Here is a 50,964-nt window from a genome sequence, read left to right as displayed (position 1 = left end):
GCGAGTCCATGCTTGCGGGGCCCGGAGGGCATTGGCCAAGTAGCGCCCGCAGGGCGCGTCGGCCAATACGCGAGAAGGCGGAAACGGAAAACGGTCCTGTGGACCGTTTTCCCGCCTTCCCGGCCGACAGGCCGGCTTTGCCTGAGGCGAGCGCCCCTGAGGCGGCGGGTCGTGACGCGGATAGCCCTGTGGGCTGTCCGTAGGCCCGGCGGGTGGCCGGCAGGTCGCCCGGTATGCCGAAGGCAGCATTGAGTCTCGCCCCCCCCGCAGGGGCGAGTCCATGCTTGCGGGGCCCGGAGGGCATTGGCCAAGTAGCGCCCGCAGGGCGCGTCGGCCAATACGCGAGAAGGCGGAAACGGAAAACGGTCCTGTGGACCGTTTTCCCGCCTTCCCGGCCGATAGGCCGGCTTTGCCTGAGGCGAGCGCCCCTGAGGCGGCGGGTCGTGACGCGGATAGCCCTGTGGGCTGTCCGTAGGCCCGGCGGGTGGCCGGCAGGTCGCCCGGTATGCCGAAGGCGGCATTGACTCTCGCCCCCGTAAGGGGGCGAACCCATATTTGCGGGGTCCGGAGGGCTTTGGACGGATATCGCCGATGGCCCAGTACCCCGATGGCCCAGTACCCTGATGGCTCGGTATCTTCGGTGGGCAGATATCTTCGGTGGCCAAGTATCGCCGAGAGCATCATCGCCCTCCGCCGCATGGCGCCATCTCCCCAAATCACGGGCTCAAATGGACGAAATCCGGAATTCCGAGTGCGAAACGGACGCTTTTGCGGGGGTTCGGCGCTTAGAATCCCGGATTTCGTCCTTTTCAGCCCGTATTGTTCGCGGTCCAGGTCCTCTTACCCAGGATCCGTCCGCCTCGCCCCCGGGAGCCGTCCGCCTCGCCCCGGATCCGTCCGCCTTGCCCCGATTTCGCTCCGTCCCGGATTCCACCTGTCCCGCGTCCATCGCCGATCCGCGCGCATCGCGCCCGCCCACCATGCAATCACCGCGCGGCACGTCATCGCCGACGCCACTACACTGGGCCCGGTATTTCGTGTGACGTGACTGAGGAGAAGAGACCATGGCAGACCTTCGCGGCCCCGACAGCTCCGTTGACGAGCAGCGTCGCCTGGGGGCGCAGGGCGTGTTTCCGGAGACGGTGGACATCAACATCCGTCAGCTGGACCCGATTCCCGCGCCGCGGGCGTTCATCAGGGAGCTGCCGCTGAGCGACAGGCAGATCGATCTGGTGCTCAGGTCCCGTCAGGAGATCCGCGACGTGCTCAACGGACGCGACGACCGTCTGCTGGTCATCGTCGGCCCGTGCTCGATCCACGATCCGAAGGCCGCCAAGGACTACGCGCACCGCCTTGCCGAGGTGAGCGCCGAACTGTACGACCGCCTCGTCATCGTGATGCGCGTGTACTTCGAGAAGCCGCGCACCACGATCGGCTGGAAGGGCCTGATCAACGACCCCGATCTGGACGGCACGTTCAACATCCGCAAGGGCATGTGGCAGGCGCGCAAGGTGCTGTCCGACGTGCTCGACGAGGGCGTCCCGATCGCCACCGAATGGCTCGACCCGATCACCCCGCAGTACATCTGCGACGCGATCAGCTGGGGCGCCATCGGAGCGCGCAACACGGAGAGCCAGGTGCACCGCGAGCTGGCCAGCGGCCTGTCCATGCCGGTGGGCTTCAAGAACGCCACGGACGGCTCGATCAAGCCCGCCGCCGACTCCTGCTACACCGCCGCGTTCGAGCATCACTTCCTGTCCATCAACCTCGACGGCCGCGTGATCGCCGCCGAGACCAAGGGCAACCCGGACTGCCATCTGGTGCTGCGCGGCTCCTCGCACGGCCCCAACTACGACGCCGAATCGGTGCGCGAGGCGCTGTCGGCGCTCAAGGCGTCCAAGGCGTCCGGCCCGAGCGACCACGGTCTGGTGATCGACGCCGCGCACGGCAACTGCGGCAAGGACGAGGTGCGCGAGGCCGAGGTGGTGGAGGAGATCGCCGCGCGTCTCGCCAAGGGCGAACAGGGCATCACCGGCATCATGATGGAGAGCTTCATCGAGGCCGGCAACCAGAAGCCCGCGCCGCTCGACCAGCTGGTCTACGGCAAGTCCATCACGGACGCGTGCGTGCCGTGGGACCGCACCAACGAGCTGCTGCACACGCTCGCCGACGCCGTGGACGCCCGCCGCGCGCTGCAGTAGCCGTCGCAGTAGCCGTCGTCCGTTCCCGCGTCCGGCGGCGGTGCCGCCTATCCGTGGCGTCACCTATCCTTGGGGAAGATTGCGTCCCAAGGAGTTTGCATGCAGCAGCAGAAGAACATGGGCGACGACGCGCAGCCGTTGCGCGTCGGCCCCCAGCCGTTGAACACGCCGGAGGAGCTCCGCGCCATCCGTCAGGCCATGGACGAGGGCAAGAACCCGCTCACGGCCACCGACGTGCCGCGCTGGGAGGACCAGGTGGGCGTCAGTCGCATCGTGAACCGGCGGATCCTCGAGCTCGAGCCGCTGCCCACGCCGGCGCAGGTGCTGGCCGAGCTGCCGCTCGACGCCGCCGCACAGGAGATCGTCGCCTACTCGCGCGACGAGATCCGCGCCTGCCTGTACGGGCAGGACGACCGTCTGCTGGTGATCGTGGGCCCGTGTTCGGTGCACGATCCGGCCGCCGCGCTCGACTACGCGCATCGTCTCGCCAAGGTGATGAAGGAGGTCGAGGGCGAGCTGCTCGTCGTGATGCGCGTGTACTTCGAGAAGCCGCGCACCACCGTGGGCTGGAAGGGCCTGATCAACGATCCGGACATCGACGGCTCGCACAACATCCGCAAGGGCCTGCTGCTCGCGCGCAGGACGCTGCTCGGCGTGCTGGGCGAGGGTCTGGCCGCCGCCACCGAGTTCCTGGAGCCCACCAGCCCGCAGTTCATCGCCGACGCGGTGAGCTGGGGCGCGATCGGCGCGCGTAACACCGAGTCGCAGGTGCACCGCCAGCTGGCCAGCGGCATGTCGATGCCAATCGGCTTCAAGAACGCCACGGACGGCTCCGTGAAGGCCGCGGTCAACGGCTGCTACGCCTCCGCGCAGCAGCACACGTTCTTCGGCATCGACCATCTGGGCCGCGCCTGCGCCGTGGAGACGCTCGGCAACCCGGACTGCCACGTGGTGCTGCGCGGGTCGATCCACGGCCCGAACTACGACGCCGCGTCCGTTGCCAAGGCCATGGAGGACGTGCGCGCGATGATGCCCGCGGATTCCGCCGCCGCGCACGGGCTCATCGTCGACTGCTCGCACGGCAACTCCGGCAAGGACGAGCGTCGTCAGGCCGAGGTGGTGCGCAACATCGCCGGCCGCATCGCGCAGGGCGAGCGGGGCATCACCGGCATCATGATGGAGAGCTTCATCGAATCCGGCAACCAGCCAGCCGCCCCGCTGGACCAGCTGGTCTACGGCAAGTCGATCACGGACAAGTGCATCGGCTGGGACGAGACCGAACGCCTGCTGCACGAGCTCGCCGACGCCGTCTCCGCGCGCCGCTGGAACTGAGCCGCGCCAATCCTGCCGTCCCCGAAAATCGTCACGAAAGGAACCACATGACCACCATCGCCGTCATCGGCGCGCTCACCGAGGAAGTCGCGCTCATCGCCAAGTCGCTCCGGAACGTCTCGCACGACCGCGCCGCCAGCCTGGACGTCTCCGTCGGCACGCTCACCGGCCGCGACGGTGCCGAGATCCGGGTCGCCGCCACCGTGGGCGGCATGGGCCTGGTGAACGCCGCCGCCACCGCGCAGCACCTCATCGACGCCTACGCCCCGGACGCCATCATCTTCTCCGGCATCGCCGGCAACCTCAACAGGGACCTGCACATCAACGACGTGGTGCTCGGCGGCACGCTGCGCTATCTGGACACCGACATGCGTCTGGTGGGCCAGTGGACGCCCGGCACCGAGGATGCGCCCGTGGAGGAGTTCCACTCCGACCCGCATCTGCTGCAGGTGGCGGACGAGGCGCTTGCCGAGGCGGGCATCCACCACATCACCGGCATCATCGCGTCCGGCAACTACTTCGTGGACACCCCCGAGAAGGTGAACGAGGTGGTGGTGCGCACCGGCGCCGACGCCGTGGAGATGGAGGGCGCCGCGGTGGCGCACGTGGCGGCGCGCAACGGCGTGCCCGCGCTGGTGATCCGCGCGCTGAGCGACAACGCGGACACCGACTACGAGGTGTTCGCCACGTTCGACATCTCCGAGTACGCCAACACCGCCGCGCGCCTCGTGGTGGACATGGTCGCGCGGCTCGGCTGAGCGTACCGCCGCGACGAACGCGAGGGGGCATCCGGCAGCGAAACCGGATGCCCCCTCGCGTCGTTTCCGATGCGCCTCAGCGCGCGTTGAGGTCGACCACCGAGCCGCGGTCCACGAGCGTCGGGTCCACGAAGATGTGCTTGGTGGCGGAGTCCGGGTCGGCGATGCGCTGCATGAGCGTGCGCACGCACACCTCGCCGAGGTCCTTGGCGTTGGAGCGCAGCACGGTCAGCGGGCGCGAGCTCGGGGTGGCGAAGCCGTCGATGGAGATCAGCGAGACGTCGTCCGGCACGCGCTTGCCGCGGCGTTCCAGCACCTGCGCGATCGCGATGGCGAGGTAGTCGGAGTGCACCAGCATGGCGGTCACGCCGGAGGCGATGATCTTGTCCACGATGCCGTCCACGCCGGAGGTGTCGTAGGGCTGGATGCCGTCCTCGATGAACGGGCAGACGATGCGGTCGGAGTCGTTGAGGATGTGCTTCCAGCCGTTCTCGATGACCTGCGACGTGGGCGTGTCCGAGAACGCGGCGCCGATGCGCGTGTGGCCGCGCTCGAGGAAGTGGACGGCGGCCTTGCGCACGCCGTAGTGGTGGTTGGTGCGCACCGAGTCGACGTAGCAGGTGCCGAGCACCGGCTGGTCGCGCTCCGCGACCACCACCGGCACCGGGGCACCCTCGATCCACTCCCAGGTGCGCTCGCACACGCCGGGACGTCCGGACGGGGAGACGATCATGCCGCACAGCGAGCGTTCCTGCGCGAGCCAGTCGAGGATCTCGGTTTCGTCGATCTTGTCGTAGGAGCTTTCGCGCGAGACGATGCGCGCGCCGAGCTCGTTCGCGGCGTTGCGGATCGACTCGATGACGTTGGGCCAGAAGAAGCTGGGTTCCGGCATCATCACGCCGATGACCGGCTGGTTGTTGCGGTCGTCGAGCCCCGCGGGCAGCGGCATGTCGTTGAGGTCGTCGAGTCCCGGGGCGGCGAGCGGCGAGGGGACGCCGACGAGCGCGGCGGGGGAGCCGTCCTTGCGCGTGGTGGTGCCGGAGAGTGACATCGCGCCGCCGCGGATGCGCTTGAGCAGGCCGGCGTCGGCCAGCGTGGTCAGGTCGCGGCGCACGGTGATGTCCGTGGTGTTGAGGAGTTCGGCGAGTTCGGCCACCGTCACGACGCTCTGTCTCGTGAGCAGGCTCAGGATCATGTCCTGGCGTTCGGCGGGCAGGAAATCGCGCTTGCCCTGATCGGCGGTGTTCTCGGTCATCTCTTCGCTTCCTTGCGTGCGATCAGCGTGCGGTGCTGATCGTTTCGACGTGCATTTCGTTGCGATTATATCCGATTCCGTCCCTAAATGATCAGTAGTGGATGTTTATCGGCGTGTCGAAACGGTTCGTCTGATCGTTCCTGAGTGATTCTGATTGTATGATGCAACGTTGCATCGGCGATGGCGTGCCATCGGATACGAGGAACGGGGCCGCGGCCCCCGCGCACCGCATATGCAATGCGCGGGAACCGCGGCCCCGTCCGCAGGAAGCCGGAAAGCCGGACTCAGGCCTTCTTGGAGGCGATGATCGGCTCGACGATCGCGCGGGAATCCTTGCAGGCCTGCGCGACGGCGGCCCAGTCGCCCACCTTCTGCGCGGCGGACGGCACCGGGAACGAGCCGCCGATGGCGAACACGTTCTTCAGGCTGATGTAGTCGGCCGCGTTCTTCAGGCTCACGCCGCCGGTGGGCAGGAACTTCATCTCGGCGAACGGGCCGTTGAGGGCCTTCAGGGTCTTCACGCCGCCGTAGGCCTCGGCCGGGAAGAACTTCACGTAGCGCATGCCGCGCTGGTACGCCTTGTCCACGTCGGACGGCACGGCGGTGCCGGGCAGGATCGGGACGTTGTTCTCCAGCGCCCAGTCCACGATCTCTTCGGTGAACGCCGGGGTGACCAGACCCTTGGCGCCGGCGTCGATGGAGGCCTTGGCCTGATCCAGCGTGTGCACGGTGCCGGCCACGAGCGTGACGCCCGGGACCTCGGCGGCGATCTTCTTCATGCCCTCGATGCAGTAGGGGGAACGGAAGGTGACCTCGGCCACCGGCACGCCGCCCTCCTCCAGGGCCTGCGCCAGCGGGACGGCCTCGTCCAGCGAGTGCAGCGTCACCAGCGGGACGACGCCCAGCTGCTCGAGGTAGGGGAGAAGCTCTTCGCTCTTCGTAACTGCCATGTCGATCTTCTTTCTTGGTTGGTTGTTGGACAGATGGATGCGATGCGCTCAGTCGGCGCGGTGGTGCGAGGCCTTGAACGCCTCGAGCTCGCTCGGCGTGGGCAGGCCCTCGTTGTCGGAGACGAACTGGGTCTGGATGGCGCCCAGCGCGCAGCCGCGCTCCATGGCCTCGGCCACGGACTTGCCCTCGAGCAGCGCGGAGAGGGTGCCGGCCGCGAAGCCGTCGCCCGCGCCCACGGTGTCCACCACGGTGTCCACCACGAAGCCGGGCACGTACACGCTGTTCGTGCCGTCGGTGGCGTAGGCGCCCTTGGGACCGTCCTTGACCACCGCGTACCTGGCGCCGTTGTCGATGAACGCCTGTGCGGTGTCCTCGATGGTCTCGGCGCCGAACAGCTCACGGCCCTCGCCGATGCCGGGCAGCACCAGATCGGCCTGCGAGGCCAGCGTGCGCAGCGTGTCGCGCATCAGGTCGAGGCTCGGCCAGATGGCGGGGCGCAGGTTCGGATCGAAGGAGACGAACGCGCCGTTCTCGCGGGCGCGGCGGACCAGCTCGTGCGCGGCGGCCAGCGTGGTCTCGCTCAGCGGGGGCAGGATGCCGGTCAGGTGCACGACGGAGATGTCGGAGAAGTCGACGGCGTCCACGTCGTCGGGGCCCATCGTGGAGGCGGCGGAACCCTTGCGCCAGTAGTACGTCTTCGGATCGCCGTGCGAGACCTTGGACTTCATCATGAAGCCGGTGGGGCGGCCGGCGTCCACGGTGACCAGCGAGGTGTCGATCGCGTTGCGCTCCATGAACGCGCGGATGCGGTCGCCGAACGGATCCGGGGCGAGCTTGGTCATGTACACCGGCTTCTGGCCGAGACGGGCCAGTCCGACGCAGACGTTGAGCTCGGCGCCGGCGACGGATGCGTTGAACGTATCCACGGCACCCAGATCGCCCTCCTCCATGGCGGTGAACAGCGCCATGGCCTCACCGACGAGCAGGACCTTGCCGGGCCGAATGCCTTCGACCGTGAAATCGGCGGTAGTCGTCATGTTGCAGAACTCCCTTGTAGCTTTGGTGCTCCTATGCACCTCCCAGCCTAGCGCACCGCACGCCCGAACGGTCGCTTGTTGCCCGCAAATGCCGTGCGTCCGATGTGATCCGGGCCACGGTCGGCGCGGCGCCCCGCCGGGCGCATACGACAATCGGGCCCGACCCATATGGATCGGACCCGATTCGTCAGACGATCAGACGGTCAGTGCGCCCGAGCGGCTCACTTGGCATACTTGAAGGAGTCCCACACGCCCAGCAGGTACTGGATGCCCAGCGCGCGGTCGTACAGGCCGTAGCCCGGACGCGGCTTGTGCTCCGGCGTGTTCTCGTTCCACAGGTGACGGCCGTGGTCCGGGCGGATGTAGCCCTGGTAGTCGGCCTCGGCGTAGGCCTTCATGATGCCCACGGTGTCCACGTCGCCCTCGCAGGCGCGGTGGCCCACCTCGGAGAAGGAGCCGGCCTCGTCGTAGAACTTGATGTTGCGCACGTGGCTGAAGTGGATGCGGTCCATGAACGTCTTGACGGCGTCCACCGGGTCGTTGCCGCGGCGGGAGCTGAAGGAGCCCAGGCACAGGCACAGGCCGTTGTACGGCGAGGGGTTGAGGTCGAGCACGCGCTGGATGCCCTCCTTGGAGGAGACCACGCGCGGCCAGCCGAACAGGTCGAAGGCCGGGTCGTCCGGGTGCACGGCCAGCTTGACGTCGTACTTCTCGCAGGTGGGGATCACGGCGTCGAGGAAGACCTTGTAGTTCTCGTAGTACTTGTCGTGGTCGATGCCCTTGTAGGCCTCGATGAACTCGGGCAGGTGGGCCAGACGCTCCGGCTCCCAGCCCGGCATGGTCAGGTCGCCGGCGCCGTTGAGCGTCTCGTCGATCAGGGCCTGCGGGTCGGTGAGCTTGGCCACCTTGTGCGCATCGTAGTACAGGGCCGTGGAGCCGTCCGGGGACGGGTGGAACATGTCGGTGCGCAGCCAGTCGAACACCGGCATGAAGTTGTAGGTGACGACCTTGACGCCGGCCTTGCCGAGGTTCTCGATGGTCTTGATGTAGTTGTCGAGCGCCTCGTCGCGGCTCATGCCCAGCATGGTCTTGCCGGTCTTGATGGACTCGTGCACGTTGACGGACTCGACCACGTCGGCGTTGAACGTCTTGGTGACGCCGCGCTTGCGGTCGTCCTCGGAAAGGCCGGTGATCTTCTTCATCTCGGCCTCGATCTCCTCCGGCTCCCACAGCTCGCCGGCCTGCTTGTGGTGCAGGGACCACACGATCGTCTCGACGCCGGGGATCTGGCGGATGTCGTCCAGCGAGATGGTGTCGTTGCCCTCGCCGTACCAGCGGAATCCCATATGCATGGTGGTTGTTCTCCTTCGAATTGATTGCTGACAGTTTCCATTATGCGCCCCGGCGCATCGGTGAGGCGTCGGGGCGCATGGCCGCATGGAGACGGCTTGGGATCAGGCGAGCGCCTGCTCGACCACGGCGTGCACGGTGCCGGTGCCGGCGGCGAACTGCCTGAAGTAGTCCAGCACCTTGGCGGCCAGCGGGGTGGCGTTGAGGTCGGTGCCGAAGATCGTGGCGTCCGCGAGGATCGGCCTGATGACGTCGTCGGCCTTGGTGAGGTCGCCGCCGAGCTTGAGCGTGGCGAGCTTGGCCTGCAGGTCCTCCAGGCGCGGGTCGGGGCTCAGGGCCACCTGCTCGCCCTTGTCGTTGGTGGCCACGCCGTTCTCGCCGAGCAGCAGGCGCAGCCAGCCGGCGATGACCAGCGGGATGGCCACGAGGGTGTCGATGTCCTTGGACGGATCCTCGAGGTACTTCTTGATGATCACGCCGTAGCGGATCGGGATCTTCTGCGAGGTGTCGGTGGAGATGCGGGCCGGGGTGTCCGGAATGTTCGGGTTCGGCACGCGCACCTCGATGACCTGGCGCAGGAACTCCTTGGGGGAGAAGATCTTCGGATCGGTCACCACGGGCAGGCCCTCGACGTAGCCGAGGCGCTCCACGAGCTTCTTGAGGTCCGGGTCGCCGATGGTCTCGCTCATCGACGGGTAGCCGAGCAGCATGCCGAACGTGGCCAGCGCGGTGTGCAGCGGGTTGAGGCAGGTGGTGACCTTCATCTCGTCGGCGTCGTTCACGGTCTCGCGGTCGGCCACGTACACGCCAGCCTTCTCCAGCGCCGGGCGGCCGTTCGGGAACTTGTCCTCGATGACCAGGTACCAGGTCTCCTCGGTGTTGGCGAACGGGGCGACGTTGGTGCGCTTGGCGGTGTGGATGATCTGCGTGTCGCCGAAGCCGGCCTTGGCCAGCAGCTCGGAGACGGACTCGGCCGGGTTCGGGGTGATGCGGTCGATCATGGACAGCGGGAACGTGACCTTGGACTCGTCGTTGAGGTAGTCGACGAAGTCCTGACCCACGAAGCCCTTGTCCTTCCACAGCTCGGCGAACTTCCTGATGGAGGCGCCGAAGCGGTCGCCGTTCTGCGAGAAGTTGTCGGTGGAGACCATGGCGATCGGGTAGGCGCCGGCCTTGAAGCGCTCCAGCAGCAGGGCGGTGATCGCGCCCATCGCGGACACGGCCGTGTCCGGGCCGCCCTCCACCTCGGGCTCGATCCACGGCAGGATGTCGCCGGCGGCGTCGGTCAGGGCGTAGCCCTTCTCGGTGATGGTGACGGTGGCGAACTGGAGCTCCGGGTTGCGGAACACGCCGACCAGACCCTTCCAGTCCTCGTCCTCGTGGTTGCGCACGCCGTAGGCGGCGGCAACGGAGGCGATGAGGCGGTTGTCCACGGAGCCGTCGGACTTGAGCACCACCTGCAGGCAGCGGTCGTCGAACGGCTTGTAGGCCTCGGTCACGATGTCCGGATCGAAGGTCTCGGCCACGACCACGCCGGACTCGGTCTCGCCGGCCTCGATGAGGTCCTGGGCGATGGCGGCGTGCACGGCGCGGAACAGGTTGCCGGCGCCGAAGTGCACCCAGTAGGGGTGCTCGGCGGTGTGGGCGCGCACGGCGGCGGTGTCGAACTTCGGCAGGGCGACGCCGGCCTTGGCCCACTCGTCCTTGGTTGCGTTCAGGTCATCGGTGAGATGAAGAACCATGGTGTGTGTTTCCTTTCTTGGGAATCCTTGAAATCCCGTAAATCCTTGTGGTGGCGCTGTCCGCGGCCTACAGCTTGAAGACCTTGGTGGGCTGGGCCACGACGGAGTCGACCACGATCTGGCGGCCCTCGTCGAGGGTCAGGCGGTGGTCGGCCACGAGTCCGGCCACGTAGCGGGCGGTCAGGCGGCGGTTGGTGTCGTGGCGGGCCGGGATCGAGCACAGCGCGCGCGTGTCGTCGATGAAGCCGGACAGCTTGGTGAAGCCGGCGTTCGGCACCACCTCGGCGTAGTAGCGCAGGATCGGCTCGGGGGCGTCGATGAACCACCACGGGGCGCCGATGTACAGGCTCGGGTAGAAGCCGGCCAGCGGGGCGAGCTCGCGGGCGTAGACCGTCTCGTCCATGGTGAAGGCCACGAAGTGGAAGTTCGGGTCGTTGCCGTAGGTGTTGAGCAGGTTCTTGAGGTCCACGGTGAACTCGGCCTTGGCGGGCACGTCGCCGCCGGTGTCCTTGCCGTACTCGGCGAGGTTGGCGGGGTCGTACGAGCGGTGCACGTGCGGATGCACGGTCATCACCAGACCGTCCTCCTGAGCCATGATGACCTGGTCGGAGAACAGGTGGCGGCGCAGGCGCACGGCGTCCTCGGCGGAGATGGTGCCGGCCAGCGCCTCGGCATACAGCTTGTTGACCTCGGCGTCGGACAGGCGGTCGGTGCGCACGTCGGCGTGGGAGTGGTCGGAGAGCACGGCGCCGTGCTGCTTGAAGTGCAGGCGGCGGCTCTTCATCGCGGCGGTGAAGCCGTCGTACGTGGAGGTGTCCACGCCGGCCACGTCGCCCAGCTTGCCCACGAGCTCGGCCCAGCCGGGGGTGAGCGGCTCGAGGTAGACGTCGGGGCGGAAGGCCGGGGCCAGGCGCGCCGGGAAGTCCGGGTCGGCGTTGGTCTCATCGTGCAGGTGCAGGTCGTCCAGCGTGTCGTCGGTGGTGGAGATGAAGCCGATGTTGAACTTCTTCACCAGCTCGCGGGTGGAGAACTCCGGCTGCTTGAGCAGGTCGTTGAGCTCGTCGTAGATGTGGCCGGCGGTGTCCTCGCCGAACTTCTCGTGGATGTCGAAGACGTTCTGCAGCGAGTCCTCGAACCAGTAGCGCATCGGGGTGCCGGCGTACGCGCCCCAATTCCTGCCCCAGATCAGGAAGGCGTTGCGCGCCTGCTCGGGGGTGAAGTCCTTCTGGTTGACGCCCAGGTCCTTGAGCGCCACGCCCTGCGCGTGCATGACGCGGGTGACGTAGTGGTCCGGCGTGATGAACAGGCTCGTCGGATCGGAGAAGTGGTAGTCCTTGTCGTGGAACCATTCCACCGGCACATGGCCGTGCGGCGAGATGATCGGCAGATCCCTGACGGCCTCGTACAGGTCGCGGGCGATGGCGCGTTCGGTGGGATCCGGGGGAAGGAGGCGGTCGGGATTGAGATCATACTTCGTTGGTTGATTCATAGATCCCATTATCTGTTGTTGCATCGGGGACTGCCCGGCGTTGCCACGTTTTGACGGCGGATCGGCCGCGGAGGCATAGAATGGTGCAGAACCACGGTGCGCGGCGGACGTGCGTGCACCTTATATATATGTATATGCGATGGATGCGCATGCGCGACGAGCGGTGCGCGGACGACGGACAGCGGGCCGGCGACGGGCGGCGCGCGGAGGGGAGTGCCATGACGGACGGCGAGGAGCGTGCCGGGAGCGAGGATCGCCGCCGCGTGACCATCCGCGACGTCGCCCGCGAGGTGGGCGTCTCCCCGTCCACGGTGTCGCGCGCGTTCGCGCGTCCGGGGCGCGTGAGCGCGGAGACCGCGCGGCGGATCCGCGAGGTGTCCGACCGGCTCGGCTACCGCGTGGACGCCATCTCGTCGTACGACCCCGCCGGCGGGCTCACGGACCAGATCGCCATCGTCGTCTCCGACCTCGCCAACCCGATCTTCGCCGACTACGTCAAGGCCGCGCAGCATCGCTGCCTCGAGCTGGGCTACGGCCTGCTCGTCATCGATTCGGAGGAGACCGGCGCCATCGAGAAGAACGCGGTGGAGCTGGCACGTCCACACGTGGACGGCATCATCCTCGGCTCGTCGCGCCGTTCCGATTCGGCCATCCGCAAGCTGGCGGAGACCAAGCCGGTCATCGTGCTTAACCGTTCGATCCGCGGCGTCAAGTCGATCATCGGCAACGTGCAGACCGGTCTCGAGGAGGCGGTCAGCCATCTCGTGCAGCTGGGGCACGCGGACATCACCTATATATCCGGTCCGCAGTCGAGCTGGCAGGAGGGCACGCGCTGGCGCATCATGACGGCGCTGTGCTCGGTGCACGGCATCAGGCTGCGCCGCATCCCGTCCGACTCCCCGTCGTTCGCCGGCGGCTACCGCTGCGCCGAGGCGTTCCTGAGGAACCCCACCACGGCGGTGGTGGCGTTCAACGACATGATCGCGATCGGCTTCATCGCGGCGCTGCGCGCCCAGCACGTCTCGGTGCCGGGGCAGGTCTCGGTGGTGGGCATCGACGACATCCCGGTCAGCTCGCTGGTCACGCCGGCGCTCACCAGCGTGCGCATGCCGCGCCGGGAGACGGCCGCGGCGGCGGTGGACGAGCTGGTGGGGCGCCTGCGCCGCATCAAGGCGCACGAGGGCATGCGTCCGCTGGTGGTGGACTCCACGTTCGTGGTGCGTGCCAGCACGGCGCAGGTCTCGCGCTAGCTGGCGCCTCTCCGCGCCGCCGTCTCTCTCGATGCCGCCGCGTCGGGCGCCGCATGCCGCGATCATGGGCGCGCAACAACGATCATCTTGCGACACGCTGCTGAAATGCTTGCAAATGAACGGTTCTGAGCATTTCGGGCGTTTGGAGTGATTGCAAATGCTTAAAACGTCCTGAGTATCACCCGAGGGCATGAATCGTTGAAAACACTGGGATTACAACGATGGCACCGGTTTCGCGCCGCCGGCTCCAAGAAATCTCCAAGGCAAATGGTGGCAACAATCAGAAGTGATCAATCCAGTGGGCTATAGTTCTAATCAAGAACAAGGCGGAACGCGTAGTAGCGATCAGCTTTGGTCTTAGCAAAGATGCTAGGAAGGAAGAAAGGAACACCATGAAGTACACGCGCACTGTTCAGGCAGCAGCCATCGCTTCCGTTGCAGCCATGGCCCTCGCCGCCTGCGGCGGCGGCTCCGGCAACGACGCTGAGGCGGTCGCCTCCGCGTCCCTGAACGCCGACACCAAGGTCGAGATCAGCTTCGCCGGCTGGTCGCTGAAGTCCACCCCGGAGTTCCAGACTCTGGTCGACGCCTTCAACAAGGAGCACCCGAACGTCACGGTCAATATCCACGAGTACTCCGCGGATGACTACGACACCCAGCTGACCACCGATCTCTCCGGCGGCACCGCCCCCGAAGTCTTCCCGATCAAGAACCTCCAGAAGTACTACTCCTACGCCATCGACTCCAACGGCGGTCTGGCCGATCTGACCTCCGTGGCCGACGCCTACAAGAGCGACAAGAACATCGACATCTCCCAGTACAACATCGACGGCAAGTACTACGCCCTGCCGTACCGCCAGGATTCCTGGGTCCTGTTCTACAACAAGACCATGTTCGAGAAGGCCGGCGTGGCCATCCCGGACGGCACCTGGACCTGGGACGACTACATGAAGGCCGCCGAGGAGCTCAAGCAGAAGCTGCCCGCCGCCGGCTACGACGCCAACTCCGTCTTCCCGACCTACCACCACAACTGGCAGTCCGTCTTCCAGTCCTTCACCACCGGCCAGTCCGCGGCCACCGTTGACGGCGCCAAGAAGAACTTCCTCTCCGGCGACTACAGCTACATGAAGGACATGTACAACAACGTGTTCCTCAAGGCCCAGGACGAAGGCCTGACCGTGGACTACAACACCTCCACGTCCAACAAGGTCCAGTACCAGGCCCAGTTCGGCACCGAGAAGGCCGCCATGCTGCCGATGGGCACCTGGTACGCCGCCACCCTGGTCTCCCAGCAGAAGTCCGGTGACGCCAACAAGTTCGAGTGGGGCATGGCTCCGATCCCGCAGTCCTCCACCGTGAAGAGCGACGACGGCAAGCCGATCACCTTCGCCGATCCGACCGGCCTCGCCATCTCCGGCGCCGCCACGGGCGACAAGCTCGCCGCGGCCAAGGAGTTCGTGCAGTGGGCCTCCGGTGAGGGCGGCGCCAAGGCTCTGGCCGCCATCGCCACCACCCCGGCCTACTTCTCCGACTCCGTCGTGAGCACCTACTTCGGCGTCGACGGCATGGCCAACGACGATCAGTCCAAGAAGGCCTGGCAGGAGCACGACACCCGTCCTGAGAACTACGTCGACAAGAAGACCAACGACATCCAGGCCGCTCTCAAGATCATGAACTCCACCATCATGACCAAGACCGGCTCCGTGGACGACGCCATCGCCAAGGCGAACGCCGACATCGCCGCGCTGAAGTAAGCACCCGCGCTACCAGCGACGACTGAATGAGAAGCGGGTCGTGGGTTACCAACCAGAATCTACGGCCCGCTTTTCTATTGCCAAAAATCCCCCTCCCGCGCGGAGGGGACCGCACAAGCTCCAAAAATTCATCATTAGGAAAGGCTTAGGAGGAGATTCCAATGACTGAAGTGGCAAGCAAGCCGGTGGCCTCACCGGCCAAGAAGCCGAAGGGCGGTGAACTCACGACGAACGCGATCGGGCGCCGTAACCTGCGCAACGGTCTGCTGTTCATCGCGCCGAACTTCATCGGCTTCCTGTTCCTGGTTCTCGGACCGGTGCTGTCGCTGTTCTACATCGCGTTCTCGAAGTGGAGCGCGTTCGGCATGCCGAAGTTCAACGGTCTGGAGAACTGGACCCGACTGCTCGGCGACGACACGTTCAAGCACTCGTTCTGGCAGACCATCTACTACGCGCTGGTGCACATCCCGCTGACGCTCGTCATCGCGTTCGGTCTCGCCGTCATCCTCAACTCGAAGCTCAAGGGCAAGGCGTTCTTCCGTACCATCGCCTTCTTCCCCTACATCACCTCGATCGTCGCCGCAGCCCAGGTCTGGAGCATGCTGTTCGACCCGAACGCCGGCGTCATCAACCAGTTCATCCGCCTGTTCACCGGCGGCGAGGACGGCTGGGCCCCGGGCTGGCTGTCCACCACCGAGTGGGCCATGCCCGCCGTGATCATCGTCGCCACCTGGCGTGAGGTGGGCTACTTCATGATCCTGCTGCTCGCAGGCCTCCAGACCATCCCGCACGAGCTCTACGAAGCCGCCGAGGTGGATGGCGCCAACGGCTGGCAGCGCTTCTGGAAGATCACCGTCCCGTGCATGCGTCCGACGCTGTTCTTCGTCATGGTCACGCTGACCATCGGCTCCTTCAAGATCCTCGACCTCACCCTCGTCATGACGAACGGCGGCCCCGGCGACTCCACCTACGTGCTCGCCCAGTACGTCTACCAGCAGGCCTTCCAGCAGGGCAACTTCGGCTACTCCGGTGCCGTGTCCCTGGTGCTGTTCTTCCTGTGCATGATCGTGACGATCATCCAGTTCGTCTACAACAACGCTAAGGAGAAGTGAGATGACGAGCGTTACCGCAACCCCGTCCCCCGTCGCCGTGAAGGGCGCTGGCTCTCCCTCCGCCGACATCCCGTTCAACAAGCAGCCCGTCAGCCCGCTGAGGATCGTGGGCACCGTCGTGGGCTACGTGTGCATGATCGCGCTGGCCATCTTCATGGTCCTGCCGTTCGTGTGGATGTTCCTCTCGGCCGTCAAGCCGAACAACGAAGTCTACATGGTCCCGATCCAGTGGTTCCCGTCCGTGTGGCACTGGGAGAACTACCTGACCATCTGGACCAAGGCCGAGATGGGCCTGTGGACCGGAAACACCATCTTCTTCGCCATCTGCGTGACGTTCCTGCAGGTGTTCACCGGCTCGTTCGCCGCCTACGGCTTCTCCAAGATCAAGTTCGCCGGCCGCAACGTGCTGTTCCTCATCTACATCGCCACCATGGCCGTCCCGTGGCAGTCCTACATGGTCCCGCAGTACAAGATGCTGGCGGCCATGGGCATCGCCAACACCCGCTGGTCCATCATCCTGCTCCAGGCGTTCGGCGCGTTCGGCGTGTTCATGATGAAGCAGTTCTACGACACCATTCCGGACGAGCTGTCCGAGGCCGCGCGCCTCGACGGCCTCTCGGAGTGGGGCATCTACCGCCGCATCGTGCTGCCGCTGTCCGGTCCGTCCATCGCGGCTCTGGCCATCATCACGTTCACCAACACGTGGAACGACTACATGGGCCCGTTGATCTACCTGCGCAAGAACCAGCTCTGGACCATCCAGCTCGGTCTCAAGACCTTCATCGGTCAGTACTCCGCCGACTACGCCATGATCATGACCGGCTCCGTGCTTTCGGTGCTCCCGATCCTCGTGGTGTTCCTCATCGGCCAGAAGCAGTTCGTCGAAGGCATCGCGACCTCCGGCATGAAGGGCTGAGTCTCCTGCCCGGGATCCCGCTCGGATCCCCTCGGGATTCCGCGGAGCTCCTCGGAGCCTCCCGGAATCCCACCCCGATCTCCATCACCAATCATCCGTCACGGCGGTCGGCGGGCTTCGGCCCGTCGGTCCCGTCAGACATCCGATCCGCGGCGCAAGAGCGTCCGATCCGGTCCTCGTTCGCCGGATCGGAGCGTGAGGCTGCATCGCGCATGCGGCGATCCGGTCGGACGGCGGTCCACCGAGCCGCCGCCGGATACGGGATACGTCCGGACGGTCGTCAGTGTGGTTGAGCCTCTTTCTTCCTCCGGCCCGCTGGCGGCCGTTCGGAACCGACGTCGCGAGACGCCGGCGGCGATGGGCTCCCTCCCTAGCAGAGGGGGCCCATTCCTTTGCCCATGTGGGTAAACGTTGAAATCCTGCGGGGCGCGGCATCCGAGGCATCGGAGGATCCGCGGGCGGCCCCTCAGTCAACTCGTGTAAGGTAGGCACAATGGCGTCCTCATTCAGCAAGCAATCGTTCAACAAGGCCTTCACCACCGTCGCCAACAGCGTCTATCTCATGCTCATGGCCGGCTGGCTCACCCTCCTCGCCGCCCTGCCGCTCACCATCTGCTTCCTCGCGCGCATCCCGGTCACGTACTATCCCACCTACGCCGCCGCGCTGGCGCTGAGCGCCCCCGGATTCGCCGCGCTGTTCGCCATCTTCCGCGACCAGCCCACCTTCAACTCGCGCGACGCCGCGCTGCGCATCAAGCTTGCCGACGACCACGCGAACGACCCGGACTTCCCGCCGGACTGGATCGCCGCCCCGTACGTGCCCTCCGACCGTTCCGTCGCCATCATCAAGCCGTTCTTCCGCGCCTACGCCCGCAACTTCCTGCGCTCCCTCGCCATCGGCTTCTCGTTTGCGCTGCTCACGTTCGCCTTCGGCTACGACATCCAGATCACGCAGCAGTTCACCTGGGGCGCCGCGCTCATGCCGGTGCTGCTGGTGTGCATCGTGCTGTTCCTGCAGGCGTACTTCGTGGGGCTCGTCATCGTCGTCGAATATCCCAAGGCCAAGTGGTTCAGCATCATGAAGAGCGCCGTGCTGCTCTCCATCCGACGCTGGGCGGCGCTGCTCATCGCGATCGTCGTCATGATCGGCTTCGTGTGGGGCGTGATGTGGAACCCGCTGCTCGTGCTGTTCCTCGGCACCGGACTGATCATGTACATCGAGTACTCCGCCGCGCGCTGGCAGGCGCAGATCCTGTTCGCGCAGATGGCGCGCGAGAGCGGGGACAAGCGCATCCGCGACATGTACTCCGTGGGCGCCGACGCCAAGCCGCGCAGGAAGTCGTCGTTCTGGAGGGGCGGCGCCGACGTCATGCAGTGAGCGGCTGCGCCTGGTCGTTCGTTCGGTCGTTCGTTCGGTCGGATCGTTTTGGTCTGATTGTCGGTCTAGACGTCTTGGTCTGATTGTCGGTCTGCGCGCCTGATCGTTCGTCTGCTTGTTGGTCCGCTCATCGGGCTGGTCATCGGTCTGGTCATTCGCGCGTCTCGAATCCGTTCGGGGCGCGCGTTTCCATATGTCCGTGCGTCCGGTCTCTCCGGCCTTCCGATCTTCCGGGCTTTCATGCAAGGGAACGCCCGGGTTTTCCGCGGATCCGCATGATTCCAATGGACCCCGATGAAACCTGCCCGTTCGCTTGCCGAGAGTGTGCTCCGTTCGACAAACGAAGACCCGGGTTTTCTCCGGATCCGCAGAATGTCAAGGGCGATCGACGAAACCCGTCCCCTCGCTTGCCGGGAATCGTTCTCATTGGGCAAGCGAAGGCCCGGGTTTCTGGCCGATCCGCGTGATTTCAACGGGTTCCGATGAAACCTGCCCGTTCACTTGCCGGAGATGGCGCATCCGACATGCGTCTCCGGTCGGGACTTGGCGAGCCTATCGTCCCGTCGGCCGTCCGCCCCGCTCGTTGCTGATCTGCCACACGCTCATCGGCACATCGCGCACCGGTCCGACGTCGGCCCCGGCGTGCGCCAGCGCCTGCGCCACCTGCGCGAACAGCCACGCCGCGCCCTCCTTGGTGCCGATCATGCCCGCCGTGACCTGAAAGACCGTCCACCGATGCGTCAGGATCGCGTTGGCGCGGTACAGATCGTCCTCGTACTGCGCGCGATGGTGCGCGCCCTGATAGTCAAGCCCGATCCGATACCGCGGCCAGCCCATGTCGATGCGGATCTTCGTCGGCTCCACCGCGATGATGACGTCCGGTTCGGGGCATGGCAGGCCGAAGCGCGTCGCCAACAGCCGTAGCCGCGTCTCCGCCGGCGAATCCACGCGCTCCCGGACGAGTCGCAGCGCGCGCACGGCGTTCGGCCGCCCGACGAACCGTCCCGCGGCGTCGACGAATCCGCGCAGCACGTCGACGCCGGCCCGATGCATCGTGGCGTCGCGGCAGGCCATCGCGTCGCCGATCGCCACCAGATGCTCAAGCGAGCAGAACCGCGCCATGTGGGCGAACGTGGCCGCGGGCGACGTGCAGCGGACGCCGTCCACGTCGATCACCGCATGCGGCGTGGCCAGCGGCGACCACGTCACGGGACGCGTCCCCGGTACGCGGCGCAGGGCGCGCGGGGCGTCGAAGACGATGACCGGTCGGTCGCCGGGCGATGCGTAGGATCGCGGAACCTGAAGCCCAAGCAGATTGAGCGCCGTACCGAGCGCGAACACGGGGGAGTCCGGCGGCATGTTCGATGCGCGCGTCGCGGCTGCGGGTCCTTCGGTTCCTGCGCGTCCCGTCAACGTCGTCGCCGCTGCCGTGGTCCGTCTTGGACGCGGCGCCATGATCGCGCGGCATCGTTCGATCGCCGCCCGCTGGGTCTCCCATGCCTGATGGCGCATCAGATGATTGGGCGCCGGCTCGCGCGTGAATTCGTACATCGCGCCTCCTTACGTCGGTGCCCACAGCGTACGTCGGGATCATTGCGGGCAGACGAACGGGGATGCCTTCGCGCGATCGGCGGGACGGCGCTTCGTCGCGGAAACCTTGGCCTTCGCCTGCCGGGAACGGGGGCATTCGGCAAGGGAGGCCCCGGGTTTTCTCCGGAGCGGCGGAATCCCAAGGTCGTTGGACCAAACCCGGTCCTTCGCTTGCCGAGGATGGTGCTCGTTTGGCGAGCGAAGGATCAGGTTTTCCGGGGAACCGCATAATGCCAAGGACGGTGATCGAAACCTTGGCCTTCGCTTGCCGGCGCGCGGATCCTCCGGGCAAGCGAATGGGCGGGTTTTCTCCGGAGCGGCGGAATCCCAAGGTCGTTGGATGAAACCCGGTCCTTCGCTTGCCGAGGATGGTGCTCGTTCGGCAAGCGAGCGGTCGGGTTTTCTCGGAATCCGCGTGATTCCAATGGGACTGTCGAAAACCCGGCCCTTCGCTTGCCGAGAATGGTTCTCGCTCCGATGGACGGCGCCGTGGCGCATGGGCGACGCCGGGTGCGGCACGTGCATGCAGAGGGACGCGATGCGACATGCGTCGTGCGCGGGGCGACGTGCGCGACATCGGCCGTCGCGTGTGCGACATCGGTCGGCGCGTGCGCGATGCTGGTCGTTTATGATTGGTTGCGTTATCATTCTTGTGGTTTCAACGATCAAAGGGGAACATCATGCACAACAACGCCGACGATGCGCGCGCAGCCGCGGAACGCCCCGTCACCGTCACGCTCACGGCCGACGACGTGGCCGCCGCCGCGCGCAGCCTGCACGGTCTGACGTACAAGGGCTTCGGCGTGCTGTCCGGCAACGCCACGTCCAGCCTGCTCATGGACTACAAGGCCGAGCATCCGGACGTCTACTGGAAGCTCGTGGAGACGCTGTTCGGCGGCGAACGCCCCATGATGAACACCGTCAAGGTGGAGATGGGCAACGATCGCAACAACTCCACCGGCCCGAACGTCGCCACGATGCGCGACCGCGACGAATACCCGGCCGTGACCCGCGAGCCCGGATTCCAGCTCGCCGCCGACGCGCGCCGCTTCAACCCGCGTCTGCACGTGAGCATCCTGCGCTGGCATGCGCCCACGTGGGTCGTCACCAACGACGACGTCTACCGCTGGTACAAGAACACCATCCTCGCGGCTTACCGCGAGTACGGATTCATGGTCGATTCCGTCAACCCCGACGTCAACGAGCGCACCGCCGATCTGGCGTGGGTGGCCGGATTCTCCCGCCGCGTGCAGAACGACGAGACCGGCTTCGAGGGCAACGGTCCGGACGACCCCAACGCCGGGTTCGCGAGCGACGAGGAGCGCGACCTGTTCCACCGCATCCGCACGATCACCTCGGACGAGGAGGTGACCGGCACGTTCGGCGACGAGCTCATCGCCAGCGCCGAATACATGCGCCATATCGACGTGGCCGCCTACCACTACTCCGTGGAGGACGACGCGCACGGCAACTTCAAGCGCCTCGCGGACGAATGCGACAAGGAGGTCTGGAACTCCGAGGCGCAGGCGACGTTCTCGTGCTCGGCTGACCGTCCGAACAACACCAACGACGAGGGCACCGATGTGACGCCGCACTACGCGGGCACCGGCATCGGCGGCCAGAACGGCCCGCTGGAGATGGGCAACACGCTGATCAAGGGATTCGTGGAGTCCCGGCGCACGTGCGCGCTCTACCAGCCGGCCATCGGCAGCTTCTACGAGAACATGGAGTACTCGTACAAGGAGCTCATCTCGGCGCGCGACCCGTGGAGCGGCTGGATCTACTACGACGCCGGCTGCGCGGTGCTGGAGCACTTCGCGCGCTTCGCGAACCTCGGCTGGGTCGGCGCCGACGACGAAGGCGGCGCGCGTCCGATCTGGCGTGCGATTCCGCAGGCGTCCGGCTGCGAGGTGGGCGGCAACAACCCGGTCAACGGCGCGCGTCACGGCGAGCCCAGCTATCTGACGCTCGCGTCCCCGGACGGCGGCGACCTGTCCGTCGTGATCGTCAACGACAGCGCGTACGCGAAGCACTACCGCGTGGCCGTGGACGCCGCGCTCGCCGCCGCCGGCAAGCCGCTCACCGTGTGGGTCACCAAGGCCGCGGAGCAGGGCGAGCCGTACGACGCGAACTGGTTGGCGAAGGCCGACGTGCTGCAGCCGGCGCGCTACAGCGCCGCGAGCTTCGCGGGCACGGGCGTGGAATCCATCGAAACGATCGAGGAGACGGTCGGCGGGCCGTCCGGCACCGTGTCCGGCACCATGTCCGGCACCATGGAGTCGGTCTACGCATCCGACGTGACGCTCGGGGCGGGCACGGGACGCGAGACCGTGGAATACGACGTCACGGTCGAGCCGTGGTCGATGGTCACCGCCACCACGCTGCCCGGATCCGAGGCGGACGGGACCGCGGTCGCCGTGGGCGAGTCCGCGAGCCGTCTGCCGCGCACCGCCGAGGGCACGCGCGCGCCGCTGGACGTGGATCCGGATCACGGCGTGCTCTACGAGGACGACTTCCGCTACGAGGGTGTGCCCGACGTGCGGACGTTCAAGGGCGACGAACTGGTCTCCGAGCCATTCCTGAGGTCCCGCGGAGGCGACGCCGGCGCCACGCCGCGCTACACCACGGACACCAACGGCGCGTTCGAATCGGTGCCGGACGCCGACCGCGGCCGCGCGCTGCGCCAGCAGATCGACTGGACGCACGCCGGCAACGCCTGGATCGAGGGCGATCCGCGCACCGCGATCGGCGACATGCGCTGGACCAACTACCGCGTGAGCGTGGACGTGCTGTTCGAGCCGTACGAGGGGCGTGCGCCGTACGTGCTGCTGGGCGCGCGCGAGATGGCCGGCGGCAAGTTCACCACCGACATCTGCGCGTACGACGTCAAGCTGCGCGCCGACGGCGTGTACCTGCTGCGTCGCTTCGGCGACGAGAAGCGCCGCGGGCACATCGTCGACCTGCGCATGCGCGCGGCCGCCGCGATGGCGCGTCCGTTCGAGCCCGGCGCCGGCGTGTGGAACACCGTGAGCCTCGAAGTGGCGGGCGACACCGTGACGTTCGGCGTCAACGGCGTGGACATCGCCACATGGCGCGACGACGCCCCGCAGTCCGCCGGACGCGTGAACCTGGGCACGAGCTTCAACCACGTGCGCTTCTCCAACCTGCGCGTGGAGCGCATCCCCGGCTTCGCGCCGTACTACGACGAGCTCATCGACGACCTGCACACGGTCTCGTGGGACGACACCGCCACGCCGCGTCTGCGCTATGCGGGCGAGTGGCTGCACGAGACCGGCAAGGGCATGTACGACTACAACCGCACCACGAGCACGGCGCTCGGCAAGGGGGCGAGCGTGAGCCTCGAGGTCGAGGGGTCCGGCGTGGACGTGTTCGGCCGCAGCGACGGGCGCGCGCTGCTCGACGTGACCGTGGACGGCGAGCCGTGGGGCGCGGGGCCGCTGCGCGCGAACGCCACCGACGGCGCGCTGCGGTGCCATGCGCGCGTGCAGGGGCTCGCTCCCGGCAGGCATGAGGTGACGATCGCGCTGGCGAACGACGCGGCGTGGCAGGTGGACGCGTTCGGCGTGCTGCACGGCTGACCGCGCGTCAGGTCGCGCAGGGCGTGCGCGTGGGGCGCGCGGGTCTTGTGGGCCGATCGTGCTGGTCGTGCGCGTCGGGCTCGACAAGCGAAGGCCCGGGTTTCGATGCCCGTCCTTGGGATCATGCCGATTTCGGGGGAACCCGGTCCTTCGTTTGCCTGATGTCCGGTATCTTCGGCAAGCGAAGGCCCGAGTTTTGGTTTCCGTCCTTGGAATCAGGCCGTTTCCGAGAAAACCCGCCTCTTCGCTTGCCCGGTGGTCGGTGTCTTCGGCAAGCGGAGGCCCGAGTTTCTCGGAGCGCGGTTGGAATCATGCCGTTTCCGAGAAAACCCGCCCCTTCGCTTGCCTCGCGGTCCCCGGCTCGGGGATGCGGAAGGGGAGGGCGTCGGATCCTCGCGTCGCAACGTTGCGGTGATCGGCCATGTTGGAACGGGAACGACGTTCCAGAGTGGCTGTTCGTCGCAACGTTGCGATCGGGGGGTATGACGTGATGCCGTGCGGCGTGGAGCGGTACTGCGTGGCGCGCGCAGTGCCCTGTGACGTCGTGCGACACCGTGCGATGTCGCGAGGTGCCGTGCGACGTTTTGTGATGTCACGTGATGCCGTGCGGCGTCGTGTGGCGCCGTGTGATGTCGCGTGATGTGATGTGGATGACGTCGTGCGGCGGTGCGCGATGCCGTGCGATGCCGTATGGCGACGCGCGATGCCTGCGCTGTACCGTGCGACACTGCGAGCCACCGCGCGACACGCCCGGATTGCGCAACATCGCGACCGGCGTGTATCTTTGCCATCTGTAAACCACAGACCGTTGGTTGGGGCGCGCATGCGCTCCCGAAGTTTGGTTCGCCAAGCCAGCGCAGGTTGAGAAATGACCGCCCGTAAGGGTACGCAAGTTCACTTGCGGATGGATGTTGCTCTGCCATGCGCGCAGGGCATTTTTTATGCCTTCATGGCAGCGGCGTTCCAAGCCGGACAGTCAACGGCCGACTAAGGAAGGAACGCCATGAAGAGGCCCGAAAAGGAAGCGGTGGTTGCCCAGCTTACGGAACAGTTCCGTAGCGCTGACGCTGTCTACCTGACCGAGTACCGCGGGCTTACCGTTCCGCAGATCTCCGATCTGCGCGAAAAGCTAGGCCGCGATACTTCCTACACTGTGGCTAAGAACACGCTGGCACGCATCGCCGCCAAGGAAGCGGGCATCGAGGGTCTCGACGAGATCCTTTCCGGCCCGACCGCCGTCACCTTCGTGAAGGGCGACTTCATCGAGGCTGCGAAGATCCTGCGTGACTTCGCCAAGGACAACAAGGCCCTCATCATCAAGGGTGCCGCCGCCGACGGTACCGTCTACGATGCCGAGGGTGCCAAGAAGCTGGCCGACCTCAAGTCTCGTCCGCAGCTGCTCGCCGAGTTCGCCGGCGACATCAAGGCGACGATGGCCAAGGCCGCGTACCTGTTCAACGCGCTGCCCACCAAGGCCGTGCGTACGATCGACGCCCTGCGCGAAAAGCAGGAGAAGGCCGCCTGATTCGCCTGCGGCTCGCCGCATGAATCATCAGCTTCAACAATAAAAAAACAAACTGGTTTAGGCAGCGGAACACGCCACTTCAATCCGCCGCCAAGATGGAAAGGAAGCCATTATGGCTAAGTACACCAACGATGAGCTGCTGGAAGCCTTCGGTGAGATGACCCTCGTCGAGCTCTCCGAGTTCGTGAAGGCCTTCGAGGAGAAGTTCGACGTCGAGGCTGCCGCTCCGGTCGCCGCCGTCGCCGCCGCCGCTCCGGGCGCTGCCGCCCCGGCCGAGGAGGAGAAGGATGAGTTCGACGTCATCCTGTCCGCCGTCGGCGACAAGAAGATCCAGGTCATCAAGGCCGTGCGCGCTCTGACCTCCCTGGGTCTGGCCGAGGCCAAGGCTCTCGTGGACGGCGCTCCGAAGGCCGTGCTCGAGAAGGCCAAGAAGGAAGACGCCGAGAAGGCCAAGGCCGCTCTGGAAGAGGCCGGCGCCACCGTCGAGCTCAAGTAATGCACGCGGGAGGGAATCCCGCTCGCATTCGCTCGCAACAGCGTATCGGGAAGCCCCGCAGTCCCTTGTGGATTGCGGGGCTTCCCGCGTATGCGGCCGTATGGACGCGTATGCATGGACACATACGCATACGCATATATGACGCGCGACGTGCCGCGGCCGCCAGCGCGCCGCCTGTCCGGCTCATGGGAAGAATTGACGATTGTGGGATGAATCGGGCGGCATTGCCGCATGTCCGCGTCCGGACATGTCACAATGGCTCGTAGTGGGCACGCGCGGCACTCGAACCATGCCCGCGTTCAAGGTTCAAGGAGGTCGACGGCAGTGAACGAACAGCGACCGTCCCAGCAGTGGATCGTGAAGGTCAACGGCGTCGAGGAGGTGCGTCTGGACCCGGGGGAGAGTCTGGAGATCGGCCGCAAGCCGCTGCGCCCGCTGGCCGACAACGGCATGCGGCGCCTTGACGTACCCGACGACACGCGTTCGATGTCCAAGCGCCACGCCGTGTTCTCCGTGTCAGACACGGGCTCCGGCGTGATGCGCGATCTGGGCAGCACCAACGGCACGTACGTGGTGCGCGACGACGGCGCGCTGATGCGCGTGCCCGAGGACACCGACTTCCTGCTGCCGCGCGGCACGATGCGCTTCCAGTTCGGCGACGTGCCCGTGGACTGCATCCGCGTGGACGCCATCGACGACGAGCCCGATCAGGCCGTGCCCGACCTGTTCTCGTACGCCGCCGCGGACGCGCCGCAGGAGCCGGACGCCGCGGACATGTCCGTGGACGACATCCTCGACCTGCGCGCCGGCGAGCCGACCGGGGCGTTCGACGCCGGCATGGTGCGCAGCAGGATCGGCGCCATCCGCGCGCAGGCGCTGGCGGGTGCCACGGCGGAGGATGCCGTCGTGGACGGAGCTGACGCGAACGGCGCAGGCGGGGCAAGCGGCGTGAACGGCCTGAACGGCGTGAACGATGCCGGCGGGCGCGACCTGTTCGCCGACGCGATCGACGAGGTGCAGACCGGCGCGGCGTCCGAGGGCGCGCAGCCCACGGCATTCGGCGCGACGCAGTCCGTGGCGCCCGGCGTGGCACAGCCCGCACGATCCGTCCCGACGCAGTCCGTGCAACCTGCGCAGTCCGTGCAGTTCGCGCAGCCCATCGCATCGCCGCAACCCCAGCCGCAGCCGATGCCCTACGAGCCCGGATCGGTGTTCGACCGCGTCTCGCGCGGCGAGTTCGCCGCCGCACGCCCGGTGATCGAGGCAGGCGGGCACACGTCCGATCAGGCGCGCACCACGCGGGACTTCGCCACCCAGTTCGACATGGCCCGCTACCCGCAGCTGCTGCCGTTCCTGGCCATGAACCCCGCGCTCTACGACGACCTGTACGCCTGGCTCGCCGCGCAGGGCAACCGGGACATCGACGCGGCGCTCGACGGCAACGAAGGCTACCACGACTATCTTGCGGCAACGGGAAAGTGATCTGATATGACCGAACCGACGACCCCCACCTCCGAATCCGGCGCTCCGGGCGTGCAGAACGCCGCGGGCGCACAGGGCGTTCCGGGCGCGCCGCCCGCCAATCCGATGCAGGCGATCCTCGCCGCCGCCCGCGGCACGCAGGCGCAGGGCGACGCGGACGCCACCAGGGCCGGGAAGCCCACGCCGATCGAGCGCATCCGCGGATGGCGCCGCGCCTATCAGGCGGTGTCCGGCCCCACCCCGCTGGAGGACATCACCCAGCTCGCCTCGCAGCTGGACCTCACCCACGCGCATCCCTCCGGCATCGCGCAGCTGTTCGCGTCCGGCCAGGTGCATCTGGACGCCCTGTTCCGCGACAACGGCATGCTGCGCGCCGCCAACCGCAGGCTGGAGCGCGTGCTGGACGACCAGGCCGTCAAGGAGCGCGTGAGCGGATGCGCCGAACTGTCGCTCGTAGTGGGCGTGGCCAAGTGGAAGAGCGAGGCGATGCCGGTGCTGCTCTACCCGGTGGAGGTGGGACGCTCCAACACGGTGCCGGCCAAGACCTCCATCCGCTTCACCGGCAAGGTGGAGCTCAACTCGGTGTTCGTCTCCGCCATGCGCGCGCAGGGCGTCACGCTCAACGCCGCGCAGCTGTTCGACATCTCGCACTACGAGGGCGGCACGCCGGAGACGTCCGCGCTGTTCAACGCGATCACCGCCAAGACCTTCGGCGTCATCGAGGACTTCGCGATCGAACGCACCATCGTGCTCGGCTGCTTCGTGGAGCCCACCGCGCTGCTGCTGGGGGAGAGCCTGACCATCCTCGACCAGCTGCAGGACGGTCCCACCGGCAACACGCTGCTGGACGCCGTGGCCGGCGACGAGCAGGCCGCCGCATCGCTGCGCGACGCCGCCATCCCCGCGTTCAGCCCGTTCGACGGCGACCCGCACGGCGAGTACGAGATCGGCGACGTGGACAACACCGTGCGCTATGCGGCGGGGCTCGCGGCGTCCGGTCGCTCGCTGTTCCTGGACGAGCCGGCCAACCGCGACACCGCCGTGCAGTCGGCGGCCATCGCCTCGCGCTGCGTGATGGACGGACGCAGCGTGCTCTACGTGCCGTGCGTGATGGAGGCCAAGCGCCGCTTCATGCAGGAGATCCGCGCCAGCGAGATGGGTTCGCTGGTCCTGGACGTGACCGACCCCGAGTCCAACAAGGCCGTGGACCGTCAGCTCATCGGCGCCGTAAGCTTCCAGCCCGGCACCGCGACCGCGCACTTCGAGCAGCTGGCCGACGAGCTCGTGGGCGTGCGCTCGCGTCTCACCCGCTATCTGGGCGACCTGCACGGCGCCAACAAGAACTGGGGCTTCTCCGCGTACGAGACGATCCAGAACCTCGCGAACATCTCGATGCTCTCCACCCACCCGGCCACCCGCGTACGCCTCAAGCCCGCCGCGGCGCACGCCATCAAGGATTCGCTCGACGAGTGGGGCGCCAAGCTGGCCCGCGCGGCGCGTCTGGGCGAGTTCACCATCACCCCGGCGGACACCGCGTGGTTCGGCGCCTCCATCTACGGCGAGAACGAGGCCGTGGACGCCTACCAGCGCGTGACGCGCCTGCTGGAGCGCACGCTGCCCGCGGTGCGCGAGCAGGTGGCGTCCACCGTGCAGTCGTGCGGCTTCCCGGTCCCGGTGACCGCACAGGACTGGGGACGTCAGGTGATCGTGCTCAAGAACCTGCGCCGCGTGCTCGACGTGTTCCAGCCGGGCATCTTCGAGCGCGACATCCAGGCCATGATCGAGGCCACGCAGTCCAAGGAGCAGCGCAAGGCGTCCGGAGGCTCGATGGGCTTCTGGGAGCGTCGCCGCCACGTCAAGGAGGCCAAGGAGCTGCTGCGTCCGGGCGCGCAGGTGGAGGACCTGCACGAGGCGCTGACCGTGGTGGCCAAGCAGGCGAAGCAGTGGCGCACGTTCGTGCCCGCCGGCGGATGGCCGGTGCTGCCGCCCAAGCTGGACCAGATCATCGACGTGCAGGCGTCGCTGTCCGAGGACCTCACCGCGCTGGACACCGTGCTGGCCACCACGCCCGCCGGAGGCAACCTGCAGACCACGCCGTTCAACGACGTGGAGACACGCCTGCGCGCCCTGTTCTCCGACCACACCGCGCTGGACACGCTGCCCGAGCGCGCCACGCTCGAGCGCGACCTGCTCGCGGCGGGCCTCGGCGACCTGGTGACCGACCTCAAGAACCGTCAGGTGGGGGAGGAAGCCGTGGGCAACGAGCTGCGGCTGGCGTGGTGGACCACGGTGTTCGACGACATCGTGCACTCCTCCGCGATCATCTCCAACCAGGACGGGTCGGCGCTGTCCAACGCGGCCGACCGCTTCAACCAGGTGGACACCGAGCACGTGCGCTCGATCGGCGCGATGGTGCGGCAGGAGTCCACGCGCCGGCTCTCCGAGCTGCTGTTCTCCCGCACGCAGGAGGCCAACCAGCTGCACACGCTGCTGGCGTCGGAGGGCAAGGCGAACCTGAGCCGTTTGGTGCACGACTATCCCACCATCATGCGCCTCGCCAAGCCGATCCTCGTGGCCACGCCGGCCACGCTGGCCGCGCTCACGGCGCCCGAGCAGATCGCGGACATCGCCATCCTCGACGCGGCCGCGCACATCCCGCCCATCGAGCTGCTCTCGGTGCTCAGGCGCGTGCGCCAGGTGGTGGTCCTCGCGCACGACGAGACCGTCACCTCCGATTCGATCCGCCTGTTGGCCGCGCTGCTGCCGCACGTGTCCGTCCGGGGACGCGCGTCGCGTCGCTCCCCGGCCATGGCCGAGTTCCTCGAGGACCACGGCTACGGGTCGGTGGGCTCCGACATCGCCACCGAGGCCATGCGCGGCGCCGTGTCGTACACGCGCGTGGACGGCGTGGGCGTGCCGGTGCTCTCTTCGGGGCTCGTGGAGTCGAACCAGCGCGAGATCGACGCCGTGGTGGAGATTCTGCGCAACCGCGCCGCCGGGTTCACCATCGTGCCGGCGTCGTATCTGCTCACCGTCGTGACGCTCTCCGGCACGCACCGCACGCGTCTGGGCGCCGAGCTCAAGGCGTGCGCCGCCAAGGACGAGGCGTTCGGCAAGTTCCTGCGCCACGTGCGCATCATCGGGCTGGACGAGATCGCGGGCGCGCAGTCCACGGACGTGATCATCTCGCTGGGCTTCGCCAAGACCTCGCACGGGCGTCTGCTGCAGCAGTTCGGCGATCTCGAGGGCGACGGCGGCGCGGGCATGCTGCTCGACGCGCTCGCTCTGGCGGGGCGCAACGTGGACATCGTCTCCGGCTTCGGCTCCGAGGATCTGGAGGAGGACCGTCTGCATCAGCCCGGCCCCAAGCTCATGCGCGAGCTGCTGGTGTGGGCCGAGGACCAGGGCGGCGAGTCGGTGCGTCCGAAGTCGCACGATCTGGCCGGCCGCAACGTGCTGCTGGCGGATCTGGCCGACCGCATCCGCGCGCGCGGCATCGACGTGGCGGTGGACTACGGCTACGCCGACGGCCGCCGCATCCCGCTGGTGGCGGGCGTGCCGGGCAAGCCGTACGCGCTGGCCGTGCTCACCGACGATGCGAACTTCATGGGCGTGCAGTCCACGCGCGAACGCCACCGCATCATCCAGGAGGACCTGCAGATGCTGGGCTGGTCCGTGATGACCGTGTGGTCCGTGGGCGCGTTCGTCAACCCGGACAAGGAGGTGGACCGCGTGGTCTCGCACCTCGCGGACCTCTACGGGGAGCGCCGATGAGCGGGGACGTGGCGAACGGAACGACCGGGACGAATGAGCCGGCCGCGCCGAACGGAACGGGCGATGCCGGCGCCGGCGCTCCGCAGACGCCGCGCAGGTCCCGCAGGCCGCACCGGCGCGTGGTGCGCAAGGGCACGGAGTGGTTCGACGCCGACGGTGTGAAGACCGAGCCGTCCGACGAGCGCACGCGCGCGCAGCGCGACGCGGACGACGACCGCCGTATCCTGGGAGAGCTGCCGCCGCACTGGGGCGTCTTCAGCGAACGGGAGTAGACGGCACGCACCGCACGCGTCCGTCCGCGCGCGAGGCGAGCATACGACCGCGCCCCGGCGAACATGCACGTTCATGCACGTTCGCCGGGGCGCGGTCGTTTCAGGCCCGAACGGGCCGATGGAAAGATCGGGGCAGAGACCTCGGTCAGAGATCGAGGAAGTGGTCGAGGCCGATCGTGAGCCCCGCGTGGCCGCCGGCGGCGAGCTTGCGCACGGCCAGCAGCACGCCCGGCATGAAGCTGGTGCGGTCGAAGCTGTCGGCGCGGATCGTCAGCTGCTCGCCCGCGTTGCCGAACAGGATCTCCTCGTGCGCGTTGAGGCCGCGTAGGCGCACGGCGTGCACGTGGATGCCGTCCACCACCTGGCCGCGCGAGCCGCCGTCGGTCTCGGTGGCGTCCGGCACGGGGCCGAGACCGGCCGCCCTGCGCGCCGCCGCGATGCCCTGCGCGGTGTGGAACGCGGTGCCGGAGGGGGCATCCACCTTGGTGGGATGATGCAGCTCGATCACCTCGGCCGATTCGAAGTAGCGGGCGGCCACGGTGGCGAAGTGGTCGGCCAGCACGGCACTGATCGCGAAGTTCGGCGCGATGAACACGGCCTGATCGGCGCGCGGCGCGGCGGCGAGGGCCTCGCGCACCTTGGCGAGCTTCTCCTCGGTCCAGCCGGTGGTGCCCACCACCACGTCCACGCCCTGCGCCACCAGCGCCAGCACGTTGCCCAGCGCCACGGACGGCACGGTGAACTCCACCGCCACGTCGGTGTTGTCGGGCGTGATCGCCGCCAGATCGTCGCCGGCGTCCAGCGCCAGCGCCAGCTGCGTGTCCTCGGCCGCATTCACGGCATCCACCACGTGGGAGCCCATGCGTCCCTTCGCGCCAACCACGGAAACCCGTACCATATCCACTCCTTGATTCGCCGGTCGCGGCCGCCCGGTGGTCCCGCCGCGTCCGCTCACTTGTCCGCTCACATTATGCGTGCCGTCGGCTACAACTGGAAGGCGCGGCGGCGAACGGTGAGACGCGGCCGTGCACGGGCGGTGGGCGATCCGGTGCATAACGGAGACATGGGCCGCGGAAAGGCGGGGAACGGATGACGGACGGCGGGCGGAACGTGGACGCGACGGTGGATATGTCGGATATGTCGAATGCGCGCGCGGACGTGCGCACGGCGAAGGGCGAGCTGCGCAGGGGCGCTCTGGCCCGGCGTCGGCTGACGACGCCCGACGAGCGACGCGGGGCGGGCGAGGCGTTGGCCGCGGCGGCCAGACGCGCGGGACTGACGGGCGCATCGCCGGTCGTGGCGGCCTACGTGTCCATGGGCACGGAGATCGACATGACCCCGCTGCTGCGCGCGTTCCTCGACGCCGGGCGGCGCGTGCTCGTGCCGAGGCTCGGACGCGGTCTGGACGTGGGATGGAGCGTGCTGGAGACGCTGGACGACCTGACGTCCGCCGGTGAACGGCGTCCGGACGAGCCGATGCGCGCCGCGACGCTTGGTCCGGAGGCGCTGCGGGACGCCGGGCTGGTCCTGGTACCGGCGCTCGGCGTGGACGCGCGCGGCACCCGGCTGGGGCGCGGCGGCGGATGGTACGACCGGGCGCTGGCCTTCCGTGCGCCGTCCGCGCTCGTGGCGGCGGTCTGCTGGCCGTGGGAGACGCTCGGGGCGGGCGGCGGGACGCTGCCGTGCGAGGCGCACGATCTGCCGGTCGACGCCGTGCTGACGCCGGACGGGTTCCGGCGCGTGGGGCGCGCCCGTACCGCGTGACGGAGGAACGTGCGGAGGGGCGACGGCGTGTCGGCGGGGCGACTAGAATGTGACCGGTTGAACCCGTGCCGATGCGGTCGCCCGCCGTGCGTGCGCGCCGGCGAACGCGGCCTCGGCGTCGAAGACATCTCATCGTGTTGGAGGAAACGTTGCCTACCTATCATTACCGCTGCAAGAACTGCGACTACGACTTCACCGAGCACCAGTCGTTCGATGACGCGCCCATCACCGTCTGCCCCAAGTGCGGACAGGAGCAGGTGCGCAAGGTCTTCTCCGCCGTGCCGATCGAGTTCAAGGGGCACGGTTTCTACCGCACCGACGGCGCTTCGCACTCCTCCAAGTGAGTCCGTTCGCCGGTAGCGTACATCCAGCGTCCTGAGGCCCCGCACGGGGCCTCTTTTCGTTGCCGCGGCAGGGCTCGTCCACATTCGACCACAGGCGTGCACCGATTTGTTCCGCGCGCGGGCGGCGTGCAGGATCGGGGCATGAGGAACCACGCTTCGCGCCTGTCGTCGCTCGCCAGGCGCCGTCTCGACGTCGCGGCCAGACGCTGGATCGCCGCATGCTGCGCGGCGCTGGCGGTGCTGTGCGCGCTGGGCGTCGTGGACGCGCTGGTGCGGCGGCAGACCGTGGTCGTGGCCGCCGCGGACATCGCGCGCGGCGCCCGCCTGGACGGGGATTCGCTCGCGGTGGCCGAGGTACCGGTCTCCCCGGTGACGCAATCGGCGGCGGCGCGCGTCGAGGACGTGCGCGGCATGATCGCGCTGGCGCCGATCGCGCGCGGGCAGCCGCTGTATCCCGCGATGCTGTCCGCGGCCCCTGTGCCCGAGTCGGGCAGCACCACCATCGAGGTGCGGCTCGCCAGCGTGCCCGAGCGCCTGACGCCCGGGGACCGGGTCGATCTCGTCTCCTCGGTGGGGTGCGAGGCGGTGGACGCCGCACCGTCGGACGCCGCGCCGGCGGATGGCGGTGCGGACGTTGACGCGGACGCGACGGCCCGCTCCGCCTCCGGGGCCTGCGTGCTGGCCCGGGACGCGCTCACGATGACCGCGCCGGCCGCGGCCGCGGAGACCGGGGCGTCCGGCCTCGCGGGATCCGGGCTGCTGTCCGGCTCCGGCTCGGGCGTCTCGCCCTCGCTGAGCGTGACCTTCGCGCTGGGCGCCGAAGACGCGCTGCGCGTGCTGGCCGGGCAGGAGGCGGGGCCGCTGCTCGCCGTGCTGCGCGCGCCGTCGGGGAGCGACGAGCCATGATGCGGACCGGGGCCGCGGCGGACCCGCGCCGCGTCCCGCCCGCGAAGTACGGTGAACCTTATGAGTGACGGTGACATGCATCTTCTGGACCCGGCCCCGTTCGGCCGCATTCTGCCCGCTATGGTGACCCCGATGAAGTCCGACGGTTCGGTCGACTTCGAGGCCGCGCAGAACCTTGCCAAGGCCCTGGTGGCCGACGGCGCGGACGGCCTGGTGGTCAACGGCACCACCGGCGAATCGCCCACCACCCACATGGACGAGAAGGTGGATCTGGTGCGCGCGGTCAAGGAAGTCGTGGACGTGCCGGTGATCTCCGGCGCCGGATCCAACGACACCGCGCACACCGTGCGCATGGTCGAGCAGACGCAGGAGGCGGGCGCTGACGCGGTGCTCGTGGTCATGCCGTACTACTCGCGCCCCAGTCAGGACGGCATCGTCGGCCACTACAAGGCCGTCGACGAGGTGGCCGAGAAGCCGATCATCGTCTACGACGTGCCGGGCCGCACCGGCCTGAAGGTGGCCGTGGAGACGTACGACCGCCTCGCCGAGCTCGAGCACGTCAAGGCCGTCAAGGACGCCACCGGCGACCTCGCCGCGGCCGTGGAGAAGCAGCAGCGCACCGGACTGGCATGGTACTCCGGCGACGACGGCCTGTTCCTGCCGTTCCTGTCCATCGGCGCGGTGGGCATCATCTCCGTCATCGCGCACGTGGCGGCATCCCCGATGCGCCGGCTGGTCGAGGCATTCGACTCCGGCGACATCGCCACCGCCCGCAAGCTCGCCAACCAGCTCGCCCCGCTGGTGCACGCCCTCAACGGCGACGGCTATCAGGCCGTCATGGCCAAGGCCGCGTGCAGGATCAAGGGCACCATCCCCAGCACCGCGATGCGCCTGCCGAACGTCGGTCCCAACGCCACGCAGCTCGACAAGGCCGAGGAGGGCATGCGCGCCGCAGGTCTGCTGTGACATCGTCGCCCCACGCGTCAGGCGGGGGCAAAGGAAACAGAAACCCAAACAAAGAATGGTAAGAAGAAACAACACCAAGAACACCAAGCGAAGCAACACCCGATCCAGGAAGCCCGCCGCCCAGCAGGCCACCAGTCCGCAGCAGGACGCCGTGCTGGTGGCCCCGCCCAAGTACCGCAAGGGCTCGATGCGCATCGTGCCGCTCGGCGGTCTGGGCGAGATCGGCCGCAACATGAACGTGATCGAGTACAACGGTCACCTGCTGCTCATCGACTGCGGCGTGCTGTTCCCCGAGGAGGAGCAGCCGGGCGTCGATCTGATCCTGCCCGATTTCAGCTACATCAAGGACCGTCTCGACAAGGTCGAGGCGCTTGTGCTCACCCACGGCCACGAGGACCACATCGGCGGCGTGCCGTACCTGCTCAAGCTGCGCGAGGACATCCCGCTCATCGGTTCCAAGCTCACGCTCGCCTTCGTGGACGCCAAGTGCAAGGAGCACCGCCAGACCCCCACCAAGGTGGAGGTGCAGGGCCGCGACCGCCTCAAGGTGGGTCCGTTCGACCTCGAGTTCGTCACCGTCACCCACTCCATCCCGGACGCCCTCGCCGTGCGCGTGAAGACCCCGGCCGGCTCGATCATCGACACCGGCGACATCAAGCTCGACCAGCTGCCGCTGGACCACAAGATCACCGATCTGGTGGAGTTCGGCAAGCTCGGCGAGCAGGGCATCGACCTGCTCATGATGGACTCCACCAACGCCGAGGTGCCCGGCTTCGTCAAGCCGGAGACGTCCATCGGCCCGGCGCTCGACCACGCCTTCGCCGAAGCGACGCGCAAGATCATCGTCGCGAGCTTCTCCTCGCACGTGCACCGCGTGCAGCAGGTCGTGGACACCGCGCACAAGTACGGCCGCAAAGTCGTGTTCGTGGGCCGCTCCATGGTGCGCAACATGGGCATCGCCGCGGACCTCGGCTACCTGCACATCCCGGAGGGCACGGTCGTGGACCTCAAGCAGGCGCGCGACATCCAGGACGACAAGCTCGTCTACATGTGCACCGGCTCCCAGGGCGAGCCGATGGCCGCGCTCGGACGCATCGCCGACGGCATCCACCCGGACATCCAGATCAACGAGTTCGACACGGTGATCCTGGCCAGCTCCCTGATCCCCGGCAACGAGCACGAGGTGTACAAGGTCATCAACAAGCTCGTGCAGCTCGGCGCGCGCGTCGTCAACCGCGACAACGCCGCCGTGCACGTCTCCGGCCACTGCAACGAGGGCGAGCTGCTGTACATGTACAACATCGTCAAGCCCAAGTGTGCGATGCCGATCCACGGCGAGAACCGCCACCTCGTGGCCAACGGCCTGATCGCCGTGAAGACCGGCGTGGACCCGCAGAACGTGGTGCTCGCGCAGGACGGCGACGTGGTGGACCTCTACCACGGCCGCGCCGCCGTCGTCGGCTCCGTGCCGTGCGGCTACGTGTACGTGGACGGCGACTCGGTGGGCGAGCTGACGGACGAGGAACTGGAGAAGCGCCGCATCCTCGGCTCCGAGGGCTTCGTCTCCAGCTTCGTGGTGGTCGACACGGAGACCAGCGAAGTGGTGTCCGGCCCGAAGATCTTCCTCAACGCCGTGGCGGAGGACGCCAGCGAGTTCGAGCAGGTGCGCACGCAGATCGTCTCCGCGCTCGAGGACGCGATGGTCCACGGCACCAAGGACACGCACCGTCTGCAGCAGGTGATGCGCCGCACGCTCGGCAGCTGGGTGGCGCGCAAGCTGCGCCGCAAGCCGATGATCGTGCCGGTCGTGGCGGACATCGCCTCCGACGTGGACGCCAAGCCCGTCAACCAGTGAACGAACCGGCAATCGCCTACGCGCCCCAAGGGACCGTAGGCGATTGCCGTCTCTATGCCATGCGCGCCCCCGGAACCCCGGGCGGGCGCGAACCCGAACACGAACCATGAAAGGAACACCATGCCAGGATCGAACCTGACCCGCGTCGAGGCCGAGGAGCGCAAGGCCGTCGTCACCGGCAACATCCACTACGCCGTCGCGCTCGACCTCACCGCCGGTCCGAAGACCTTCGGCTCCACCGCCACCATCGTCTTCGACGCCGTCGCCGGCTCCGCCACCTTCCTCGACCTCATCGCCGACGAGGTGACCGCCGTGACGCTCAACGGCGAGACGCTCGACCCGTCCGCCGTCTACCGTGACAACCGCATCGAGCTCGCCGGACTCAGGGAGCGCAACGAGGTCGTCGTGACCGCCCTGTGCCGCTACTCCAACACCGGCGAAGGCCTGCACCGCAGCGTCGACCCGTCCGACGGCAACGTCTACCTCTACTCCCAGTTCGAGGTGCCGGACGCCCGCCGCGTGTACGCCGTGTTCGACCAGCCCGACCTCAAGGCCACGTTCGACTTCGCCGTGACCGCCGCCAAGAGCTGGATCGTCACCTCCAACATGCCGGTCGCCTCCAAGGAGGACCTGGACGCCGTCACCGCCGAAGGCACGCTGGGCGACCACGCGCCGGAGACCGCCGTGCGCTGGACGTTCGAGACCACGCCGACGATGAGCTCCTACCTGACCGCCATCTGCGCCGGCCCGTACGCCGAATGGCACACCGAATACGCCAACGAGGACGGCCGCACCGTGCCCATGGCCCAGTACTGCCGCCAGTCGCTCGCCGAGGCGTTCGCCAAGGACGTCGACTACCTGTTCGACATCACCAAGAAGGGCTTCGCGTTCTACGCCAAGACGTGGGGCGTGCCGTACCCGTACGCCAAGTACGACCAGATCTACGTGCCGGAATACAATGCGGGCGCCATGGAGAACATCGGCATGGTCACCATCCGCGACTCCTACGTGTTCGAATCCAAGGTGACCGACGCGCTCGCCGAGCGCCGCGTCGTCACCGTGCTGCACGAGCTCGCCCACATGTGGTTCGGCGACTACGTGACCATGAAGTGGTGGAACGACCTGTGGCTCAACGAGTCCTTCGCCGAGTTCACCTCCACGCTCGCCACCGCCGAAGCCACCGAATGGCACGACGCGTGGGCCACCTTCTGCTCCGGCGAGAAGAGCTGGGCCCTGAGGCAGGACCAGCTGCCCACCACGCACCCGATCGTGGCGCCCATCAACGACCTCAACGACACGTACGTCAACTTCGACGGCATCACCTACGCCAAGGGCGCGTCCGTGCTCAAGCAGCTCGTCGCCTACGTGGGCCGCGACAAGTTCTTCGAAGGCATCAACCACTACCTCACCAAGCACGCGTACTCCAACGCCACGCTCGCCGACCTGCTCGCCGAGCTGGAGGAGACGTCCGGCCGCGACCTCAAGGCCTGGAGCGCGAAGTGGCTGGAGGAATCCGGCATCAACACCATCGCCCCCGAGATCGACGTGGACGACGACGGCGTGATCACCTCGCTCAAGCTGCGCCAGAGCGCGCCGGCCGAGCACGCCGTGCTGCGCCCGCACCGTCTGGCACTCGGCTTCTACAACCCCGGCGAGGACGGCACGGTGACGCGCACCGACCGCATCGAGCTCGACGTGGACGGCGAGATCACCGACGTGCCCGAAGCCGTGGGCAAGCAGCGTCCGGCGCTGCTGCTCATCAACGACGACGACCTGACCTACACGAAGATCCGCTTCGACGAGGACAGCGAGGAGTTCGCCGCCCGCAACCTGCAGCGCGTGGACGACGCGCTCGCCCGCGCCGTGATCTGGCTGGGCTTCTGGGACATGACCCGCGACGGCGAATTCCCCGCCGAGCGCTTCGTGGCCATGACGCTCGCCCTGCTGGCCCACGAGACCGAGTCCACCACGTTCCGCTACGCGCTCGCCTGCATGAGCACCGCCGCCCACCACTACGTGGCGCCGTCGCGCCGCGACGTGACGCTCGCCACCGTGGCGACGAAGCTCTGGGAGCTGGCCGCCCAGGCCGAGCCCGGCTCCGACCAGCAGTTCCAGCTCGTGACCGCCTACCTGGGCTACGGCACCGAGGAGGACGAGACCTTCGCCCACCACGCCGAAGGTCTGCTCGACGACTTCGTGCGCTTCAAGGGCCTGGAGATCGACAACAACATGCGCTGGACCATCGTCTCGGCGCTGGCCAACACGAACAACATCGACGCCGACGGCATCGCCGACGAGCTCAAGCGCAAGGAGACCACCGAGAACCGCGAGTTCGCGCTCGGCGCCCGCGCCGCGCTCGCCAACGCCGACGCCAAGGCGTGGGCGTGGGATGCCGCGCTGCACGACGAGAGCCTGACCAACAGCCAGCTGGAGGCCGTGGCCCGCGGATTCGCCGCCACGCCGCGCCCCGATCTGGCCGAGCCGTACGCCGCCACCTACTTCGAGACCATCGACTGGGTGTGGGCGAACCGTACGTACCACATGGCCGAGGCGCTGCTCAACGGCCTGTACCCGATCTACGCGGACCCGGCCACGCTGACCAGGCTCGGCGACGAGTGGCTTGCCGCGCACGAGGACGCCGACCGCGCGCTGCGCCGCCTCGTCATCGAGAACGTCGCCAGCTCGCACCGCACCCTCAAGGTGCGCGCCTACAACCAGCAGTTCGCCTGATCGGCGGTCGTTCGGCTGGATTGAATGGCTGAACCGGCCGGCTGATCGCCGACGCGCATACGCGGCCTCCCTTCCCTGCGGAAGCGGAGGCCGCGCGCGTATCCGTGGCGTGCGGGCGTGCACCGCGCGTGTCCGCATCGTCGGATCCCCGCGAAATGCGGGGAAACGGGGACGACCGGCGTCGCGCGCGTGACTCGCCGCGGGCGGTTGGGTACGATGGTGCCGTCACGAAGAGTTGGATGTCCGCGCGCGGCGGGGCCTGCGGAGGATTCGAGGAGGATCCGCGCAAGGCCCGCAACAACGAGTCCGCGCGCGTCAAGGAAGGTGCGATCATGCCCAAGATGTTCGGAACCGATGGTGTTCGAGGACTGGCCAACAAGGACCTGACGGCCCGGCTGGCGCTCGATCTGGGAGACGCGGCGGTGCGCGTGCTGGGAGACTCCGGCACCAAGGACGACCAGCCCGAAGGCCGTCGCCGCGCGCTGGTGGGACGCGACACGCGCGTCTCCGGCGACTTCCTCGCGGCGGCGCTGTCCGCGGGCATGGCCGCCGGCGGCTTCGACGTGATCGACGCGGGCATCATCCCCACGCCGGGCGTCGCCTACCTCACCTCTGTGCTCAACGTGGAGATGGGCGCGGTGATCTCCGCATCCCACAACCCCATGCCGGACAACGGCATCAAGTTCTTCGCGCGCGGCGGCTTCAAGCTGCCCGACGCCAAGGAGGACGAGATCGAAGCCGTGCTCGGCCAGGACTGGGAGCGTCCCACCGGCGCCGGCGTGGGCCGCATCAGCCACGACACCAAGACCGCCACCGACCTGTACATCGACCATCTGGTCTCCACCATCGCGCCCATCGGCGCCGACAAGGTGCAGCCCAAGCCGCTCAAGGGCCTCAAGATCGTGGCCGACTGCGCCAACGGCGCCACCTCCGTGGTCGCTCCCGAGGCGCTGCGCCGCGCCGGCGCCGAAGTGATCGTCATCAACGCTTCCCCGGACGGCTACAACATCAACCGCCACGCCGGTTCCACGCACCCCGAGCAGCTGCAGGCCATGGTCAAGGCCTCCGACGCCGTCATGGGCGTGGCGTTCGACGGCGATGCCGACCGCTGCCTCGCCGTGGACGAGGACGGCAACATGGTCAACGGCGATCAGATCATGGGCATCCTCGCCCGCGCCAAGAAGCGCCAGGGCAAGCTCAACCACAACACGCTCGTCGTCACCGTGATGAGCAACCTGGGCCTCAAGCTCGCGCTCAGGGACATGGGCATCGCCACCGTGCAGACCGCCGTGGGCGACCGCTACGTGCTCGAGGAGATGCTCAAGGGCAACTACTCGCTGGGCGGCGAGCAGTCCGGACACGTCATCAATCGCGAGTTCGCCACCACCGGCGACGGCACCCTGACGGCCCTGACGCTGTGCAACGAGGTGGTGCAGTCCGGCAAGAGCCTCAAGGAGCTGGCCGCCGACTTCCCGCAGCTGCCGCAGCAGCTCGTCAACGTGCCGAACGTGGACAAGATGGCCGCCACCACCAACGCCAAGGTGCAGGCCGCCGTGGAGCGCGAGACGAAGCTGCTCGGCGACACCGGCCGCGTGCTGCTGCGCCCGTCCGGCACCGAGCCGCTGGTGCGCGTCATGGCCGAGGCCGCCACGCAGGAGCAGGCCGACGAGGTCTGCGACCGTCTGGCCAAGGTCGTGGCCGACGAGCTGGCGCTGTAGTCGCGCTCGTCCGTTCCGCTCCGTCCGTTCCGCATTCCGCATACCGCACCCCGCACCCCTGTACCCCAAGGAGGGCAACCCACCCATGTTCGGAAAGAACGCCAAGGTCGACATCGCGCTGACCAACGAGGTCGAGCAGCTGCTCAAGGAGGGCGGCAAGGAGAAGATCCTGCCGATCGTGCAGGCCGGCGAGCCGGTGCTGCGCCAGCAGTGCACGCGCTACGACGGCCAGCTCAGGAAGTCCACGCTCGCTAAGCTCATCGACGTCATGCACGTCACCATGCTCGAGGCGCCGGGCGTGGGCCTCGCCGGTCCGCAGATCGGCCTCGGCCTCGCCATCGCCGTCGTCGAGGACCACATGCGCGACGGCGACGCGGACGATCCGCGCGAAACCGCCGAATTCCCGTTCCATGCGATCATCAACCCGAAGTACGAGCCGATCGGCGAGGAGACGCGCAGCTTCTACGAAGGCTGCCTGAGCTTCGACGGCTACCAGGCCGTGCGCCGCCGCTGGCTCGACATCACCGCCGAATGGGACGACGAGCACGGCCAGCACCACAAGGAGCATCTGCACGGCTGGCCGGCGCGCATCTTCCAGCACGAGACCGACCACCTCTCCGGCGAGCTGTACATCGACAGGGCGGAGATCCGCTCGCTGACCACGTACGAGAACCTCGAGGACCTGTGGTGCGAGGACCCGGTGCCCACCGAGGCCGCCAAGGAGCTCGGCTTCGAGCTGTAGCCGGGGTGCCGGTCGTTCCGACCGGCACCCTCCCGCCATTCTGCGCGGTTTTCTCCTGTTGCCCTGAGTGGTTTTTCTTCTGTCATCCTGTGCGGCCTTCCCTGTTGTCCTGAGTGTTTCTCTTCTGTCATCCTGAGCGGGCGTTCGGCTTCAGCCGTCCTGTTCGGTTTTTTCTTGTCATCCTGAGCGGAGGGCGGAGCCCGGAGTCGAAGGATCTTTGACACAGTCGTGATGGTCAAGGATCCTTCGACTCCGCTGCGCTCCGCTCAGGATGACCGGGGGAAGACGGCGCTTTGCTCAGGATGACACGGGGTGGAAGGCAGCGCCTCGCTCAGGATGACCGGGAAAGGCGGTGTTTCGCAGGACGACGAGGGGGATGTTGTGCTCTGCCTAGGATGGTGAGGAGACTCGCTCTTGTTCGGCTTCCGCTGTTCTGTTCGGCCTTCCCTGTTGTCCTGAGTGGTTTTCCTTCTGTCATCCTGAGCGGAGGGCGGAGCCCGGAGTCGAAGGATCTTTGACACAGTTGTGATGGTCAAGGATCCTTCGACTTCGCTGCGCTCCGCTCAGGATGACCGGGGGAAGACGGCGCTTTGCTCAGGATGACCGGGGGAAGCGGCGCTTCGCTCAGAGGATGACCGGGGAAAGGCGGTGCTTCGCAGGACGACGAAGTGAGCGACTGCGCTCCGCCTGGGATGGTGAGGAGACTCGCTCCGGTTCGGCTTCCACCGTCCTGTTTGGTCTTCCCTGTTGTCCTGAGTGTTTCTCTTCTGTCATCCTGAGCGGAGGGCGGAGCCCGGAGTCGAAGGATCTTTGACACAGTTGTGATGGTCAAGGATCCTTCGACTCCGCTGCGCTTCGCTCAGGATGACCGGGGGAGGCTGCGCTTCGCTCAGAGGATGACCGGGGAAAGGCGGTGCTTCGCAGGACGACGAAGTGAGCGACTGCGCTCCGCCTGGGATGGTGAGGAGACTCGCTCCGGTCGGCTTCCGCCGTCCTGTTTGGTCTTCCCTGTTGTCCTGGGTGGTTTTTCTTCTGTCATCCTGAGCGGAGGGCGGAGCCCGGAGTCGAAGGATCTTTGACACAGTCGTGATGGTCAAGGATCCTTCGACTCCGCTGCGCTCCGCTCAGGATGACCGGGTGGAGGCGGCGCTCCGCTCAGGATGACCGGGGGAGGCTGCGCTTCGCTCAGGATGACACGGGGTGGAAGGCAGCGCCTCGCTCAGGATGACGGGATGAGAGGCGCATCCCCCGCCGTCCTGAGCGCCCGCGTGGAAGGATTGCCGTGGACCGGCGTCCATGCGCGGGCCGCGGCGGTGATAGGCTCGGAACCTGTGATCAATCTGCGCTCCCACACCACCCGACTCGGCGTGCTCGACATCGGGTCCAACACCGTCCACATGCTCATCGTCGACGCCGCCCCCGGCGCGCGCCCGGAACCGGAGGCCTCCACCAAGACCACGGTTCGCCTCATGCAGTACCTCAAGGACGACGGGTCGATCAAGAAGTCCGGCATCGAAGCCATTCTCGAGGCCGTGGACCAGTGCATGAAGCTCGCGGAGGAGTACGACATCACGCAGCTGCTCGCCATGGCCACGTCCGCCATCCGCGAGGCCCCCAACGGCAACAAGATCCTGCACAAGATCGAGGAACGCATCGGTCAGGGCGTCACCGTGCTGTCCGGCACCGACGAGGCGCGCCTCACCTTCCTCGCCGCCCGACGCTGGTACGGCTGGGACGCCGGCCGCCTGCTGGTGCTGGACATCGGCGGCGGCTCGCTGGAGGTCGCCATGGGCTCCGACGAGGAACCCACCGTGGCGCTGTCCGTGCCCGCCGGCGCCGGCCGCATCACCTCCAAGTACCTGCCCGAGGGCACCGCCACCGCCGAGGAGCTGGAGGTCGTGCGCGCCCACGTGCGCAAGATCCTCGAGCCGATGGTCAAGTCGTTCCCCAAGTCCAAGCTGCCCAACCATGCCGTGGGCACCTCCAAGACGTTCCGTTCCCTGGCCCGTCTCGCCGGTGCCGTGATGCGTTCGCCGGGGCGTGAGGATTCGTGGATCATGACGCGCGAGCAGCTCGAGGACTGGATCCCGCGTCTCGCCGCCATCGAGCCGGAGCAGCGCGTGGCCCTGCCCGGCATCACGCCCGAGCGCACCATGCAGATCGTGGGCGGCGGCATCGTGGCCGACGAGATCATGAAGGCCCTCAACGTGCACGAGGTGGAGATCTGCCCGTGGGCGCTGCGCGAGGGTGCGATCCTGCGCTGGCTGGATCAGTTCGGCCGCACGCGTCTGGGGTTCTGACGGGCTGCTGATCGGGCGCCGGCGGGACCGACGCCGCTGATACGAGAACGGACGCGAGGGAATGCCCTCGCGTCCGTTCTCGCATCAGCGGATATGATTTGCGCCGCCGTTGTCCCATGAAATAGGGTGATGGCGCGTGCGACCTCTAGGCGTACCGAGGGAGGGCGTGCTGAGGCACGTCGACCGAGGGGCAACGACGAGGGCGTTCCGCCCATTGTCTTGTGAAATAGGGTGATGGCGCGTGCGTCCCCAAGGCGTACCGAGGGAGGGCGTGCTGAGGCACGTCGACCGAGGAGCAACGACGAGGGCGTTCCGCCCATTGTCTTGTGAAATAGGGTGATGGCGCGTGCGTCCCCAAGGCGTACCGAGGGAGGGCGTGCTGAGGCACGTCGACCGAGGAACAACGCAGGGGGCGCTCCGCCATCACCCTATTTCACCCTATTTCATGCGTTGCGGCCGTAAGCCTCCAGCTGCACCAGCGCCGCCCACGGGGACGGGTCGTCGGACTTGACGAGGTTGCCGACCTTCACCCACGTGACGCCCTTGGCCTCCACGGCGAAGCGGTGCGGCTGATCGCTCTTTTCCATGTGCACGGTCTTCACGGTGCCGTCGGAGAAGCTCACGTCCACCTGCGTCCACCAGTTGTCGTGCGGGAAGTCGGCGCGCGTCACCAGCACGATCTCGTCCAGATCCACCGGACGACCGAACTCCACGGTGATCTCGGCGTCGGCGCGGTTGTCGTTGCCCCAAGTGGCGAACGGCCATTCGCCGTGCAGCGTGTTGGCGGTGACGCCGTCGATCACGTTGCGCGCGTAGAACACCGGCTCGTTGCGGGTCTCGGCGTTGGCGTGCGCGTGCGGCCACACGTCCGCCTCGTCGTGCTGGTCGAGCGGGTTGAGCGCGAGGTTGCGCGTGGCGGCCACTTCGTCGGCGGTGGCGGCGCGCAGCGAGGCCAGGTGCAGGTTGCCGGTGAACGCCTTGGGGTTGTAGGGGACGGCCGCGGCGCCGAAGGGGACGGTGAACGCGAATCCGGTGCCGGTGAGGTACACCAGGGTCTCGTCGATGGTGTCGTCGGCGCGCACCTGGTAGTAGCCGGGCTCGGGCACGGTGAAGCGGATGCGGTCGCCGGGGGCGTAGTTGCCGCGGTACACCAGCGTCGCGCGTTCGGCGGCTTCGGTGGAGGCAAGGACGGTGCCGGCCGCATTCTCGACGGCAATGGACAAGGTCATCGTTGATCCTTTCGTCGGATGGTCAGGTGTCGTCGCGCGGCGTTGGGCGTGCGCGGCGTCACCATCTAGTATGCCACCACCGCCATCCCGTTGTGAAATCGGTTTCATCACGCCTTGCGCAGCATCGTGAACGCACTCAGAAGAAGGGACCCGACTTCTGAGTGCCCGCCTGCCGCATCGTCGTCATCGCGCTTCGTGAAAACGGCGGAAATCCGCCATCGGGGAACTGCCCGACGTCAGGGTCTTCGCGAAGGGGACACTCAGAAGTCGGGTCCCTTCTTCTGAGTGTCAGCCGCGCAGCCGCGTCAGCTCCGCGCGCACCTTGTGCAGCTTGGCGAACGCCGCGTTGCGCTGATCGGCGGTCTTGGCCCGCGTGTGGTCGCGCACGAGCCGGGCCTCCTCTGCCTCGAGTGCCGCGATTCGGTCGCGCCGGGCGATCCGCGCATCGAGATCCGCGTGATCCGTGGTGCCGAGGATCGCCTGCGAGCACAGCGACTCCCACAGCTCGTCCATCGTGGCGCCGGTCACCTCCAGCAGCACGTCGCGCGGATCGGTCCATGCGCCGGCATGCACGGCGTACTGCGCCACGTGTCCGGCGCGCCCGGGGATGCGTCGGCGCACGGCCAGGGCGCACTGCTCCACGGCGCCGGCGGTTCCGCTGCCGTCGCCGTCGCCTGCGCCCTCCGTGACCTCGCGCACGCAGACGAAGAGCACGCCGCCCGCACGCTGCGCGGCGATGTGGTCGATCACGTCCGTGGGCACCGGTGCGTCCGCCTTGGCGAGCCGCAGACCCAGCACCAGCACCTCGTGGATGCGCGCGCCGTCCGCCACGCCGGCGTTCGCCGGGCGCATCAGACCCAGCAGGCTGATCGCGGCCACGTCGTTCGTCAGTTTGGAGCGCAGTCCGGCCGAGATCGGGGCGCGTCCCACGAACGCGGCCTTGGGCAGTGCGCCCCTGGCGGCCGGCACGGCGACGGCGTCGGGCAGTCCCAGAGTGAGCGCGGATACGGTTCCACAGGTGGCGGGGGACATCGGCGGCCTTCCTTTCCCGACGGTTCGGCGGCGTGCGGCGCATCGTGTCGCGCCGGGAGCATCGCTTTGCCTTGCACTATACGCGCCCTGATCGCGCATGGCCGCGCCCGCGTCGCGTTCGCGGCGCGATGCGGTGCGTCGTGCCGTCGCCCCCATCGCCGTCGATGCTCGGACGTTCCGCGTCGGCCTCCTCCGATCTCCGTCGACACTCGGCTTCGATCCGTTCGGACAACACGCTGTGCATTGTTCGGGAAACGTCCGGCGAACATGGTGCACAATGGGAGCACTTCCCGACCCGAAGGAGGGCGACATGTATTACTCCAGCGGCAACTACGAGGCGTTCGCGCGTCCGAAGAAGCCCACCGGCATCGAACGCAAGAGCGCGCACATCATCGGCACCGGTCTGGCGGCGCTCGCCGCGGCCTGCTATCTGGTGCGCGACGCGCGCATGGACGGCAGCCGCATCCACATCTACGAGAAGGACGCGGTGCCCGGCGGCGCCTGCGACGGTCTGGAGATCCCGGGTCTCGGCTACGTGATGCGCGGCGGGCGCGAGATGGACAACCACTTCGAGGTGATGTGGGACCTGTTCCGCTCGATCCCCTCCATCGAGGACCCGGACGTGTCCGTGCTCGACGAGTACTACTGGCTCAACAAGGAGGACCCGAACTATTCGCTGTGCCGCGCCACGAAGAACCGCGGCCAGGACGCCGGCACGGAAGGCAAGTTCGGACTGACGGACAAGGCGTCCATGGAGATCATGAAGCTGTTCTTCACGCCGGACGAGGAGCTGTACGACAAGCCGATCACCGACTTCTTCGACGACGAGGTGCTGAACTCCAACTTCTGGATGTACTGGCGCACGATGTTCGCGTTCGAGAACTGGCATTCCGCGCTGGAGATGAAGCTGTACATCAAGCGCTACATCCACCACATCGGCGGCCTGCCCGACTTCAGCGCGCTGCGCTTCACCCGCTACAACCAGTACGAGTCGATGATCCTGCCGATGGTCGAGTACCTCAAGAAGGCGGGCGTCACGTTCCATTTCAACACCAAGGTGGAGAACGTCGAGTTCGAGATCGGCGGCGGCGTGGGGCCCAAGCGCGCGGTCACCGGCACCGGCCAGGACACCATCCAGAAGATCCAGCAGGCGCAGTTCCGCCGCAACCCGTACTCCACCCCGGAACGCAAGCTCGCCAAGCGCATCGTCCTGTCCGGGCCGGACGGCGCCATGCGCGCGGTGGACCTCACCGAGGACGACTTCGTGTTCATCACCAACGGCGGCTGCGTGGAGAACTCCACGATGGGCTCGCAGACCGAGGCCGCCGCGTGGAACCCGGACATCAGGCCCGGCGGCGGCTGGGACATGTGGCGTCGCATCGCCAGGCAGGACCCGAGCTTTGGCCATCCGGACAAGTTCTGCTCCGATCCGCAGGCCACCAAGTGGATGAGCGCCACGGTCACCACGCTCGACGGCGAGATCCCGCCGTACATCCGGAAGATCTGCGGCCGCGACCCGTTCAGCGGCCACGTGGTGACCGGCGGCATCGTCACCTGCACCGACTCGAACTGGCTCATGAGCTGGACCCTCAACCGCCAGCAGCAGTTCCGCGACCAGCCCAAGAACCAGCTGTGCGTGTGGGTCTACGGCCTGTTCCCGGACAAGCCCGGCAACTACGTGAAGAAGCCGATGACCGAATGCACCGGCGAGGAGATCTGCGAGGAGTGGCTGTACCAGATGGGCGTGCCCGAGGACCGCATCCACGAGCTCGCGCACGACCACGCCAACACCGTGCCCGTGATGATGCCGTACATCACCGCGTTCTTCATGCCGCGCGCGGCCGGCGACCGTCCCGACGTGGTGCCGGACGGCGCCGTGAACTTCGCGTTCCTGGGCCAGTTCGCGGAGACCCCGCGCGACACGATCTTCACCACCGAGTATTCGATGCGCACCGGCATGGAGGCCGTGTACACGCTGGCCGGCGTGGACCGCGGCGTGCCCGAGGTGTGGGGCAGCGTGTACGACGTGCGCAACCTGCTCAACGCCACCGTGAAGCTGCGCGACGGCAAGCCCGTGACGGACATGAAGCTCAACTTCGTGGAGAAGGCCGTGCTCGGCAAGGTGCTGAAGAAGCTCGACGCCACCGACATCGGCCTGCTGCTCAGGGAGTACTGCGCGATCTGACGGCGCGTCGCGCCGCAGCGCGGCCGATGCGGCGATTTTGGCCGATGCTAGGGTCCGTGTCCGCTCATGCGGAGACGGACCCTCGCCGCATTTTCGATTCGTGTGGTGGTCGTGACGGATCCGGCCGGATATCGATGGCGCAATATCGCCGGAATGACGCCATTGCTATCCGGGCGATGCATCGGAAACCACCACACGAATCGAAAATGCGATGCGCGACCATGCGGCGCAGAGGCGCAGATGCGATGCGAGACGGAAATCCCAAGAAAACTGTGCCCCGGATGCGATTCGAACGCACGACACCCGCTTTAGGAGAGCGGTGCTCTATCCCCTGAGCTACCGGGGCAACAGTGTTCCATTGTACATGGGTTTGCGGGTGCCGGCGCCGCCGCGTCGCGGAGCGGGCGATACGGGCGGAATGTGCGCGTGTCGTCGAAAGACGGGGCGACGGCGGACGGGCGCGGGGCGCGAACGGTAGGGTGATGGCGTTCGCCGGCGGCGGGACGCCCGTGCGGGCGTGACGAGACGGAGGGGGATGCGGATGGTTCGTGGATCGGATGGTGCGGCGCGGCGCGGAGGACGGGCGGCGTCCGGTGGATCCCCGCGTGGCGCCATGAGTCCGGACGAGGCGCGGCGGGATGCGGCGCGCGAGCTGCTGGCGCGTGCCGGCGCGGCGCCGGCGCGCGAGCGGTCGCACGCATCGTCGTCGCGCTCGGCGTCGCATTCGATGTCGCATTCATCGTCGCGGCGGAGCGGGGCGACGTCCGGAGGCGCGCGCGGCACCGGGGCGCGGGTCGGGGCCGCGTCCGGCCCCCGGAGCGGCGGACGGTCGTCCCGTGCCTCGGGTTCCGGCCGGGGCGGCGCGCGCGGCGCGTCTCGTGGTTCGGTCCGCGGCCCGGCTCGCGGAACCGGCCCTCGGCGCGGTGGTCGGACGTCCGGCGGGTCCGGTAAGCCGGCGTCGGCCGTCAGACGCGTCGCCGGACTGGCGGGCGTGACGCTGGCGGCGCTCGCCGCCGTGGGCACCCTCGCCCGCGCGCTGCCGTCGTCGATGGCGGCGCTGCCGTATCTGCCGGTCGTCGTGGCGCTGTCGCCGTGGTTCGCGCCGGTCGCGGCGCTGTCGCTCGTGCTCTCGCTCGTCGACCGCCGCTGGCTCTCCTCGCTGGTCGCGGTCACCTGCCTCGCGACGCAGGTCTCGTGGCAGCTGCCGTTCTTCGAGCCCTCCGCCACGCTGCCGGCCGGCGCCACGCGGTCCATCACCACCGCCAGCCCCAACCCGATCGACGCCTATGCGCGCGTAATGACGCTGAACGTCTACAAGGGGTCCGCCGACCCGGCGAGCATCGTGAGACTGGTGAACGAGGAGCGCATCGAGGTGCTGGCGCTGCAGGAGACCACGGACGGCTTCGTCAGGGCGCTCGAGGCCGCCGGCATCGGCCGCTACCTGCCGTACAGCACCGTCGCGTCGTCGGACGGCGTGTACGGCAACGGGCTGTGGTCCGTGACGCCGCTGGCGGATCCGGCGCACGACGAGGTGGGGTCGAGCGCGTCGGCCATGCCCGCTGGCACGGTGGCGTTCGACGACGGCAGGGCGCAGGTGCGGTTCGTCTCGGTGCACACCACGTCGCCGACGCGCGGCTACTGGAGCCGGTGGAAGCGGTCGCTCGACGAGCTCGGCGCGATGCGTGCGCGGGGCGACGTCCGCTACGTGTTCATGGGCGACTTCAACGCCACCTATGACCACGCGCCGTTCCGCGACTTCCTGGGCGACCGTTTCTCCGACGCGGCGCTGCGGTACGGGCACGGGCTCATGTTCACCTGGCCGGCGAACCGCTCCGGCGTGCCCCGGTTCGCGGCCATCGACCACGTGGTGGTCGACCGGGGCGTCACGGCCGGGCGCGTGGAGGTCCGTGCGGTGCCGGGGAGCGATCAT

Annotated in this window: 35 protein-coding genes and 1 tRNA gene (1 of these 36 cut by a window edge); 25 read left to right on the top strand and 11 right to left on the bottom strand. The window is 67.8% G+C overall.

The window, feature by feature from the left end; translation table 11 throughout:
- The first annotated feature begins 1,064 nt into the window (after nucleotides 1–1,064).
- From G1C96_RS03955 to mtnN, 3 genes are all read left to right on the top strand, one after another.
- Nucleotides 1,065–2,201, top strand: coding sequence for a 3-deoxy-7-phosphoheptulonate synthase (locus G1C96_RS03955; RefSeq protein WP_169275355.1), 1,137 nt, complete (start codon nucleotides 1,065–1,067; stop codon nucleotides 2,199–2,201).
- A 99-nt stretch (nucleotides 2,202–2,300) separates the two neighbouring features.
- On the top strand, nucleotides 2,301–3,533 hold the full coding sequence (locus G1C96_RS03950; RefSeq protein WP_169275354.1) for a 3-deoxy-7-phosphoheptulonate synthase: 1,233 nt from the start codon (nucleotides 2,301–2,303) through the stop codon (nucleotides 3,531–3,533).
- Nucleotides 3,534–3,580: 47 nt separating this feature from the next.
- On the top strand, nucleotides 3,581–4,291 hold the full coding sequence (gene mtnN / locus G1C96_RS03945; protein ID WP_169275353.1) for a 5'-methylthioadenosine/S-adenosylhomocysteine nucleosidase: 711 nt from the start codon (nucleotides 3,581–3,583) through the stop codon (nucleotides 4,289–4,291).
- Nucleotides 4,292–4,367: 76 nt separating this feature from the next.
- Here mtnN and G1C96_RS03940 read toward each other — a convergent pair whose 3' ends face one another.
- The 6 genes from G1C96_RS03940 to uxaC all read right to left on the bottom strand — a co-directional run bounded on the left by G1C96_RS03940 (nucleotide 4,368) and on the right by uxaC (nucleotide 12,115).
- Nucleotides 4,368–5,546 (bottom strand): substrate-binding domain-containing protein, encoded by a 1,179-nt coding sequence (locus G1C96_RS03940; protein ID WP_169275352.1) that lies wholly within the window; start codon nucleotides 5,544–5,546, stop codon nucleotides 4,368–4,370.
- Nucleotides 5,547–5,830: 284 nt separating this feature from the next.
- Nucleotides 5,831–6,496, bottom strand: a complete 666-nt coding sequence (gene eda, locus G1C96_RS03935) for a bifunctional 4-hydroxy-2-oxoglutarate aldolase/2-dehydro-3-deoxy-phosphogluconate aldolase (protein ID WP_169275351.1) — start codon at nucleotides 6,494–6,496, stop codon at nucleotides 5,831–5,833.
- A 48-nt stretch (nucleotides 6,497–6,544) separates the two neighbouring features.
- On the bottom strand, nucleotides 6,545–7,534 hold the full coding sequence (locus G1C96_RS03930; RefSeq protein ID WP_169275350.1) for a sugar kinase: 990 nt from the start codon (nucleotides 7,532–7,534) through the stop codon (nucleotides 6,545–6,547).
- A gap of 221 nt (nucleotides 7,535–7,755) precedes the next feature.
- Nucleotides 7,756–8,886, bottom strand: coding sequence for a mannonate dehydratase (uxuA, locus tag G1C96_RS03925; RefSeq protein ID WP_169275349.1), 1,131 nt, complete (start codon nucleotides 8,884–8,886; stop codon nucleotides 7,756–7,758).
- A 102-nt stretch (nucleotides 8,887–8,988) separates the two neighbouring features.
- Nucleotides 8,989–10,626 carry a mannitol dehydrogenase family protein gene (locus G1C96_RS03920; protein ID WP_169275348.1) on the bottom strand — a complete coding sequence of 546 codons (1,638 nt, stop codon included), beginning with the start codon at nucleotides 10,624–10,626 and terminating at the stop codon, nucleotides 8,989–8,991.
- Between the two features lie 67 nt (nucleotides 10,627–10,693).
- Nucleotides 10,694–12,115 (bottom strand): glucuronate isomerase, encoded by a 1,422-nt coding sequence (uxaC, locus tag G1C96_RS03915; protein ID WP_205832031.1) that lies wholly within the window; start codon nucleotides 12,113–12,115, stop codon nucleotides 10,694–10,696.
- 149 nt (nucleotides 12,116–12,264) lie between these two features.
- On the opposite strand from uxaC, the gene G1C96_RS03910 reads away from it, so the two are divergent.
- From G1C96_RS03910 to G1C96_RS03890, 5 genes are all read left to right on the top strand, one after another.
- Nucleotides 12,265–13,365 (top strand): LacI family DNA-binding transcriptional regulator, encoded by a 1,101-nt coding sequence (locus G1C96_RS03910; protein ID WP_169275346.1) that lies wholly within the window; start codon nucleotides 12,265–12,267, stop codon nucleotides 13,363–13,365.
- A 392-nt stretch (nucleotides 13,366–13,757) separates the two neighbouring features.
- Nucleotides 13,758–15,119 carry an ABC transporter substrate-binding protein gene (locus G1C96_RS03905; protein ID WP_169275345.1) on the top strand — a complete coding sequence of 454 codons (1,362 nt, stop codon included), beginning with the start codon at nucleotides 13,758–13,760 and terminating at the stop codon, nucleotides 15,117–15,119.
- 161 nt (nucleotides 15,120–15,280) lie between these two features.
- Entirely contained in the window at nucleotides 15,281–16,231 is a 951-nt protein-coding gene (locus G1C96_RS03900) for a carbohydrate ABC transporter permease (RefSeq protein ID WP_169275344.1), read from the top strand.
- A gap of 1 nt (nucleotide 16,232) precedes the next feature.
- Nucleotides 16,233–17,147 (top strand): carbohydrate ABC transporter permease, encoded by a 915-nt coding sequence (locus G1C96_RS03895; RefSeq protein ID WP_169275343.1) that lies wholly within the window; start codon nucleotides 16,233–16,235, stop codon nucleotides 17,145–17,147.
- A 493-nt stretch (nucleotides 17,148–17,640) separates the two neighbouring features.
- On the top strand, nucleotides 17,641–18,525 hold the full coding sequence (locus tag G1C96_RS03890) for a YesL family protein (protein WP_169275342.1): 885 nt from the start codon (nucleotides 17,641–17,643) through the stop codon (nucleotides 18,523–18,525).
- Between the two features lie 552 nt (nucleotides 18,526–19,077).
- Here the strand turns inward: G1C96_RS03890 and G1C96_RS03885 are convergent.
- A complete protein-coding gene (locus tag G1C96_RS03885; RefSeq protein WP_169275341.1) occupies nucleotides 19,078–20,076 on the bottom strand; it encodes a hypothetical protein in 999 nt (332 codons plus the stop codon).
- A gap of 719 nt (nucleotides 20,077–20,795) precedes the next feature.
- On the opposite strand from G1C96_RS03885, the gene G1C96_RS03880 reads away from it, so the two are divergent.
- The 6 genes from G1C96_RS03880 (at nucleotide 20,796) to G1C96_RS03855 (ending at nucleotide 31,263) form a co-directional block, all read left to right on the top strand.
- A complete protein-coding gene (locus G1C96_RS03880; RefSeq protein ID WP_169275340.1) occupies nucleotides 20,796–23,714 on the top strand; it encodes a glycoside hydrolase family 30 protein in 2,919 nt (972 codons plus the stop codon).
- 1,003 nt (nucleotides 23,715–24,717) lie between these two features.
- Nucleotides 24,718–25,239, top strand: coding sequence for a 50S ribosomal protein L10 (rplJ, locus tag G1C96_RS03875; protein WP_169275339.1), 522 nt, complete (start codon nucleotides 24,718–24,720; stop codon nucleotides 25,237–25,239).
- 112 nt (nucleotides 25,240–25,351) lie between these two features.
- Nucleotides 25,352–25,735 carry a 50S ribosomal protein L7/L12 gene (gene rplL / locus G1C96_RS03870; protein WP_169275338.1) on the top strand — a complete coding sequence of 128 codons (384 nt, stop codon included), beginning with the start codon at nucleotides 25,352–25,354 and terminating at the stop codon, nucleotides 25,733–25,735.
- Between the two features lie 324 nt (nucleotides 25,736–26,059).
- Complete coding sequence (locus tag G1C96_RS03865; RefSeq protein ID WP_335341919.1) at nucleotides 26,060–27,217, top strand: FHA domain-containing protein; 1,158 nt, start codon at nucleotides 26,060–26,062, stop codon at nucleotides 27,215–27,217.
- 6 nt (nucleotides 27,218–27,223) lie between these two features.
- Nucleotides 27,224–30,991 carry a helicase gene (locus G1C96_RS03860; RefSeq protein WP_240945089.1) on the top strand — a complete coding sequence of 1,256 codons (3,768 nt, stop codon included), beginning with the start codon at nucleotides 27,224–27,226 and terminating at the stop codon, nucleotides 30,989–30,991.
- Nucleotides 30,992–30,999: 8 nt separating this feature from the next.
- Complete coding sequence (locus tag G1C96_RS03855) at nucleotides 31,000–31,263, top strand: hypothetical protein (protein ID WP_335341918.1); 264 nt, start codon at nucleotides 31,000–31,002, stop codon at nucleotides 31,261–31,263.
- Nucleotides 31,264–31,408: 145 nt separating this feature from the next.
- On the opposite strand, the gene dapB is transcribed toward G1C96_RS03855, so the two are convergent.
- Complete coding sequence (dapB, locus tag G1C96_RS03850; RefSeq protein ID WP_169275336.1) at nucleotides 31,409–32,161, bottom strand: 4-hydroxy-tetrahydrodipicolinate reductase; 753 nt, start codon at nucleotides 32,159–32,161, stop codon at nucleotides 31,409–31,411.
- A gap of 230 nt (nucleotides 32,162–32,391) precedes the next feature.
- Between dapB and G1C96_RS03845 the strand changes: the two genes are divergently transcribed.
- The 9 genes from G1C96_RS03845 (at nucleotide 32,392) to G1C96_RS03810 (ending at nucleotide 44,588) form a co-directional block, all read left to right on the top strand.
- The gene (locus G1C96_RS03845; protein ID WP_417852165.1) at nucleotides 32,392–33,027 is read left to right on the top strand and encodes a 5-formyltetrahydrofolate cyclo-ligase; all 636 of its coding nucleotides are present in this window, start codon (nucleotides 32,392–32,394) and stop codon (nucleotides 33,025–33,027) included.
- Nucleotides 33,028–33,176: 149 nt separating this feature from the next.
- Nucleotides 33,177–33,371 (top strand): FmdB family zinc ribbon protein, encoded by a 195-nt coding sequence (locus tag G1C96_RS03840; protein ID WP_169275334.1) that lies wholly within the window; start codon nucleotides 33,177–33,179, stop codon nucleotides 33,369–33,371.
- 141 nt (nucleotides 33,372–33,512) lie between these two features.
- The gene (locus G1C96_RS03835) at nucleotides 33,513–34,277 is read left to right on the top strand and encodes an SAF domain-containing protein (protein WP_169275333.1); all 765 of its coding nucleotides are present in this window, start codon (nucleotides 33,513–33,515) and stop codon (nucleotides 34,275–34,277) included.
- A 60-nt stretch (nucleotides 34,278–34,337) separates the two neighbouring features.
- A complete protein-coding gene (gene dapA, locus G1C96_RS10085; protein ID WP_205832030.1) occupies nucleotides 34,338–35,243 on the top strand; it encodes a 4-hydroxy-tetrahydrodipicolinate synthase in 906 nt (301 codons plus the stop codon).
- Between the two features lie 55 nt (nucleotides 35,244–35,298).
- Nucleotides 35,299–37,098, top strand: coding sequence for a ribonuclease J (locus G1C96_RS03830; protein WP_205832029.1), 1,800 nt, complete (start codon nucleotides 35,299–35,301; stop codon nucleotides 37,096–37,098).
- Between the two features lie 120 nt (nucleotides 37,099–37,218).
- Nucleotides 37,219–39,828 carry an aminopeptidase N gene (gene pepN, locus G1C96_RS03825; protein ID WP_169275332.1) on the top strand — a complete coding sequence of 870 codons (2,610 nt, stop codon included), beginning with the start codon at nucleotides 37,219–37,221 and terminating at the stop codon, nucleotides 39,826–39,828.
- A gap of 332 nt (nucleotides 39,829–40,160) precedes the next feature.
- Complete coding sequence (gene glmM, locus G1C96_RS03820) at nucleotides 40,161–41,546, top strand: phosphoglucosamine mutase (protein ID WP_169275331.1); 1,386 nt, start codon at nucleotides 40,161–40,163, stop codon at nucleotides 41,544–41,546.
- Between the two features lie 85 nt (nucleotides 41,547–41,631).
- Nucleotides 41,632–42,288 (top strand): peptide deformylase, encoded by a 657-nt coding sequence (locus G1C96_RS03815; protein WP_169275330.1) that lies wholly within the window; start codon nucleotides 41,632–41,634, stop codon nucleotides 42,286–42,288.
- A 1,331-nt stretch (nucleotides 42,289–43,619) separates the two neighbouring features.
- Complete coding sequence (locus G1C96_RS03810) at nucleotides 43,620–44,588, top strand: Ppx/GppA phosphatase family protein (RefSeq protein WP_169275329.1); 969 nt, start codon at nucleotides 43,620–43,622, stop codon at nucleotides 44,586–44,588.
- A 443-nt stretch (nucleotides 44,589–45,031) separates the two neighbouring features.
- Here G1C96_RS03810 and G1C96_RS03805 read toward each other — a convergent pair whose 3' ends face one another.
- Complete coding sequence (locus tag G1C96_RS03805; protein ID WP_169275328.1) at nucleotides 45,032–45,817, bottom strand: carbohydrate-binding protein; 786 nt, start codon at nucleotides 45,815–45,817, stop codon at nucleotides 45,032–45,034.
- Between the two features lie 288 nt (nucleotides 45,818–46,105).
- On the bottom strand, nucleotides 46,106–46,849 hold the full coding sequence (locus G1C96_RS03800; protein WP_169275327.1) for a DUF4391 domain-containing protein: 744 nt from the start codon (nucleotides 46,847–46,849) through the stop codon (nucleotides 46,106–46,108).
- Nucleotides 46,850–47,159: 310 nt separating this feature from the next.
- On the opposite strand from G1C96_RS03800, the gene G1C96_RS03795 reads away from it, so the two are divergent.
- Nucleotides 47,160–49,034, top strand: a complete 1,875-nt coding sequence (locus G1C96_RS03795) for an oleate hydratase (RefSeq protein ID WP_169275326.1) — start codon at nucleotides 47,160–47,162, stop codon at nucleotides 49,032–49,034.
- A 273-nt stretch (nucleotides 49,035–49,307) separates the two neighbouring features.
- Here the strand turns inward: G1C96_RS03795 and G1C96_RS03790 are convergent.
- Nucleotides 49,308–49,380: transfer RNA gene (locus G1C96_RS03790), tRNA-Arg, on the bottom strand.
- A 645-nt stretch (nucleotides 49,381–50,025) separates the two neighbouring features.
- Between G1C96_RS03790 and G1C96_RS03785 the strand changes: the two genes are divergently transcribed.
- A protein-coding gene (locus G1C96_RS03785; protein ID WP_417852164.1) for an endonuclease/exonuclease/phosphatase family protein crosses the window boundary here: on the top strand, nucleotides 50,026–50,964 show its 5' portion. 33 nt of this gene lie beyond the right edge of the window; the window shows 939 of its 972 coding nt (coding positions 1–939); it begins with the start codon at nucleotides 50,026–50,028; the stop codon falls past the right edge of the window.

Source organism: Bifidobacterium moraviense (assembly GCF_012932365.1).
Classification (GTDB): domain Bacteria; phylum Actinomycetota; class Actinomycetes; order Actinomycetales; family Bifidobacteriaceae; genus Bifidobacterium; species Bifidobacterium moraviense.
This window is presented reverse-complemented; position numbering and strand designations above follow the sequence as displayed.

What these genes read in the sequence shown, in the direction of transcription:
- uxuA (WP_169275349.1), bottom strand. Translation starts at nt 8,886, where the DNA reads ATGCATATGGGATTCCGCTGGTACGGCGAGGGCAACGACACCATCTCG.
- G1C96_RS03815 (WP_169275330.1), top strand. Translation starts at nt 41,632, where the DNA reads ATGTTCGGAAAGAACGCCAAGGTCGACATCGCGCTGACCAACGAGGTC.
- eda (WP_169275351.1), bottom strand. Translation starts at nt 6,496, where the DNA reads ATGGCAGTTACGAAGAGCGAAGAGCTTCTCCCCTACCTCGAGCAGCTG.
- G1C96_RS03930 (WP_169275350.1), bottom strand. Translation starts at nt 7,534, where the DNA reads ATGACGACTACCGCCGATTTCACGGTCGAAGGCATTCGGCCCGGCAAG.
- G1C96_RS03950 (WP_169275354.1), top strand. Translation starts at nt 2,301, where the DNA reads ATGCAGCAGCAGAAGAACATGGGCGACGACGCGCAGCCGTTGCGCGTC.
- G1C96_RS03900 (WP_169275344.1), top strand. Translation starts at nt 15,281, where the DNA reads ATGACTGAAGTGGCAAGCAAGCCGGTGGCCTCACCGGCCAAGAAGCCG.
- G1C96_RS03890 (WP_169275342.1), top strand. Translation starts at nt 17,641, where the DNA reads ATGGCGTCCTCATTCAGCAAGCAATCGTTCAACAAGGCCTTCACCACC.
- uxaC (WP_205832031.1), bottom strand. Translation starts at nt 12,115, where the DNA reads ATGAATCAACCAACGAAGTATGATCTCAATCCCGACCGCCTCCTTCCC.
- G1C96_RS03920 (WP_169275348.1), bottom strand. Translation starts at nt 10,626, where the DNA reads ATGGTTCTTCATCTCACCGATGACCTGAACGCAACCAAGGACGAGTGG.
- G1C96_RS03880 (WP_169275340.1), top strand. Translation starts at nt 20,796, where the DNA reads ATGCACAACAACGCCGACGATGCGCGCGCAGCCGCGGAACGCCCCGTC.
- dapA (WP_205832030.1), top strand. Translation starts at nt 34,338, where the DNA reads ATGAGTGACGGTGACATGCATCTTCTGGACCCGGCCCCGTTCGGCCGC.
- glmM (WP_169275331.1), top strand. Translation starts at nt 40,161, where the DNA reads ATGCCCAAGATGTTCGGAACCGATGGTGTTCGAGGACTGGCCAACAAG.
- G1C96_RS03940 (WP_169275352.1), bottom strand. Translation starts at nt 5,546, where the DNA reads ATGACCGAGAACACCGCCGATCAGGGCAAGCGCGATTTCCTGCCCGCC.
- G1C96_RS03835 (WP_169275333.1), top strand. Translation starts at nt 33,513, where the DNA reads ATGAGGAACCACGCTTCGCGCCTGTCGTCGCTCGCCAGGCGCCGTCTC.
- G1C96_RS03895 (WP_169275343.1), top strand. Translation starts at nt 16,233, where the DNA reads ATGACGAGCGTTACCGCAACCCCGTCCCCCGTCGCCGTGAAGGGCGCT.
- G1C96_RS03800 (WP_169275327.1), bottom strand. Translation starts at nt 46,849, where the DNA reads ATGTCCCCCGCCACCTGTGGAACCGTATCCGCGCTCACTCTGGGACTG.
- rplL (WP_169275338.1), top strand. Translation starts at nt 25,352, where the DNA reads ATGGCTAAGTACACCAACGATGAGCTGCTGGAAGCCTTCGGTGAGATG.
- G1C96_RS03860 (WP_240945089.1), top strand. Translation starts at nt 27,224, where the DNA reads ATGACCGAACCGACGACCCCCACCTCCGAATCCGGCGCTCCGGGCGTG.
- rplJ (WP_169275339.1), top strand. Translation starts at nt 24,718, where the DNA reads ATGAAGAGGCCCGAAAAGGAAGCGGTGGTTGCCCAGCTTACGGAACAG.
- G1C96_RS03830 (WP_205832029.1), top strand. Translation starts at nt 35,299, where the DNA reads ATGGTAAGAAGAAACAACACCAAGAACACCAAGCGAAGCAACACCCGA.
- G1C96_RS03845 (WP_417852165.1), top strand. Translation starts at nt 32,392, where the DNA reads ATGTCGGATATGTCGAATGCGCGCGCGGACGTGCGCACGGCGAAGGGC.
- mtnN (WP_169275353.1), top strand. Translation starts at nt 3,581, where the DNA reads ATGACCACCATCGCCGTCATCGGCGCGCTCACCGAGGAAGTCGCGCTC.
- G1C96_RS03795 (WP_169275326.1), top strand. Translation starts at nt 47,160, where the DNA reads ATGTATTACTCCAGCGGCAACTACGAGGCGTTCGCGCGTCCGAAGAAG.
- G1C96_RS03805 (WP_169275328.1), bottom strand. Translation starts at nt 45,817, where the DNA reads ATGACCTTGTCCATTGCCGTCGAGAATGCGGCCGGCACCGTCCTTGCC.
- G1C96_RS03885 (WP_169275341.1), bottom strand. Translation starts at nt 20,076, where the DNA reads ATGTACGAATTCACGCGCGAGCCGGCGCCCAATCATCTGATGCGCCAT.
- G1C96_RS03905 (WP_169275345.1), top strand. Translation starts at nt 13,758, where the DNA reads ATGAAGTACACGCGCACTGTTCAGGCAGCAGCCATCGCTTCCGTTGCA.
- pepN (WP_169275332.1), top strand. Translation starts at nt 37,219, where the DNA reads ATGCCAGGATCGAACCTGACCCGCGTCGAGGCCGAGGAGCGCAAGGCC.
- G1C96_RS03910 (WP_169275346.1), top strand. Translation starts at nt 12,265, where the DNA reads ATGCGCGACGAGCGGTGCGCGGACGACGGACAGCGGGCCGGCGACGGG.
- dapB (WP_169275336.1), bottom strand. Translation starts at nt 32,161, where the DNA reads ATGGTACGGGTTTCCGTGGTTGGCGCGAAGGGACGCATGGGCTCCCAC.
- G1C96_RS03955 (WP_169275355.1), top strand. Translation starts at nt 1,065, where the DNA reads ATGGCAGACCTTCGCGGCCCCGACAGCTCCGTTGACGAGCAGCGTCGC.